Below are 57,671 nucleotides of genomic sequence, written 5' to 3'. Positions count from 1 at the left end.
TCAACAGTCGCCGCACCTGGCCGGGGTCGTTGATCAGGTTGCCGCCGACCTCGACGATCACGTCGCCAAACTTGAGCCCGTCGGGGCCATGCAACCCAGCGATCGAACCGTCGGTCGCGACGCGCTCCCGCAAGACGTCTCCCAGCGGTTTCGCTTGGCCGCCGTGAGCAGCCAACGGATCGGCGACCTTGGCCTGAGCCGCGAGCGACTCGGGCAACACCAGTTCGATCGTCACCAAATCAGGATCAAGCAAACCTTCGGACGCTAAACGAATCCCATAAACCGACTCCAAAGTCGGAACCGTTCCGTCTTCGCCTTCTTCCGGCATGCTGCTGGGCGTCGACATCGTCAGCACGACTTCCTCGTCGTGCGGAAACAGCTGCTTGGTCGGCGAGCCGCGCTGCGTCTTATCAATCCCCATATGACAGGTCATGCAGCGATCAAACCGCGCGACCATCTTATGGCTAAAGTCTTGCTTCAACTCCGGCAACCAGATCTGGTCGATCTTGATTGACGAGTTGAACGCGTCGAGGATCGGCAATTCGTTCACGCGCTTGCCGACAAACGGAAACTCATCACTAAACCAGGTCGACTGCCGCGCGCTGCGGGCTTCGACTAGCTGATTCAGTTCGATTTGATTCGCTTTGATTTCGGATTCAATTTCCGATCCAACCGCACAAATTTCACCCAAGATGCGAATCAACTCTTTGCGATGCGCGGTCGCATGCTGATTGGCGAGTCCTAGTTCGGCCACGTCCGCTTCAACATGCGCAATCTCGTCGCGAATGCTCGCAATTTTATCGGCGCTTAATTCATCGCGAATCGCCAGGTCATAGCGACTACGCACGGCGTCAAGATCCGCGTTGCGAAATTTCTTCTTGCCGAGCAGCGTCTCTTCTCGAAACTTAGCCGCTTTCTCAAACGAGTCGAGCCGGCTGAGAAAGTTGGCCCGCAACTCTTGAAAGTGGATCAGATCTTGTTCTTGATCGGCGGTCGCGTCGTCGGCGGCGACCGCTTCTTTGGCGGCGGTTAGTTGTTCGGCCTGATCCTGCAGACCTTTCAGCTCTGCGTCGATGCTGCTGAAATCGTACTTCGCCTCCCCCCGAGCGGCGGCGTCCTCATTGACGGCTGCTTGAAACTGTCGCATCAGCGTTTCGCTAGGCGCGACCGCTTTGACGGCCAACAGCTTCGTCTCCAGCATGTGATGCGAATAGAGCGTCGCTTCCGTTTTTTGCTGATTGATTTGCCAATCGGCGAGGGTCGCTTCGACGCTACGATACTTGCGCTGAATCGGCTTCCATTGCCGCATGTGATCTTGCGCAAACATGATGATCGTCGCGACCAGTAGAAAAATACTGCTCACCGCAAAGACGAAGTGCATCGTCTTGATGTTGCGCCAAATTGATTCGTTGGCCGGCATTGCCGCAAACTCCGTACGCCTGATTTGGCGCCGTCAAAAATTCGCCAGATACTCGGGCAAGGCGATGATGTATTTCAAATTAAACGACCAGCGCAGCACCATCTTGATGGGAAACAGCGCCATAAGCAGCAGCAGCGAAGCCAAGATCATGAAACGGATCAGGCCCATCTTCTGGAAAAACTTGCGAAAGACCGTCGTCGCCAAAATCGGCGGCAACAGCGTGAAGTAACCGAGCAACAGCAGGATGCCTGGCAGTTCGCGCCAAATCGCAAATCCTAGCGCAGCGCCAGCGCCCACGTCGGGAGGCGCCTTGGGTTTGGGCATTCCGAGCCACTGCACCCAGAAAAATTCGGACAAGTCGACGTTATTCAGCGGCACGACTTTGTGGACGTCCCATTGCTCAAACGGACCAAAAAAGTTCCAGTTTGGACCGCGCAAAAAGGTTCCCAAGATAATGAACGTCACCCACAGCACGAGAAAGCCGAACTGAAACGTCACGTAGGCGAATTTACGCTGGTCGATCGTATAGTAACCGTTTCCCAACTTATTGAAATCGAGGTACGGAATCGCCATCAAGCCGCCGACGATCACCAGCGGAGCGACTACCCCTGCGAACCAGGGATCGTAATAAACCAACATCTCTTGCAGACCAAGGAAGTACCACGGCGCCTTGGATGGGTTGGGCGTTTTCGCAGCGTCGGCCGGTTCTTCCAGCGGCGCCTTCAAAACGACCGCCCACAAGATCAATACGGCGGTGATCGCCACCATGCAAATTAGTTCGGTGTAGACCAGGTCAGGCCAGACCAAGATCTTTTCGTCATCCAACTTCTCTAGCGGCGGCAGTCCATCTTTGGCGCGATCGTCATTTTTGACCGCTTGTGCGGTCGCCAACCAGGTGAAAAAGGCCAGCAGATAGACCATCGCGACGATCGGCACGTTGTCCGGTTTCATCACGATCGAAGCAAAGTTCGGATTGGTCATGCAAACCGCCAACAGCACTAGCATGCAGTTCCACACGATCCACGCGACCACCGGTCGCACAAAGAATCGTCGCCCCAGAAACAGCACCGCCAGCAGCCCGACCGAAAGGGTGCTGTACAGCACCGGCCCCAACGAACCGGCGAACAGATAGTTCACCCCATCGACCATAAACTGCGGCAACGAGATCGGCGCCATCATCGTGGCGCTGCCGCTGAACGCCAACGGCGACATGATCGAGAACACCACCGCCAGGAAGAGACAGCCGAACGACTTGTTTCCCAAGTGAGAATCTTGCGGATGTTCGGCGGTTGGTGCGTGATGGTGCTGAGCTTCGGCCAGCTGCCATAAGTAATAAGCGGCGACGCCGTTCATCAGCCCCAGCGCCAAATAGAACATCCCTAGAAAGCCGCTGACGCTTTGCAGGAATTCTTCGTGGCTCAGGTGCATAACGGCGTCAACTCAAAAGATTCAACGGCAGCAAGGACAACCTCCCACGATCGCCCAACCAGGCGACCGCGACTCTCTATAGCGGCCCACTAATGCCGCCATCCTTGCGGACGCGCCAAAAGTGAATCGCCAACAACAACGAAACCGCCAACGGGATCGCGATGCAATGCAAAATGTAAAATCGGTTCAGCGTCTCTTCCCCCACAAAGCGAGCTCCCAGCAGCCCATATCGAGCGTCCGAAGCGCTGGTGATCAAGTTGATGCCGCCGACCGACAACAGCGAACTGCCGGGACCGGCGCTTCCTAAAAAGGGATGCGCTTTCGCCATATTCGATCCGACCGAGATCGCCCAGATCGCTAACTGATCCCAGGGCAACAAGTAGCCGGTAAAAGACAACAATAAGGTCAGCAGCAAAAGAATCACGCCGACTACCCAGTTGAACTCGCGGGGAGGCTTATAACTGCCGGTCAAAAAGACGCGGTACATATGCAGCCAGACGGTGATCACCATTGCGTGCGCGCCCCAGCGATGGATCTCGCGCAGGATCCCCATCGAACTAACGTCACGCAGCTCTAAGATATCTTTAAACGCCCATTCCAACGTCGGGCGATAATAGAACATCAACAAGACGCCGGTGACCGCTTCGACCAAAAACAGAAAGAAGGTGACCCCGCCCATGCACCAGGTGTAGCTGAGCGCGATCCCTTGTTTTTTGACCGAGACCGGATGTAAGTGAAGAAAGAAGTTGGTCAGAACGACGACGATGCGATTGCGACGATCGACCGGCATCGGATGCCGAAATATGCTCTTCCAAATCTGCGAGTTCTTGATGTGTTCGCTCAGTGAAGGCATGACAGCGCGATCCCTCTTGGTTGACACATACTGCTGACGCGTGCTTACTTAGTTGCGATTGGATGAATCCGCTGAAACTAGGCCGGGCCGATAAACGACCCAGGATCCGCCCATTGCCCCAACTCTTGTTGATAAACGCGACTCTTGTCGATTTCTAGTTGTCCATCATCCGCAATCCGAATCGCGTACCGTTCCAAAGGCCTGGGGGCAGGACCCTCGAAATTGACGCCATCCTTATAAAAACCGCTGCCGTGACAGGGGCATTTAAATTTCTGCTCCGCTTCCAACCAATTCGGCGTGCAGCCCAAGTGAGTGCAAACCGTGCTCAACGCGTAGATCTGCGGTTGGCCTTCGTACTCGGCCCGCACGACCCAAACGGCGAACTGCGACTTGTATTTCGTCTCGACCTGACCCGGCGAAAGATCAGCCGGCGTACCGGCCTTGAATTTCATCGGCGGCTCGGTCCGCACATTCGGAAACATGAACCGCGCCATCCCCAGTGAGCTGATCAAGCCGGTCAACGTCAGCATGCTAAAGCCGACCGCCAGGCTCGAACCAAACGCCCAGGCAAAAAAGCCGCGGCGGGTTTCCTCTTTTTTGGCGGCCGCTTTCGGCTTCGCAGTCGCAGCCACATAGGCCGGGCGCTCCGGCATCGTGACTTTCTTTTTCTCCCGCTTTTCTGGCGGTGATTCTCCCTTGGCGGCCGCTTCCGCTTTGGTGATCGGCCCTGCTTTGTCTTTCTTTCGCGCCGAAGACAAAATACTCTGCGTATCGAGCGGACCCGCCGGAACCGGCTTGGCGCCTTTTTCGGCCGTCGCTGGGTTTGCTTTCGCCGCCGGCGCCGATTTGGCCGCTGGTTTCGGAGCAGTCGACTTCTCGGCCGCTCCCCCGCCCTTGCCGGCTCGCGCCGCGGCCAGCATGTCAGCTACCGACATTTCCCCCGGCTTTTTCGCCGGAGCCGCAGGCTTCTCTGCTTTGGGCTTCGCTTCGCCAGCCGGCTTGCTCCCTTTGCCGCGAGCCGCGGCCAACATTTCGGCCACGGACATCTCGCCGGGCTTTTTGGCCGGCGGAGAATCTTCGCTCGGCGGCGTCTCTGGCTCTGGGGGAGCTTGCTCCGCAGGAGCAGCTTCCCCTGAGGACTCGGCGTCTGAGGACGGCGCAACATTTTCGCCGCCCGGCTTGTCAGTGCGACAAGCGGCGAGAATATCCTCGACCGACATTTTTTTCTTGTCAGCCATCGATGTCTTCGCGCTAGAGATAAGGCCGAAACCGCATCAACAATCAATGGATTGTCACCGCAATCCCGGATTTTAGGGAAGGCTATTTCACCGCCCGGAGCGGCAAAAAATAGCGACTGATTCTTTCAACTTCCTCTGGCAGAACAACTTGCGGCGTAATTCCACGTGCCGAACTGCGGTTTCCCGTGATTTCCTGCCCAAGTTGTATTCGATCTGCCCCCACTGTCAACCGTTTTTGCGCGAGACAATTTGTCACATCCTGCCGAGTGGTAAGGTCGTAGTTCACCGCAGCCGCCGAAAACAGCATCTGTCGAGTCTTTGGCTTCCCCGGTAGAATGTCAGATTCGACGCAGGACCTCAGCCCCATAAAGGCTTATTGCATTATGAACGTATTGGTGATTGGCAACGGCGGCCGCGAACACGCGCTCGCTTGGAAAATTGGTCAAAGCTCGCGCGTCGATCGCGTTTTTGTAGCGCCCGGCAATGCCGGTACGGCGCTCGACGCGGAGAATGTCGATATCGCTCCCTCCGACTTTCCGCAGTTGATCAAGTTCGCCAAGCAAAACAACTGCGGCCTGACCGTCGTCGGCCCCGAAGCGCCGCTAGTCGCCGGAATCGTCGACGCGTTCCAAGACGCCGGGCTCAAGGTCTTTGGACCCAACAAAGCCGCCGCGCAGATGGAAGGGAGCAAAGCGTTCTGCAAAAAAATCTTGCGTCAGGCCGATGTGCCGACCGCCGAATACCGCTTGTTCCGTGACGCCGACAGCGCCACGCGCTACATCAAAGACCGCTTCCCGCACGAAGGGGAAGATGTGCCGGTCGTCGTCAAAGCAGACGGCCTGGCCGCCGGCAAAGGCGTAACCGTCTGCCGCAAAGCGGAAGACGCGCTCGAAGCGATCAACCAGATTGCTCGCGACAAGATCTTTGGAGACGCCGGCAATCAGATCGTGATCGAAGAACGGCTCGACGGCCAAGAGGCGAGCGTATTAGCGATCACCGATGGTCATACGATCGTCAGCCTGGCGCCGGCCCAAGATCACAAGCCGGCGTTTGATAATGACGAAGGACCCAACACCGGCGGCATGGGCGCCTACAGCCCGACGCCGATCGTCACGCCCAGCATGATGTCCGAGATCGAAGAACGCGTGCTGGTCCCGACCGTTCACGCCCTGAAGCGTTCGCGCCGTCCGTTCCGCGGCGTGCTGTACGCCGGACTGATCATGACCAACCAAGGTCCCAAAGTACTGGAATACAACGTCCGCTTGGGCGATCCTGAGTGCCAGCCGATCTTGATGCGTCTCAAGACCGACCTGATCGATATTCTCGAAGCGACCGTTGATGGCCGCTTGGCCGAGATCGAACCGCTGCAGTGGGATCCCCGTCCCGCGATCTGCGTAGTGATGGCCTCCGACGGCTATCCCGGCGACTACACCCAGGGCCACGCGATTCGCGGCTTGTCCGAAGCGGCTCAACTGCCTGACGTGAAAGTTTTCCACGCCGGCACCACGCTCAAAGGCAGCGACGTCCTCACCGCCGGCGGCCGCGTCCTCGGCGTCACCGCCCTGGGCGATTCGATCGCAACGGCCAAGCTCAACGCCTATACCGCCGTCAAAAAGATCCGCTGGGAAGGCGCCTGGTGCCGGAAAGACATTTCCGACAAGGCCCAGATTTTGCCTTCGTAAAACCTGGATACGAGCCCGCCAGCAAGGGAATGCGGCTGGTCACTTCGAACCGTGCTCGCAACGCCAACCGCATTCCCTTGCTGGCGCTGGCCGGCTAGTGATGGGCCGGCTAGACTCTTTGCGGCATGCAACTAAAACAGTTTCCGCTCTTTCCCATACGCTTTCAGATGCCCCATCGCTTTGGGCGTTACCACACGGCCGCGCGGGGTTCGCACGACCAGCTCGGTACGCAGCAAGAAGGGCTCGACTTCGTCGGCCAGCGTGTCGGTTGCGGCGTTCATCGTATGCGCGATCGCTTCAATCCCGGCCGGACCGCCGGCAAAGACGCGGACCAGCGTCGAGAGATAGTTGCGGTCTTGTTTGTCGAGACCCAGATCGTCGATCGCCTGCATCTCCATCGCGGCGCGGGCCAGTTCTAGCGTGACATGCCCATCCGAGCGGCTGGTCGCAAAGTCGCGCACCCAACGCAGGCGATTGTTGGCCACCCGCGGCGTGCTGCGGCTGCGCTTCGAGATCTCTAGCGCCGCGTCATCGTCGATCGTCACGCCCAGCTTCTTCGAATTGCGGCGAACGATCTCGGCCAGTTCGTCATCGCTGTAAAAGTCGAGATGCTCCCGTAGGACAAAACGATCTCGCAGCGGCGCCGATAACATCCCGCTACGCGTCGTCGCGCCGATCAGCGTGAACGGCTTAATCTGCAGATTGATGGTTCGCGCATTCGTTCCTTCGCCTAGCACGATGTCGATCCGAAAATCTTCCATCGCCGTGTACAGATATTCTTCGACCGCTTTGGGGATCCGGTGGATCTCGTCGATGAACAAGATCGAACGTTCGTCGGCGTTGGTCAGATAGGGAACCAGATCTTTGGGGGCCTGAATCGCGGGCCCGCTGGTCAACTGAAAATTGACGCCCAGGTCTTTCGGGATGCAGGTCGCAAAAGTTGTTTTTCCTAGCCCCGGCGGACCATCAAACAAGATGTGCCCGAGCGGTTCGTCCCGCTTCATCGCGGCGTCGACGACGATCTGCAGCCGCTTGGCGACTTCGCGCTGGCCCACCATATCGGCCATCGACTGCGGACGGAGCGACCGCTCGTCCTCAGGACCATGGCCGTCTCCCTGCTGTAATAAGGCTTCGCGGGCCATCCGTAACGCCGTGCTCGAGGAGAGAAGTGAACAATTGTAGACCTATCGGCGTTCACTATAACAAACCTCGGCAATGGACGAAAAGCCGAGTGGAGAAAGGATCTGGCTGGCGCAATTAACGCCAACCGGGCAAGGTGGGTCAAGACGCGCCACGAACTTGCCCAAATCGGCGACCGATTGGACGCAGGCCACACGCGCGCCAAAGCTTGTCCGTTGACAGAACGCACGCATCTCGGATCGATTAAGGGGTGCGGCGGATTGCGCATTTGGCGGTCGTTTGCCGGCCAACAAATGGGAGCCGGAGCCTTCGTGTGAGCCGCCGGAAAGTGTGCGATAGACCGGCCTTGCCCAGGTGTTTCCTGTGTGTGCGGTCCATACATCGAGTCACCCCCTACGAAAGCGCCCAGTTTACCCCTGGGAAAAATGGGCAAGTTCCTCAAAAAACGAATCGCGGTCCGGTCCAACTAGTTTAACCGTAGAACAAGCCATGTCTGCGGCAGTCGCAATCCCCCCAAACTAACATTCAGGAGGCCCAGGCAAATTGAAGACGAAGAAATCCAGCGGTCCAGTCCAACCCTGCCGGTCCAGTCCAACCTTGTGGGCAAATGTCGAATGTCGAACGAACGGATCGCCGGACTAAAAAAAAATGCAGCGGTCCGGTCCTATGTCTAGTTGCCCTCAAATCGTCATCTCTTGGCGATATAGCGCAGTCTCGGTTTTTTCTGCCTAAAATGGACCCAACTTTCTTTGAGTTCAAAATCCTTTTGCGTCCTACCGCCGAGAAATTTCATGTCTCGTCTGACCGCCTGCCTACTGTTGCTGTCTTCTCCGGCCGGGCTACTGGCCGCGGATCGTGCTCCGAATATCGTGCTGATCATGGCCGATGATTTGGGCTACGCCGAACTGGGCTGCTATGGCCAAAAATGGATCAAGACGCCGAATATCGATCGCCTGGCGGCCGAGGGAATTCGTTTTACCGACTTCTATAGCGGCAACGCCGTTTGCGCACCGTCGCGCTGCTGCTTGATGACCGGCAAGCATCCAGGGCACGCCTACGTGCGGAATAACTTCGCCCAGAAGAAGCTGCCGGCCGAGTCGCTGGCGCTTGGCTTGACTGATTGGACCGGACAACGTCCGCTGGCCAGCGAAGAAGTGACCATCGCCGAAGTGCTCAAGCAGCGCGGGTACGCCACGGCGGCGATCGGCAAATGGGGACTGGGACAGTTCGGCACGACCGGCGATCCCAACCAGCAGGGCTTCGACCTCTTTTACGGTTTCAACTGCCAGACCCATGCTCATAACCATTATCCAAAATTCCTGATGCGGAATCGCGAAAAGGAAGTTCAACCAGGCAACAACCGCGGCGCGACCGGCGAGACCTTTTCGCAAGATCAATTCACCAAAGTCGCCTTGGAGTTCATTGATCAGAACAAGGACAAACCGTTCTTCCTTTACCTGCCGTTCGCAATTCCGCACTTGTCGATTCAAGTTCCGGACGAATCGACCGCCGAGTACACGAACGCTATTCCCGAAGAAAAATATGTCCACAAAGGCTACATCCAGCACCCCACTCCGCGCGCCGGTTACGCCGCGATGATCACGCACATGGACCGCGATATCGGTAAGATTTTGAGCAAGATTGAGACGCTGGGGCTGGATGGCGACACGCTAGTGATTTTCACGTCAGACAACGGTGCGACTTACGATCGCCTGGGCGGATCGGACTCTGACTTTTTTGAATCGGTCGCCAACCTGCGGGGGCTGAAAGGGAGCTTGTACGAAGGGGGCGTTCGCGTTCCGCTGGTCGCGCGTTGGCCCGGCAAGATCAAGTCGGGACAAGTCTCGCACGTCCCGTCCGCTTTGTGGGACATGCTGCCGACGATCGCCGACATCACCGAAACAAAAGCGCCGCAGATGATTGACGGTCTGAGCCTGGCGCCGACGCTACTGGGAAGCGGCGAACAAAAAATGCACGACTATCTCTACTGGGAATTCCCGGCGTACGGCGGTCAGCAGTCGATCCGCATGGGCAAATGGAAAGGGATCCGCCAAAACATGATGAAACGCAACAATCCCGCTCCGCTGAAAATCGAACTGTACGACCTGGAAGCCGACCCCGGCGAAACCACCGACCTGGCGGCTCAGCACCCCGACCTGGTCGACAAGCTGGCGAAGTTGATGGCCGAGGCGCATACGCCGTCCGAGTTTGACAAGATTCCGGCGTTGGACGGGAAGTAGGAAGAAAAGCGGAAACGGGAAAGCGGAGGAAGAGATGCAATCTCCTCCGCCGCCGCAAGTAATTTCTTGTTCCGCATTCCGCCGAACACGTCACAACCCCGCCGGGTTATACTTGCATGCTTCCCCTCCTTAGTTACGTTCGAGAATAACGCGTGCGTAGAGCGATTGTGTTGGTGATTGACGGTTGGAGCGCCGGGTTTCTTTCCTCTTATGGGACGGCCTGGCTAGAGACTCCTGCGCTGAATCAGTTGGCGGCCCAGTCGATTTTGGTCGAGCATGCGACGGTCGAAACGCTCAACCTGGACCAGCTTTATCGGTCTTGGTTTCGCGCGGCGCATCCGTTGGCGCCAGAGGATGGGTTTGATCTGGCGGCCCAATTGGCCCAGGTCGGCGTGCCGCTGCATTTGCTGACGGATGAAGCATTGCTGCGTGACGCGGCTGGCTCGTTTGGGCTTGCGTCGGCCGAGTTTCTGCCCTGCTCAGAGCCGCAGATCACCGAACATGAAGACGAGACCGAGTTGGCCCGCATCTTTGCCCTGGTTTGCGATTGGCTCGATTCGGACGGCGGCGACGAGTTGATTTGGGCCCATGCTCGGGGAATGGCCGGCGCGTGGGACGCGCCGCTCGATTATCGCCGTTCGTTGGCGGAAGACGAAGATCCCGAGCCTCCCACGTACGCGACGCCTCCCTCCTCTCGACCGGAGGGAAAGATTGAACCGGACGAGTTGCTCGGCTTGTCGCAAGCGTACGGCGGTCAGGTGCTGTTGATCGATACCCTGTTAGAAGAACTGCTGGCCACGATTGGCGCATTGCCGGTCGATCGCCAACCGCTGTTGATTATCACTTCAAGCGGCGGAATCCCGCTCGGTTTGCATCGTCAGATTGGACGCGACGCCGCATTGCCGCTGGCCCTCTTTTCGAACCTGACGCAAACGCCGCTGATGCTTCGCTTGCCTGGCGCCGCCCAAGGTCTGACCCGCGTGCAATCGCTGGCGTCCAGCAGCGACCTGCCGGCGACGTTGCTCGCTTGGTTCGCAGCGCCCCAGCCGACGCGAGCAGCAGATGCGGCGCGCTCACTTTTGCTGCTGGACCTGCCGCCGCGAGATCGAACGCTCTGTGCGACAGGCGACGATCTTTATCTGCGGACGATCTCGTGGGGAGCACGCGTCTCTAGCGATGGAAAGTGCCAACTGTTTGGCAAGCCGGATGATCGCTGGGATGTCAACGACGTCGCCAACCGCTGCCAACAGATCACGCCGCTGGCGATCGAGTTGGCCCAGCAAACGCGTGACGCCATCCAACAAGGCGCCCCGCTACCGGAGTTGCCGAAAGAATTAACCCAAGGCCTGGCTTAGCGAAACCGCGACGGCGCTTGCTGCGGATCCAACCGCGTACCGACGCGGGGAGGATCGGCCTGCATGCCGAGTCCGCCGACGCGCTGCGATTCTAGCGGAGCGCTCGCGATGTTGCTGGCGCCGCGCGAAGTTGCCGGCGAGTTGCTGACGGCGACGCGGGAGATTCGCTTTTCATCAACCATGCGGGTCGTGGTCACCGGGCGCGAAACCGTGCGAGTTTCCGGCACCAGGTCACGTCGCGTGATCGGAGTACGAACCGTTTCGACGCGCGATTCCCAGCGGGTCTGCGGCGCCCAGCGATAGGCGACGCGCGGCGGTGCGAAGATGTTGAGCGAGATCGGCGTATACGCTTCCCAACGATATTCGGTTACCGGAACATGATAGGTGCGCTGACTCTCATGCACGTCGGTCGTGTACCGTTCGACGTAAACTTGCTCGGTATGCTCTTGCATCCTCGTTTCGACGACGGGGCGCTGGACGGTGTCGACCACTTCGCGGTAGGTCACGCCGTTCTCTTGGACATAGTTCGGTTGTTGACCACGAACTTCATAGGCGATCAGCAAACCAAGCAAGAACGCTAGGGTCAACGCGAAGTTTTCGCGCGTCAGCATCATGCATCCCCCCAAAAAACTCAGCCAGAAATGAAGACGTTCGCGAGGGCTGGCCGCCAGCGCATGTCTCCCGCAGCGGCAATCCATCGCCGACTACGATCTCTACTCTGTTACGGTATTCGGCAAGCAGGACGCTGGGAGTTAACCCAAACTGGGCTGCTAGCGAGCTGCATTTTCCGCATTGTTCCTAAGTCGTACAGCACGCGACAACGCATCTAATTCGACTGATTGGCCACAGGGCAAAATGGTGTTATTCTGCGCCCTGGATGACAGCACAACTTCCGCCAGCAATGAAAGAACAACATGAGCGAAAAAACGATCTTCAAGCGGATCATCGACGGCGAAATCCCGGCCGACATCGTCTACGAGGACGACCTCTGCTTGGCGTTTCGCGACATCGCTCCCAAAGCGCCAACCCATGTGCTGGTGATCCCGAAGAAGGAGATCGCCACGCTCGATGACGTGACCGACGAGGACGCCGCGTTGATGGGACACTTGTGGATTGTGGTACGCGACGTCGCCCGAAAATTGCATCTTGATAAAGGCTACAGGGTTGTGGTTAATTGCAAAGAAGAAGGAGGCCAGGAAGTGCCGCACGTGCATTTGCATCTGATGGGCGGACGCAAACTAACCTGGCCGCCGGGCTAAGTGGAGATAGACGAAATCGAATCCGACGCACCATCATCGAGCAACTTTCAGATCACGCTGCCGCGGCTGTTCTGGTGGATGTTCGTGATCGGAGCGCTGCTGGGATACGTGCGATTGCTATCTGATACCGCAGGCGCTTCCTTCCCAGGCGTGCTGCTGCTCGCCGCGCCAGCGATTGGAACAGCGCTGCTGCTGATCTGGGATCCTCGAACCTGGCTAGGACCGACGGTGATGTGCGCACCGGTTCTCGTCTACTTTTTGGTCGTCCGGGTGATTCGCTACGATACCGTTCAAAATCAGAATGAAGCGCTGTTTGCGTTACTCTTGATCGGCAGCTGGATCGCTGTGCTCGGCAGCTGCGCCAAGCGTTTGCAACTGACCTCGTCCGCTAGCCGGATCGGAGATGGGTTGCTGTTGCTGGCGGTCCTCCTCGCGTTTGCCTGCGGAATGACGACGATCACGTAACTGTTTTACGATCATGTTCGCACCAACATGCGCTCGACGAACAGTCACGATCCCCAAGACATCTAACCGCTTCACCAATTCCACTATCAGAAGAGCAAGATTTATGTGTACTCGCGCGGTTTATCTCGGACCAGAAGGACAAACCACCACCGGCCGGTCGATGGACTGGAAAGAGGAGATGCACACGAACCTGTGGATCTTTCCGCGCGGCATGCAACGGGATGGCGGACTTGGCGCAGGGTCGCTGGAGTGGACCAGTAAGTATGGCGGCGTCATTGCGTCCGTGTACGAAGGCGGAACCGCCGATGGCATGAATGAGGTCGGACTAGTCGCCAATCTGCTGTATCTCGTCGAGTCGGAATACCCGGCCGCGAATGACAGTCGGCCGGCGATCTCGATCGCGGCGTGGGCGCAATACTTGCTGGATAACTTCGGAAATGTCGCAGAAGCGGTTGCTGAACTTCGCCGAGAAGCTTTTCGCGTGGTTCCGGTGAAAGCCCCCAACGGCGCGGAAGGGAGCGTGCATCTATCGATCTCGGATCCTTCAGGCGATTCTGCGATCTTTGAATATGTCGGCGGCAAACTCGTCATCCATCATGGTAAGCAGCACCAAGTGATGACGAACTCTCCCACCTTCGATCAGCAATTGTCGATCAACGAATATTGGAAACAAATCGGCGGCACGATCATGCTGCCTGGCACGAATCGCCCTGCCGATCGATTTGCCCGCGCCAGTTTTTACATCAACGCCGCGCGGCAATCCGCCGACCCCCAAGAAGCGGTCGCCGCGACGTTTAGCGTGATTCGCAACGTCAGCGTTCCACGGGGGATTACCACGCCGGATCAACCCCACATCTCATCCACGATCTGGCGCACCGTCGCCGATCAAAAAGGGCTGACCTATTTCTTTGAAGACACGGCGAGTCCCAGCATCGTCTGGGTCAAGCTGCGCGAACTCGACTTCGCGGCGACGACCAAGGTTCGCAAGCTTGAACTGCACGACAAATTGGCCGTTGTCGGCAACCAAACGGCGAACTTCCGTGAAGCGCTCCCCTTCAAATTTCTGGCTCCTGCTTGATGGGACGATTCAGAAAATAAATCGGCAGGCGAACGTGATGGCCTGATGCAACGCACCAGGCAAGAGGCCGTGGTCGCTGATGATCTCGCAACGGATGATAACCGGCCCGTTCTGTGCAGATATTAATGAAGTCATTGCTCTTTATTAACAGCAACGCCTGAACTGATCAAAATCGAAACACTTCCTAAAAAGTGCAATCTGTGCGACGATCCAATATATACATCTCAGCTTAATTTTTCGGATGTTTACATCGTCAGGTCGGTCGCCCATAATCGAAACCTCGGACACAAAATCCCGCACGCCAGGAACCTTCCATGTCATCGCTCGATCGTCGTCAACTGTTGAAAGCGGGCGCTTCGCTCGCCGTTGGATCTACATTCGTTTCTCTCGTCGGCTCGCAAGCGTTGGCCGCCGATCCGTACGCAGGCGCAGTGCTTGTCGACGAAGATCCTGCGCCGATCCAACCAGGCTCGTTCACCGTCGCCGTGCTGCCTGATACGCAGTCCTACGGCGAAGGACACCCGGAAGGATTCATGGCGCAAACGAAGTGGTTGGTCGACAATCAAAAGGCGCGCAACATCGCCGCAGCGCTGCATCTGGGAGACATCACCAATCGCAGCCTGCCCGCCCAGTGGGAACTCGCGGTCGCCGCAATGGGCCAACTCGATGGCAAGATCCCTTACTTCATGGTTCCCGGCAACCATGACTATAGCGCCGGCGGCAAATGCACGGATCGTACAACGCTTCTCAACGACTACTTTTCGATCGACAAGTTTCGGACGCAAAAAACCTTTGGCGGCGTCTACGACAAAGAGCCGCAGAAGATGGAAAATAGCTACCATCTGTTCTCGGCCGGTGGACGCGACTTTGTCGTGATCGGCTTAGAATTTGGACCGCGTGCCGATGTCGTCCGCTGGGCTAACGAAGTTGCCGCCAAGCACAAAGACCGCGAAGCGATTTTGATCACGCATGCTTACATGTACTACGACGAGTCCCGCTATGACTGGGCCGAAAAAGGAACCAAGCAACACTGGAACCCGCACTCTTATGGAGTCGCGAAAAATTCGGCCGACGACGTGATGGATGGTACCGAGCTTTGGGACAATCTGGTCGGCAAGCATGAAAACTTCATCATGACGCTGAACGGCCACGTGCTGTACGACGGACTGGGCCGCATGACCTCGGTCACGCCGGGCGGACGCGATGTCCATCAGATGCTCGTCAACTTTCAAACGAAGCCCAAAGGGGGCGACGGCTGGGTGCGGTTGATGGAATTCACCACCGACGGCGGCGTGAATGTGGTCGACTATTCTCCGACACGCAAACAATGCAACGTCTCAGAGCAAAATAAGTTTGCACTGAAATTGGCGAAGGTCTAAGCTGCGTCGCTGTTATGCGTGACGCGGCTCGTCAATTGTCCAAGTCATCAGCAATCCGCCAAACAGGATTGCTGAGATCGTCAGGAAGACCGCTTCGTAAGAAACGGCGTCCAGCGCCCAACCGACCGCCGGAGATGCGATCATCGGCGCGGCGACGCACAGACTCAGCGCGGCCAGATAACGAGGATGTTCGCTCCGCGGCGAGATCTCCAGCACATAGTTGCTGAGCCCGCGAAACATCACAGGCGTCACGCCGACCAGCAAAAAGAGCCAATTGAACAGCACCGCGCCGCTGGGCCCGGTATGGATCAATACGACGGCGATCAGCGGCATGATAAAGACGCCGCACATCATCAACTGCAAGACCAGGCGATTCCCTTTCCAATCGGCCAGTGGACCGCCTAACAAGCTGAACGCCGCCGTTCCGCCGTTCTGGATGATGACCCATAGGATCAAATTTTCGAGCGGGGCTCCCAAACGATCCCGCGCTAGCGCTTGATAGTGCGGAAAGAGCATCAGCGAACAGCCGAAGCAAGCGGCGACGACCGCCAAGCGGCGAAAGTTGCGATCTTCGGTCAGAACGCTAAATGCGTCATGAAAGAGTTCCAGCGCCGTTCCTTTGACATGCGACGATTGATCGCAGCGCTCCTTCAACAAGGCCGCGACGCCGGCGCTCGCCAAAAAGGCGCCCCCGGCGAAACCGAAGATCCAATAGACCTGGGCGCTGTCGTTGGTCAGCCACATCGGCAACAGCCACGCGGCGAAACCGATCGCGGCGATCGCGCCGACAAAGTTGGCGACCAGCATCAAGCGGCCGCGTTTGGTGACGCGCACCAACTTGCCTTGCACGGTGCCAAAGCCAATCTGATTTAATCCGGTCGCGGCGAAAAAGAGCAAGTAGCAAACCATAAATGCGACGGTGATCCAGACGTTGGGCCAGACCGCCCAATCCGGAAAGATCGCGTCGACAGCGCCGCGGACCGGCGGTACGAAGCAAAACGCCAGCATCGAGAAACTGACTCCCATGGCCAGCGTGGTGCCGCAGAGCGACCACTTTTTTTGCGGCATCGACTTGAGCGTCCGCGCGTAAAACAGCGGAGGAAGCGATTGCCCGATCCGATTCAAGATCGGCAACATGCCGCGGATCCAACCAGGCCCGGCGATCAGATCGACGACGGCCGGAATAATGATGCTCTCGGTCTTGAAGATCCAACCACAGCGCATCACGATTTGCGATAGCGCCAACAGCAAAAAGTTACGACCTTCCGCTGCGTCATCCGGTTCAGCAGGCAGTGCGGAAGAAGTGGAATCGGCGGGACCATGTTTTTTATCAGCGGCGAACGAAGACATAGCGTCATTATAGGGAATATCGCCGGTGCGCGGCGGCGACGTGCGTTGCAGTCGTCGCTGGCGGTGAGATTTCACCGAAAAGAAATAAAGGAGCCCCAGGCCATCTGCGCGGTATTGACGACCCAGGGCTCCCCAAAGTTTCTGACAGGCGCAGTCCGCCTGAGGTTTGTTCATTTTCTGCGAGCGGAGTGATGCTGCAGGTACGAATCGGGCGTAATTGCCGTTTCGACTATGGATGAACCCCGCTCGATCGTCGGGGTGTCGCCTGGCGGGGAAGAATTTTTGGGCGACGGGTCAATCGCCGCAAGCATGCCGCCCCTAGGGGGTTCGACACAAAGACTTAGGATTCGAGAATAAGCTCGAGATAGCTGCGGCGTTCGCTGCCTGACAGCCCCAGTTTTTCGGCCAGTTGGTTGATCGCCTCGCGAGCGGCGTCGACTCCGTCCTCGTTGGTCGAGATCTCCAGTTCGACAAATTCGCCCAAGCCTTTGACCTCGTCCAGGGCGACTTCGACGGCTTGATCGGCGAAGCTAAGATTCGCTTTGCGGCGATTTTTGGTTACTTCGGCGACTTGCAGAAACCCGAGCGCCTCAATCATATCGATGATGTTGGCGGCGCCTTCGGCTCCGGAGACCAGCGGCACTTCGATCTCGCGCCGCGTCTTGGTGGTCGCGTCGATCTTCGGGCCTTTGTAGGTGATGATATTTTTACTGCCCACACGCCGAATCCGGAGCGCCTCGTCGGTTTGGGCGAAATCTCGCGCCGGGTGACCGTAGTAGAAATCGGACTGTTTGACCGGGATCTCGATCGCGGCGCCCAGATCGGCCAATGCCGTTTCTACGCGGCGGAGATCATTGACCGGAAACTTCAATTCGACTTCGAACTTCATATTCGTACGTAACTAGTCGGTTTTCGAAATGGCCATTAGCAATTGTTGGGTCGTCGCCAAGGGGAGATTCTTCCAAACTTAGCAAATTTTCCGCGAGTTGTCCGCCAATGCAATAGCGATTTCCCAGCTCGATTCTAATTCGCCTTCGGCGGCCGATCGTCAATCTGCGGCCGATTTTCATTTCCTTTTAACGAGAGTCTGGCGATCCGCGACAAGTTTTGCCGCCAAAATCACCCCCCGAATCTCTCGCCAACGTGAAAGAACTTGCCGACGGGGCCGCTTGCTTGAGATAACATAACAAGGCGTAACCTTCCTTTGCCAGACAATCCGTGTTTCACCTTTGCGACGGCCCAAGATGACTCAGACCGATCAACACGACCTGGGACCTGAACGTTCAGGCGAGAAATGGATCAGCACAGCGGTCACCGCCATCTTGTTTGCGGTGCTAATCGGGCTGTGCGTGATCCTGGTGATTCGAGCGATTCAGCCGCCTGCTCGGCAATCGCATCCTTGGGTCGGTCAGAAGTTGGCCAATGTCGACCTCGCGCCGCTGTTGAATGTCGAGCAACCGATCACAACGGCCAGTTTGCAAGACAAGGTGACGCTGATCAACTATTGGGGGCCGTGGTGCCCGCCCTGCTTGATGGAATTACCGGGCCTGGTGCGTCTGAGTCGCGACCTTAAAGAGGAAACCGACTTTCAATTTGTCGCCGTCTCTTGCTCGCGTGATGCGAAGCAGGGAATCGAAAACCAACAGCAGTTGGCCGGCGATTCGGCCGATATCCTCGAGAAAATCAACATTATCGGGCTGCCGGTCTATTGCGATGCGCGAGGAGTTTCACGAACCGAACTCAATTCGATTTCGCAGTTTGGCAACTATCCGACGACGCTGCTCCTCGACCGCAGCGGCACGGTGCAGCGCGTCTGGATCGGTGCGTTTGATATGGACGTCTTTCGTGACGCCGTCGAATACGAACTGGGCAAAGGCTAGATCGCGTCGGGGCCGCGTTCGCCGGTTCGGATTCGAACGCATTCGTCCATCGGCAAAACAAAGATCTTGCCGTCGCCGATCTCTCCTTTTTCGCCGCTGCGCGCTCCTTTGACGATCGCGTCGACCGTCGGCTCGACAAACTCTTCGTTCACCGCGATCTGCAACTGCACTTTGCGCAGCAGATTGATGGTGAACTCGTGCCCACGATAAACCTCGGTCTGTCCCTTTTGTCGCCCAAAGCCCTGGCAATCCATAACGGTGAGACGAAAGACTTCGACCTCGGTAAGCGCTTCTTTCACCGCTTCCAAGCGGCTGGGCTGGATGATCGCAATGACCAGTTTCATATCGTTAATCTCTGCGGGACAGGGCTGCGTAAGCTTTGAATTTATCCCTTGCCTGCGGGGGGAACAAGGTCGCAGCGCCGCAAGAAAGCCGCCGCGGCGCTTGAATTTGGCTCCCGAATGATCGATATTGCAGCTTAGCGGAACCCATTTCGCCGCCCCTTCTCTGTTTAGGATCCCCTCTCATGCCGCGTTTCGCCCTGGTCGCTTGTTTTCTTGCTTTCGCCGTTGGTTGCGATATGGAGCCGATGGAAAAGCGAAACTCGGGCCCCGTGGCCCCCGGCGGCGTCGACATTCCATCGATCGAAGGTCCCTCGGCTGCGACCGGCGCCGGCGCCCAGCCAACCGCGCCGGCGACCGAGATGACGGACCAGCCGCCCGCCGAGAAAAAACCGAACAAAGGAATTATTGGGAAAACATCCAACGTGGTGGTCGACGCCAACAAAGCGTTGCAAGATCCCGAAATCGTCCTCGCCGAAGGCGCCAGCGCCGACGGGGTCGATCCGTTCAGCCAGGCCGGTTCGGTTTACTTCTCGGCGATGGCCAAGGTCAGCACCTTGGGAATGCAGCAAGCGGTCAACATGAAGAAAGCGGTCGAAGGCCGCTATCCGACCTACGACGAATACATGCAGATGATGAAAGAAAACAACATCGAGTTCGTCAAACTGCGTAGCTACGAAATGTACGGCTACGATGACAAAACCGGCAAGATCCTCGTATTGATGGACAAGCGCCTGCAGCGCGAACATTTCAAACGCGCAGGAATCGATCCGCCGGCCGAGTAATTTGGCTTTTTCGGCGCGCTATGCAGCGAAATTCTCGATTGGCCGGGTTTGCGAAAAGAACGTACAATTCTCGCAGACCGAACAAGGCACATCGCAGAGGAAGGCGAGCATGGCGGATTCTAATCGCAGCACCGCAGGCTTATCAATCGGCGAATATCTGATTCGCCGTTTGCAGGATTACGGCCTGCAAGACATTTTCGGCATCCCGGGAGACTACATTCTCTCGTTTTATTCGATGCTCGAACAAAGCCCGATCAACATGGTCGGCTGCACGCGTGAAGATAATGCAGGCTTCGCCGCCGACGCCTATGCCCGCGTTCACGGCCTGGGCGCTGTCTGCGTCACCTACTGCGTCGGCGGACTCAGCATTTGCAATTCGATCGCCGGCGCCTACGCCGAGAAATCGCCGGTCGTCGTGCTGACCGGTTCGCCGGGTCTACGCGAGCGGATTAATAATCCGCTGCTGCATCACATGGTGCGCGAGTACAGCACGCAAAAAGATGTCTTTGAAAAACTGTGCGTCGCCACCGCCGAGCTGGCCGACCCGGTCACGGCGTTTCGCGAGATCGATCGCGTGCTGGACGCCGCCGCGCGGTTCAAACGACCTGTCTATTTAGAACTGCCCCGCGACATGGTCAATGTCGTGCCGCACATCAGCCATACTTTCCAGGAACCGACCACGACCAGCGATCCCCACGCGCTCGTCGAAGCGGCGGCGGAAGCGGCGCGCTTGATGGCTTCGGCCGAGCGTCCGATGATCATCGCCGGCGTCGAACTGCATCGTTTCGAGCTGCAGGACGAACTGGTCCAACTGGCCGAAGCGACGGGGATTCCCGTCGCCGCGACGATCTTGGGCAAGAGCGTCATTCGCGAAACCCATCCGCTCTATGTCGGGCTCTATGAAGGCGCGATGGGCCGCGAAGAGGTGACCGAATTTGTCGAAGAGAGCGACCTGATCTTGCTCCTCGGCACGTTCATGACCGACATCAACCTGGGGATCTTCACCGCCAATCTAGATCCCTCGAAGTGCATTTACGCGACTAGCGAACAACTACGCGTTCGGCATCATCACTATCACGGCGTCACGTTGCCGGACTTCATGCAAGCGCTTGCCGCCCAAAAACCGCATCCGCCGAAACGTTTGATCCCGCCCGGCCTGGCGATGCAACAGGCGCCCGTCGGCGTAACGACCGACGAACCGCTGACGATTCGCCGTATGGTGCCGATGATTAACGAACTGCTGGACGACGATGTGATTGTGATCGCGGACATCGGCGACTCGTTGTTCTCGGCGACCGAACTCGTAACCCGCGGTCGGTCCGAATTTCTCAGCCCCGCCTATTACACATCGATGGGATTCGCCGTGCCAGCGACCTTGGGCGTGCAAACCGCTAAGCCGAAGGCCCGCGTGATATCGATCATCGGCGACGGGGCGTTTCAGATGACCGGCATGGAACTTTCGACGATCGTCCGTCACGGCTACGATCCGGTGATCATCGTCCTCGACAATCACGGCTACGGCACCGAGCGTTGGCTGCATGCCGGCAAGTGGGAATACAACGAGATCCATCCCTGGAAGTACAGCAAGCTGCCCGACATTCTCGGCGGCGGCACAGGTTATGAAGTCCGTACCGAGAAAGAGTTCTACAATGCGCTGCAAAGCGCCTGGAACGATCGCGACGGCATGAGCGTGATTCACGCCCACCTATCCGATCAAGACGCCAGCGAAACGCTGAATCGACTGGCGTCTCGGATGGGACGAAATATCTAGCGATGGAATGATGAGATTCTAATCAACCAGATCCTTGATCGTTTCCCATTTGCCGCTCTTGCCGCTGCGCAGGATCGCTTCGATGACGCGCATGTTGGCGATCGCATCGGTCAGCGGCGTCGGCGTCGGCGACTCGTCCAGGATCGCCTTTGACATCAGGTCCCCTTGGATCGTGTATTGATCGGCGATCGGCAGCTTGACTTCCTGGATCTCGTCGTCCGTTTCGTGGTACAAGATACAGGGTTCGTCCGGCGGCGCATTGAACGGAATTTTGATTTCAATGCGGCCGGTCGTGCCGTAAATCTGCACACGTTGATACGGCGTTGATTTCGTGCTGCAGGTGAACGTACTGGTAATGCCGCCGAAGTCGATAATCGCAGAAGTTACCGTGTCGGTCTTGAACTGCTCGTCAATGGTGACGCAGCCCATGACGCGACGCGGCTCGCCTTCAAAGATGAATCGCGACAACGAGATCGGATAGCAACCGATATCCATCAATGCGCCGCCGCCATACTCCGGCTGATTTCGGATATCGTCGGCGTTGTCGTTGAAGTACGAAAACCAAGTCTGAATCGAAACAGGACGTCCGATGCCGCCGTCGCGCACGAGTTGTCGCGCCTTTTGCCACTGCGGATGATGGCGATACATGAACGCTTCCATCACGCGCAGTTCGGGATGCTTCCGCGCGGCGTCGAGCAGCTTCTGGCCCTCTTCCGCGGTCATGCCGATCGGCTTTTCGCACAAGACGTGCTTGCCTGCTTCGATCGCTTTGATCGACCAGGGCACATGCATGTGATTGGGAAGTGGGTTGTAGATCGCGTCTATTTCGGGATCTTCCAACAGCGCTTCGTACGAACCGTACGCTTTGGTGATTCCCAATTCACTAGCGGCGGCGCGGGCCTTCGCCAGATTACGCGATGCGATGGCGCTTACTTCGCAGTAAGCCCCATTTTGCATCCCAGGAATCACTTTTTTCGTTCCGATTTTCGCCGTACTCAGAACGCCCCAGCGAACTTTGCTCATCTCTGCCTCGAATCGACGCACAAAAATTACAGAATGGTTGCTTTTAGTTTAACGCGCGAACCATCCCCTTCTAGCCCAGGCAAAAGGGGGACTTTCGACAAATCAAAAACAGACCCGAAAATTTCTACTGGTCTAACTGAGTTTTATTCCAATAGATACGCACATTTTGCGTTTGTCGACCGACGGCGACGACGTCGTTGCGCCCGTCGCCATCTAGATCGCCCACGGTCAGATCTTCAATCGCCACGCCGCCGGGATCGACCACATAGCGGCGCCATTCGCCATGTTCGGCGCTGATGGGGTCGTAGATGCGCAGCCCGCGACGCGTGTTGTCGCCGGCGTCGTCTCGTACTCCGATCACCAACTCTTCGTCGGCGTCGTCGTCCATGTTAGCGCACCAAACGGCGTGTCCCCATTTCAGCTCCGCATCCAAAACATGTCGCTTCCACAGACTACGCAGCGGAACATCTTTCGGTTTCGTATAAACGACCACGCGGTCGCCGTGCCAGGGTTCAATTGTCGCGATATAGTCACCCCCATCGGCCAACTTGCCCCGCTTTACCTCACTAGCGCCACGTTCCGGGTAGGGACGCTCCTGCTCACCGGCGCCGATCTTGGTCGATTTCCACGCGTCCCCTTCGCGCTCGAGCAGAGTGACTCCTTCAAAGCTTGCGACCAGCAAATCGTCGCGACCATCGCCGTTGATGTCGGTCGCGCAAAAATTGTGCGCGACATGCAATTGATCGGTGATCAACGTTTCTGGCCAAGGTTCGTTGGTCGGATCTTGGGGAATCGAAAGCGCGACCAGCCGAATGCCGTTGGCCGCGTACTTGGGCCCGTCAGTGTTGCGTCCCTTGAGCGGCGCGAGAATCAGCTCGGGACGCTCATCCCCCATCACATCGGCAAAGTTGATGCGGTGCAGAGTCGGATCAGCCGGCAGGGGAAAAACCTTCCAGGCGCCCTGCTCTGCTCCGCTGCGCGTCGCCCATTGCAACGTGCCGCCGCTACGCGTGTTGCCAAACTGCCAATCGGCGCCGATCGCGAAATCGACCAGCCCATCTCCGTCAATGTCATGCGGAGCAAAACAGACGTTATCGCTCTTCGTCTGCTGATCGCCAGTGATGAGGTGTTCTTTCCAGGTGGGATTCTCCAGCCACAGCACACGCTTCGAATCGACAATGGCGATGTCGAGCTTTTCGTCACCGTTCATGTCGAGCACGCGGACGGCGTAACCGACCCCCAGCTTGGTCGGCAATTCTTGTTCGACAAAACGAAGTTCGTCAGCGGCAGCCAGCGCGGCGCAATTGACGGCCAGCAGCAAAATAGCGATGCGAATCATGGGGGGCTCCAGCAGGAAGGGAAACGTGCGGCTCTATTTTGTCCGATCGCCGCGCTGCGTGATAGGCATTTCTCGGGAAAGAGGCGATTCGGTTGTGTAAAATATCTCCGATCGTTGTGAGATCTTTGCTGGCCGCCGCCGTCGGATCTGCCAAAATGAAAGGAATCTGCCCCCAACTATTTCTCCTCTCCTCCCACCCCCAATTGTCGCATCATGCACCGACGATTCACTCTTGCGCTGTTGTTTGCCTGTTCGTGCTGCTGGTCGGCCGCCGCGGCCGAGTCTTCAGGCGTCCTGCCGAAGAACGCAGCTGGTCGAACGCTGAATCTTGATTTTGAAACCGGCACGCTCGCCGATTGGACGGCCGCCGGAGAAGCCTTCGCGCAGCAGCCGATCGAAGGTGACGCCGTCCAAGCGCGCCGCGGAGACATGCGCAGCGCCCATCAAGGGAAATTTTGGATCGGTAGTTACGAACGCAATCTGGATCCGCCCACCGGAACGCTCACGTCAGCCTCTTTTCAAGTGACGCATCCCTGGGGCGCCTTTTTGCACAACGGGGGGAGACATGAGGAAACCCGGGTCGAATTGATCCGCAAAGACAACGGCAAAGTCATATTCAAAACTTCCGGCGACGATCACGAGAACATGCGCCGCGTCGTTGTGGATTTGCGCCAGTCGCAGGGGCAAGAAATCTACATTCGCCTGGTCGATCAACATCGCGGCGGCTGGGGGCATTTGAATTTTGACGACTTCCGCTTTTACGACGAAGCGCCGGCTCAGCCGACCCCCCAGCCCAAACGACTGGTCGCCGATATGTATCCTCACGCAGGTCTAACGGCGGAAGAAGCGGCCGCGGCGATGCAATTGCCGGACGGGTTTTCCGTTATCGTCAGCGCGGCGGAGCCAGCGATTCAACAACCGATCGCGATGGCGCTCGACGAACGGGGCCGACTGTGGGTCGCTGAAGCATACGTCTATCCGCAGCGAGCTCCGGAAGGAGAAGGGAACGATCGGATCTTGATCTTCGCTGACAACGACGGAGACGGAAAGTTCGACGAGCGAAAGGTCTTCTGCCAAGGTTTGAATCTGGTCAGCGGGCTCGAAGTTGGTCACGGCGGAGTTTGGGTCGGCGCCGCTCCTTACTTACTGTTCATCGCTGACGCCGATGGCGACGACATTCCCGACGCCGAGCCGCATGTGCTGCTCGACGGCTGGGGCTATCAAGACACGCACGAGACTCTCAACGCGTTTATCTGGGGACCCGACGGCTGGCTGTACGGCTGCCATGGAGTTTTCACCCATTCCAATGTCGGCAAACCAGGCTCGCCGCCGGAAGAACGAACGCCGATCAACGCGGGAATCTGGCGATACCATCCCACGCGACATGCGTTTGAAGTTTTTTGTCACGGCACCAGCAATCCCTGGGGCGTCGACTTCAACGACTATGGTCAAGCCTTCGCGACGGCCTGCGTGATTCCTCACTTGTATCAGATGATCCAAGGAGCTCGTTACCAACGCCAGGCCGGCACGCACTTCAATCCCTATACCTATGACGATATCAAAACGATCGCCGATCACCGGCACTATCTTGGCGCCAATCCGCACGGCGGCAACGGCAAGTCTGACGAAGCCGGCGGCGGACATGCACATGCCGGCGCGATGATCTATTTGGGCGATCGCTGGCCGCCAGCCTATCGAAATCAGCTTTTCATGAACAACATTCATGGCCAACGCTTGAATGTCGACATTTTGAAACAGACCGGATCTGGCTACGTTGGCAGCCATGGCCCCGACTTTTTGTTAACCGGCGACAAAGCGTCGCAAATCTTAAACCTGCGTTCTCTGCCCGACGGCAACGCCTACATGATCGATTGGTACGACATGCAAGCATGTCATGATCGAAACGCGACCAAACATGATCGCAGCAACGGCCGCATCTACAAAATCTGCTACGGTAAGTCGGAGAACTTGCAAGTTGATTTGCACAAGCAAAGCGACCTGGAACTTGCCGAGTTGACGCTTCATCCAAATGACTGGTACGTGCGTCACGCACGTAAAGTGCTGCAGCAGCGGGCCAGCGAACGCACGATCAACAGCGATGCGCTCGCTCGGTTGCAACAGATCGCCAAGTCTCACGACGATGCGACGCGGCGTCTGCGAGCCTATTGGGCGCTGCACGTCACCGATAATTTGGCGGCGGCGACAACGCGGCAAATGCTGAGCGACGCCGAGCCGTTTGTCCGCGGCTGGGCGATTCAGCTGGCGCTGGAAGTCGATCAGAATCCTGCCCCAGCTCTCTACGCCCAGATGGTGAAGATGGCGTCTAATGATCCTTCACCGATCGTCCGGCTTTACCTGGCGTCGGCCGCCCAGCGAATGCCGCTGCCGTCGCGATGGGACCTGCTGGCTCGCTTGATGTCGCATGCCGAAGATGCCCGCGATCATAATTTGCCGTTGATGTATTGGTACGCGGCGGAACCGCTGGCCGATCAATCGCCAGAACGAGCATTGGCGCTCGGGCTGGCCGCCAGCAAGTCGATTCCGCAAATTAGCCAGCTGATGTTGCGACGTATCGGCAGCGGAGACGCGAAAAACGCCTTGGCGACGCTGGTGCGCGGTCTCGGAGACGTTGACGATCCGCCGACCCAGTTGACCTTCCTGCGCGCGATGCGAGCCGCACTCGCAGGGCAGCGCCGCGTCGATGCTCCCGCCGAGTGGGCGAAAGTCGGCGGCAAGCTGATGACGAGCGAAAACCAGGAAGTCGCCCTCGAGGCGCAATCGCTAGGCGTCACGTTTGGGGATGAAACTGCGCTAAATCGCTTCCGTCTGATCGCCACGCTGGCGCAATCCCCGCCGAAAGTGCGCATCGCGGCGATTAAGACGCTGCTCGCGGCCGCCGATCCTAGTCTGCCGCCGCTGCTGCAAAACCTGCTAGAGAACCCGCAGCTGCGCGACGTCGCGCTCCAAGGGCTGGCCCAATATGACGATGCGGCGACGCCGATGGTGATCTTGGACCACTACGGCGAAATGCAGCCCAGCAGCAAGCGACTGGCGCTGGCGACCCTTTGCTCTCGCCCGGCGTACGCCCAACCGCTGTTGGCGGCGATCGAAGCGGGTCAAATCTCCAGCACCGAGCTGACCGCCGATATGGTGCGGCAACTCTCGAACCTGCAAGACGAAGCGATCGATGGGCAATTAGCCAAAGTCTGGGGATCGATTCGCGCGACGCCGGAAGAAAAAGCGACGTTGATTACGAAGTACAAAGCGTTGGTCGAAAACCAAAGTCTTCCTCCGGCCGATCCGCAGTGGGGCCGTGCGATCTTCGCCAAGACGTGCCAGCGTTGTCACACGTTGTATGGAGTCGGCGGCGCCGTCGGTCCCGATCTGACTGGTTCGAACCGCGCGAATCTTGACTATCTGCTCACCAACATCGTTGATCCAAGCGCCGTGATGGCGAAGGAATACCAGCCGTCGATCGTGCTGCTTGATACAGGCCGCGTCATCACCGGAATCATTCGAGCCGAGGACAACAAGACGCTCACGCTGCAAACCGCCGAAGAGACGTTAATCTTGCCCAAGGATGAAATCGAAGCGCGCAAGACGAGCGAGAAGTCGATGATGCCGGACGATCAGCTTCGCTCGTTCGGTCAGCATGACGTCCGCTCGCTGGTCGCCTATTTGCAAGGCAAGACGCAAACGCCGATGTTGGCGACCGCAGAAAATGCAGGCGAGCTTTTCAACGGCCAAGACCTGAACGGCTGGAACGGCGATCGCAATCTATGGTCGGTCGAAAACGGCGAAATTGTCGGGAAGACGCTAACCGGAATCCCAGCCAACAGCTTCTTAATCAGCGATTTGGCGGCGGCCAATTTTCGGCTGAAGCTCGAAATTCGTCTGGTGAAAAATGAAGGGAACAGTGGTATTCAATTTCGCAGCAATGCGCTCCCCGGCGGTTCCGTCCAAGGCTATCAGGCCGACGCTGGCGCAGGCTGGTGGGGCAAGCTGTACGAAGAACATGGCCGCGGCCTGTTGTGGGTCAAGTCTGGAGAAGAGCATCTCAAGCCGGGCGATTGGAATCAGTACGAGATCGTCGCCCAGGGCAATCAGGTGAAAACCTTTTTAAATGGTCAGCCGTGCGTCGATTTGCATGACGACAAAGGGGTCAAACAAGGGGTCTTTGCGTTGCAACTCCACTCCGGCGGGCCCACCGAAGTCCGATTTCGCCATCTTCAGCTGGAAATATTGGAACCATCCGAATAGTCGGCGCGCGAGCGGTAAGCTATCCTTGCAAGTCACCCACGCGACCAAGGATTTTTTGCGAAACCGAGCAGCATGAACTTCGAGCTACTATTTGGCGAATTTCTCCTGTTGATTGCGACCATCGATCCGATCGGCACGCTCTCGATTTTCGTCGGCGTGACCGGCAAGTCGCCCAAGGAAGACCGCCCGCGCATTGCGCTCAAAGCGACGTTGATCGGCGGCGCCGTCCTGTTGGCGTTTTTGGTGCTGGGACAATTTATCCTCGGCGCACTCGACATTCGGCTCGAGTCGTTTCAGTTAGCAGGCGGCCTGATCTTATTTTTGTTGGGACTGCAAATGGTCTTTGGCGTCGGTCCAGCCGTCGAAGCGCCCAAGGCGGAAGCAGGACATGACGTCGCGGTTTTTCCGCTGGCGCTCCCTTCGATCGCAAGTCCCGGGTCTATCCTGGCCGTCGTGATTTTGACCGACAATCATCGCTTCACCATGCTCGAGCAAGCAGTGACCGCCGTAGTTCTGGTCGTCGTACTCGGATTAACTTACGTCTTGATGCTCGCGGCCAATCCGATCCATCGCTTAATCGGCGATACCGGCGGCATGATCATCGTGAAGGTGATGGGCTTGCTGCTCTGCGCCCTGGCGACCGAGAACTGCGTGGAAGCGGTCCAGCAGTTGTGGAGTTAGCGCGATTGCGGCGTGAGTCTCGCTCTTCGTCGCCCGCTGTGTGAGCCTTGAACTCGCGTTATTTGCTGATTCAAGAAGAATGGAATACGGTAAAGAACGGCAAAACAGGTTCAGAATCAACCAAGCAGTCGTAACACGAGCCCATTGCGCAAGCGAGGAAATAGGGTTGGCGATCTAAACACGGATTGAAGTGGCGAGCCGCGTTCCCTTGTATGCTTAAAGCAGCGTGCTATGAAGAAAAAAGGCCGCCTTGCGATAAAGGCGGCCTTTGCGTTTGAAACAATAACGGAAGAGCGAACTACCACTTCAGGCCGAATTTCGAGCCTTGGCTTTGTTCGTTGACGATGCCTCCTTTGAGCTCGCTGGCGGTCGGCTTGACCTTGAGTGCGCGATCCAAATCCTCGGGCTCTTCGTCCTTCTTCTTGCCGCCTGACTTGGAAGCCGGCGCCGGCGAAAGGGCCTTGATGGAGAGACCGATGCGGCGTTTTTCTTTGTCGATGTTGACGACTTTGACTTCGACCTTCTCGCCCGCTTTAAGGACCGATTCAATTCGGCTGACGCGGGTATGGCTCACTTCCGAAACGTGAACCAAGCCTTCGATCCCTGGGGCGATTTCGACAAACGCGCCAAAATCCATGATCTTGGTGACCTTGCCGTTGATGATCGCACCGACCGAGAATTCCTCGGCGACTTTTTGCCAGGGGTTCTCCAGCGTATCCCGAATCGAGAGGCCGATCTTGCCGGTCTCGGGATCGATCTTGGTCACTTTGACGCGAACCGCCTGACCTTCGCTAAGCGCGTCGCTGGGATGCTTGACCCGATCCCAACTGATCTGGCTGACGTGGACCAGTCCATCGACGCCGCCGATGTCGACAAACGCGCCAAAGTCTTGCAGTCGCGTGACGGTGCCGTCGCGCATCTGGCCCACTTGCAGCGTGACCATCGTTTCTTTGCGGCTATCTTCTTTCGCTTTTTCGGCGACCGCTCTGGCGCTGAGCACCAAGTTGCGGCGTTCTGGATTCGCCTCGGTCACCAGGCACTGCAACTTCTGGCCGAGATAGTCTTCCATATTGGTGACGTGATGCGGCGCGATCTGGCTGGCCGGGATGAACCCGCGTGCCTGACCGACGGCGCATTCGAGGCCCCCTTTATTGACACCGTCGACGACGGCGTCGACCAGGATCCCTTCCGTCAGATCGCCCCAATCGACAACCGAGACCGAGGAGCCGGGAACGAGCGCTTCGTAAAGGCCTTGCTCGCGATCGTATTTGATGATCACGACTTCCAGTTTGGCGCCGATCTCGGGGGGGGCGACAAAGGAGCGGAGCGAGACGAAACCTTGATTTTGGCCGGGGAGGTCGATGAACACCTCTTCGCGATGCACGCGAGCGACGGTCGCATTCAACCGACTATCGACTTCCAGCGTTTTGCCCGAGATCCCTTGCATCGCAGATTCGCTGGTGATCATCTCATCTAGCGACAAGCCGCCCAGGGCCGCTTCGACTTCGCGTTCGATGTCGTCCAACTTCTGGCGACGATTCGGTACGGCGACGCGACCATCGGAAGAAACGGGAAGCCGTTCCATTTCCGACTCGGTTTCCAGCGAAGAAAGATCGTCCGGAATCGCCGTCGGATCTTCATCCTGCTCCGATTTCGGCGGTTTGGGCTTCTCTGGGCGTTGGGGACGTCCCATCGTGGAAGGCGCAGGCGGCGCGGCAGGCGTCGGCTTTTCTTCGTCCCGTTGCGAACCGATCAGCAATTTTCGCTTGGGCGAATCGACGTCGTCAGACGCTGCTGCTTGAGCGGAGCCTTCTGGTGAAGAGGCGGTGTTTTCGGGAGTGGTCGGGTTTGCAGCGTCGGCAGGGGTTTCCGGCTGGGCTTGCGGATCCTGATTGGGATCAACAGACATATCAACTATTTCCGTATCGAGAAGAGGAAACGGCGTTCCCGTCAGGTCTCTGCGTAAAGACCGATAAGGAATTTAGTCTATCAACCGGGCCCACGGCTGGGTAGGGTTTCCGATGCTGCTAAAAAAACAGTAGTATAGACGAGGGCCGATTTGTACTTATCCAATGCTTGCTTTCGACCATGCAAAATTCGTATCCGGAAACGATCGCCAAGTTAATTGACACGGCGCCGGCCCCTCCTCTTGGCCCCGGCTCCCCGAATCTTTCGGTTCGCGATCAGCTTTCTCGATTGCAGCACAACGATTTGGCCGGCGGGCGACCAATCCGCAATCGCGAGATGGCAGATGCTTGCCTGGCCGGAATCTGGCTCCTCTACAACTATTTGGAAGAATCTCACGAAATAAGTCAAAACCTTCCGTCCAGTTCAGGCAGTTACTGGCATGCGATTATGCACCGCCGCGAGCCTGACTACGGAAACGCAAAATATTGGTTCCGACGAGTCGGACGGCACCCAATCATGCAAGACTTGGCTGCGAATGCAGCAAAGATCACTTCTGGCGAACCACTGGATGCGGCGACCCAATTTCTCGCTTCGGGTGTCGATTGGAACCCGATCGCGATGGTTGACGGCTGCGAAGCTGTCGCTTTGGGACGCACTTTGAACCAAGAAATGCTTATTCGCATCGCTGCCGAGGAATGGCGGCTGCTATTTGATTACTGCCTGCACGAAGCTTTTGGGCCGTAATTCTGTTTATTCGCATCTTTCGATCTGTTCGCTAGAATACAAAGCTGGGGAAACGGCTAGGAGTCTGTAAGCATGATACGATTTGATTTTGAAAAGAGCGTCGGGTACTGGATTTTCTCGACCGGACATATGCTCTCTCGCGCGATGAACGAAGAGTTATCCGCGCATGGAATTACCTATCGCCAGTGGGAAGTCCTGGCTTGGCTCTCCTATCATGGAGAGATCACGCAAAGCGAACTAGCCGAGCAAATGCGGATTGAAGCGCCGACTTTGGTCGGCGTAATCGACCGCATGGAGCGCGATGGCTGGATCACGCGTGAAACCGATCCTTGCGATCGGCGGAAGAAAATCATCCGCGCAACCGATAAGGTTCAACCCGTTTGGGAACAAATGGTCAACTGTGCGTTGTCGGTCCGTGCTCGGGCGATTGTCGGCATTCCAGAGGAAGATTTGGAAGTGATGCGCCGCACTTTGTCGCTGATGCGTGATAATATGGGAGAGAACGTGTTGGGGCCTGTCCCGACCGATGCTTTGATCGCGCCGACTGGGCCCACCAAAGCAAGCACTCCCATCGACTAACGCTAATTGGCATGACGACGCATCGACTGCATACGCTGCATCAGCGCAGTTTTGACGACAACAAATTCGTCTATCCCGTGCTCTCGCGGCGCAGCCGCGGGTTATCGGTCGGCGTGAATCTGAACCCGGACAAAATCTGCAACTTCGATTGCATTTATTGCCAGGTCAATCGTCGCGAAGAAAGCGAAACGCGGTTTGTCGAAACCGAGCGTTATTTTCATGAAGTCAATGAGATGCTGCAGTTGGCCGCTTCCGGCGAGATTTGGACGACCCCCAAGTTCGCCGACACGCCAAAAAATTTACGCCGCGTCAACGACATCGCTTTCAGCGGAGATGGCGAGCCGACCACCTATCGCAATTTTGACGAGCTGGTCGGCCGCACCGCCGAAATCAAACGCCAACACGGCATGCATGACGTCAAAATGGTGCTCATCACCAATGCGTCGATGTTCCATCGCGATGTCGTCCAGCGGGGCCTGGAAGTGCTGGACGCGAATCACGGTGAGATTTGGGCGAAACTGGACGCCGGCACCGAAGACTACTACCAACTGATCGAGCGAACGAAGATCCCTTTCCAACGCGTCCTCGACAACCTCGCCGCAGCTTCGCAAGTTCGCCCGTTGGTGATTCAAACCTTGTTTATGAAGGTCAACGGAGTTGGTCCTAGCGATGCCGAGTTGACCGCCTATTGTCAGCGGCTGCAAGAGATTACGGCCGCCGGCGGAATGCTGAAACTGATCCAAATTTATACCGTCGCGCGTCGACCTGCCGAAGACTTTGTGGCGCCCATCAGCGACGCCGAAGTCGATCGGATTGTGAAAATGGTCCAAGTCGAAACGGGCCTTACCGCCGAAGCGTACTATGGAACCTCTGACTACTAACTCCGACACGAACGTAACGCCGTCACCGGCTGACAAACCGGCTCGTTTGCAGACGACGCCTGGCTCGTGGAAGTTGATGGGGCTGATCATCGCTGCGCTGGTCGCATGGGGGATCTTCCTCGCCGTGGGCGTCTTCCTCAATCTTGGTGGTGAAGCGGCAGATCGCTTTGACGTTCGCCGCCCGTTGCTCGTGCTCGGCTGCACGATGACGTTTTTGACGTTCTGGCTGGTGCTGCTCTGGTCGAAGCGTCGCCGAGCCGCCTAATCGCCTAGCGCTCGCCAACCCCAAGTGGGGCTAGATTGGTCGATTCTCTCGGCGTCGATACAATCGAGTAGACGCCGCAGTATTCTTCCTACCTCTCTGGGTACCTGTATGTTTGAATCGGAACACGACCGCGCCAAATACCAATCCGGCGACCCCCTAAAGCCAGACGAGGTCACGGAGGAAGGGGTCATCATCAGCCCCGATACGCAGCGGAGCGAGCGAATCCCGCCGGGCCAATCGCGGACGCGGAAATGGCCAATCTTGCACGCGTCGATCGTGCCGGAGGTGCCGATTGAAAAGTGGCGGCTGAAAATCTTTGGCCTGGTCGAGCGCGAAGTCACGCTGACCTGGGACGATTTTCAAGCGCTGCCGCGTAGCAAGGTTTTCGCCGATTTTCATTGCGTCACGCGCTGGTCACGCTTGAGCAACGTCTGGGAGGGGGTCGCGACGCAGACGCTCTTGCAACTCGCGGGAGTCCAGCCGGACGCAAAATACGTCCTCTGCCATGCCTACGACAACGGCTGGACCACCAATTTGCCGCTGGAGGACTTTCTCGCAGATGACGCATTGCTCGCCGACAAGCATGACGGTCTTGCGATCAACGCCGACCACGGCGGACCGGTACGCGGCATGGTGCCGCGTCTGTACGCGTGGAAGAGCGCCAAGTGGATCCGCGGCATTGAATTGACAGCGAGCGACAAGCCGGGCTACTGGGAGCGCGGCGGATACCACAACCACGGCGATCCCTGGACCGAAGAGCGATTCGGATATTAGGGATCGTAGCGATTGTTAGTTGACGCAGAACTGCGCGACAAAACTGCCAGCGGCGAAGCAGATCGCCAATAAGATAAGGACGTACGTTGGATGCATTGGATTTCTCGCAGATCAGTCGCCCAAGGCGAGGTGATGAGGAGGGTGACCCATCGGTCACCGCCAATCCAACTGTAGGTCATAAAAAAACCGCCGGCTGCAAGCAGCACGGCGGCTCAGAAATATAAGAAAACCTTCGGTCAAGATGCGACGAGTGGAGTCGCTGCGAGACGGGCGAAACTCTGGCGTGCACTTGCACTAGCCGTTAGTGAGTCCGGCCCTCGCAAAAAATTGGTCCCTCTGCCGGATAATGCACCGAAGGCTTCTTTTCCTATTTTAGTCTACCCGGCAAAACCCGCTAGGCTTTACTGAGCGACAAGTTCCCTGATCGGCAATATTCTTCGGTCTGCTGTAGACCAAATTTGCGAATATTGTGATCGGGCTACGCATTGTTGCGAGTCGGCCGTCAAAGTCAACCCGACTCGGATTATCACGGCAATTCTTCCGCCGCATTCTCCCCCCAAATCGAGACGATTTCCCCACCCGATCTACGCCGTTATTTAACATCCGCTCTTTATAAAGAGGGATCGGCGGAAGGACTTGCGACATCGGCAAGTCTGCTATCGGCCGCCCCATCTAGGACAAAAAAATTGGCGAAGCTTGCGCCAGTTTCTTGGGAGACTATGACTATGCCGACCGTTTTGATCGTCGACGACACCCCGGTCGACCTGGTTCTACTAGAAGGAATCCTGAAAAAGGACCCGCAAAATAAAATTGCAAAAGCGACCAACGGTCTGGCGGCCCTGGAATTGCTACAAAGTATTTCGGACGAAGTCGACGTCGTCGTGACCGATCTGAACATGCCCGAAATGAACGGTCTGGAACTGGTCAACCGCATGCAGTCGGTCTATCCCCAGATTCCGGTCGTTCTGACCACTGCGCACGGCAGCGAAGAACTGGCCGTCGAAGCGCTGCAGCAAGGCGCGGCTTGCTACGTGCCGAAAACGCATCTGGCCGAACGACTCGTCTCCACGGTGCAACAAGTTCGTGCGATGTGCGCCGCTGAGCGCAACTACGAGCGCCTGACCCAGGCGATGACCAAGGCCGACTTTGAATTTCGCCTGACCAATGATCCGGTCTTGTGTGAGCGTCTGGTCGAAATGATGCAGCAGATCGCCGGCAGCATGGGTTTGTGCGAAGCGAGCAATCAAGTTCGTCTAGGCATGGCGCTCGAGGGCGCGCTGTTTAGCGCCTACTACCGCGGCAACTTAGAGCTTGATCTGGATCAGCTCGAATCCCTGCAATTGGACAAACCCGAGGCGATTGCGCTGGTCGAACAGCGTCGCGCCAGCGAACCATACGCGTCACGCGTGCTGCATGTCCAAGCCAGTCTCAGTCGAGACGAAGGATCGTTCGTCATCCGTCACGAAGGCCCCGGGATCGATGTCACATCGATCCCCGAACCGAACGATCCGCAGGCGCTCGACAAATTGGGGAATCGCGGACTGGTGCTGATGCAAGCCTTTATGGACGAAGCGACTTTTGACAACGATGGCGCAACCATCACCATGATCAAACGCCGCGCCGCGGCCATGGCGCGCGTCTAACGTTCCTTTAGGAAAACTACCGTGACGCATCGCGACGACAAATCGATCTACGCCGAACTCGGCAAGCTGCGGAGCGATTCGACGTTGGCCGAATTGCCAGCGCACCATGCTTCGGTCGATGCGTCGACCTGGGGCAAAGAAGTCGAAGAAATCTTTGACAAGCGCCACGACTTGCCCGGCGTGTTGATCATGGTGGGGGATCAGTTATTGGGTCTGATCTCGCGCGAAAAGTTTCTCGAGTACATGAGCCGGCTCTTCTCGCGTGATCTCTATTCGCAGCGTCCAGTCCGCGTGCTGTACGAGTCGATGAACATCCCGCACCTGGAAGTCTCGGCCGACGCCAGCATTCATGACGCGTCGCGAATGGCGCTGAGCCGGCCGCGCGACGCGGCGTACGAACCGCTGGCGATTCGCCGCCAAGACGGGACGTTCCGCGTCGTCTCGGTGCATATGTTGATTCAGGCGCAGTCGCACTTGCTGGCGATCGCCAAGGATGTGATTCAGTCGCAAAAAGAATCGGCCGACGCCGCCAACCGGGCCAAAGGGCAATTTCTGGCGAACATGAGCCACGAAATCCGTACGCCGATGAACGGTATCATCGGCATGACCGAATTACTGCTGGAAACCGAACTGGCCCCGCAGCAGCACGAGTACCTGCAGATGATCAAGACGTCAGCCGACTGTCTGGTCTCGGTCATCAATGACATCCTCGATTTCTCAAAAATCGAAGCCGGCAAGCTCGAGATCGAGTCGATCCCGTTCCAACTGCGTGAGAATTTGGGCGACCTGATGAAGACGCTCGCATTCCGCGCTCACGGCAAAGGGCTCGAGTTGGTCGCGCACGTTCGTCCGGACGTCCCCTGGCGAATGACCGGCGATCCGGGACGATTGCGGCAAATTTTGGTGAACCTGGTCGGCAACGCAATTAAGTTTACCGAGCACGGAGAAATCGTCGTCCGCGTCGACATCGACGAGATTAGCGAGACCGACGCGCTGCTCCACTTCACCGTCTGCGACACCGGCATCGGCATCCCAGAAGCGGCGCTGCAAAAAATCTTCGCCGCTTTTGAACAAGCGGACGGAACCACCACGCGCAAATTTGGCGGCACGGGACTGGGGCTCTCGATCTGTTCGCGTCTGGTCGAGTTGATGCACGGAAAAATCTGGGTCGAAAGTCAGGTTCATGTCGGATCGCAGTTCCATTTCACGGCCCAGCTAGGGATCGACGCCAACAGCTATGACGAACGGCATATTCCCCCGGATGATTGCCGACAGCTGAATGTCTTGATCGTCGACGACAACGATACCTGCGGTGAGATCATCGCCGAAATGTTGGCCAACTGGGGAATGCAGCCAACCGTGATCGGCGGCGCTGTCGAAGCGATTTCGCTTTACGCGGAAGAAGTGACTTCTCCAAAATTCCAACTGCTGATCATTGATCAACAGATGCCGGTCCTCGAAGGAACGGAACTGTTGGAGCGAATTCAAAAATCTCCGCGCGGGGCCGCCGCAAAATCGATCCTGCTGACGACCGGCACGTTCGACAAAGAGCCGACCAACCCTCTCCAAGCGCGCGTCGACGCGATTCTCTCGAAACCGATCAAGCAGTCCGATCTGTTCGACACGCTGATGAATGTCATGGGACACGGCGTCGCCGGTGATCTCGCGACGCAAAACGCCGGCGCCGAACCAAAACTGGGATCCTGGGGGCGTCGTATTTTGCTGGCCGAAGATAACCTGGTGAATCAAAAACTCGCGGTGCTTTTGCTCGAAAAACGAGGACACCTGGTGACCGTCGCCAGCGACGGCAAGCAGGCGGTCGAAGCATGGAAAGAAGGGGGCTTTGACCTGGTGTTGATGGACGTACAGATGCCGATCTTAGACGGCATGGCCGCGACGACCGAGATCCGACGTCACGAAACAAGGACCGCGCTGCGCATTCCCATCATCGCGATGACGGCGCATGCGATGAAAGGAGATCGAGAGCGGTGCCTAGAAGCAGGCATGGATGGATACGTCACCAAACCGATCAACGCCCAAGCATTGTACGATGCGATTGATGAGGCCCTGCTCTCCTTCCCGCCGCCCACTCACAATGAAACGCCTGACCATGCCAGCCCACCTCCGGTTGAGATGATAAACAGCCCCCTCTTAAAATCACTGGCTGCGCCAAAAGTCGACTGGGAAGCGGCGCTTACGAATGTCGGCGGAGACGAATCGCTGCTGCAAGCGATGGTGGATGTCTTTCTGACCGATGTGCGCAGGATCTTAAGCGAGATTGACGAAGCGATCGAAGCGAAAGATGGGCCTCGGCTCCAGCGCAACGCACATTCGCTCAAAGGATCGTTTGGCTATTTCGCCGCCGCCAGCGGGCAAGACGCCGCGATGCTGCTGGAGTCGCTTGGCAAAAACCAAAAGTTCGCCGAAGCTCCCGCCGCACTTCGAACCTTGAACGAGGTCTTCGCCGAGATCGAACCAGAACTGAACTTTCTGCTGCAGCATGGCAAGACGCCGATCGCAGGCGAGAACGTCTGAATCGCCGCTTACGGCGTCTCCCACTTATCGCGACGATAAACCGAGTTGCGCGGATCAAACTCGGTGATCGTATCTAAGGTCAGCGTCGCCAGCGGCTTGTGGTTTTCAGCCGCGGTCAATTCGGACCACTCCGGCACGCTTTCCATGTCACCGGCGCCATGAACTTCAGGCAACAATGAGAGCTCGGCCAACACCAGTTTGCGAACCAGCGGCATCGGAATTTTTCCCCCTTCGCAGCCGGGGCAGGTCTTATTCAGAATCGCAAGGCAATCTTCGTAACTGATATCTGACACGATGCTGTCAAACGCCTTCTGTATTTCAGTCCGCTTTAGTATGGATCGAGCCGAGCGGTGATCGCCGCCGCGTAGTTTCCGTAGACCGGTGATGATCAACGATTTCCACTCTTCGACTCTCTCGGGATTGGCCAGTTGCAGCGCAGGGCGTCGGTGAATGAGTTGGACGTCATGCTCTGGGTCCAGTAAATAGGCCATCGCCTGAAAGCGGCTCGCCTCTTCCGGCGAACGAGCAATCGCCGTCATTCCGAGCAAGCAACTGCGTCCCAAACGCGCCGGGTCCAATCGAGCGGCGATCAAAAACAGCCTCAGCGCCGTCTCGCGAGCCTCCGGGTCAATCTTCTTCTGCGCCAACTCTTCCGCATAGTTCCGATAGCCCTCCGGCTTGGCGGGACTCAGTTCGGCAAGTCGATTAGGCGAAACCGTCTCGATGACTTCCTCGACATCCCCTAGCGGTATGTCGCGCGTGCGGTTCTTGCCGCCTGCTTGCGGAATCCGCATCCGCAGTACGCCGCCAGAGCGACTTTCGACATAGCCAGTAACGGGATCCGACTCTCCGCGGACCAGCACGACCGCAGCGCCGGCGGAGGCCGGCCAGAGTGACAAACTGATCGAAATGGCCAGGAGGATCCGCAACATGGCTATGTCTCCATCCGAATCAATTGCATGCGGACCAGCGCCGCTTCGCCGTTGCGGATTTGCTGAAAGACATTTTGCGAACTTTGATCGACTTGCCGCAACTTGGCGATCAGCTGATCGGTCGCCAGACGCGAATTTGGCTGTGCACGAACAGCGGCGATCGCCGATAGTTCTAACCAGATTCGCTGTAACGCGGCGGTCTTGGTTAAGTCATTGCGAGCCACCAGCGAGACGACGCGCGATTGCAACAATACGTCATCCAACTTCGCCTGCAAATCGGGCGAAAGCTTCGCCGCGGCCAATTGATCGATCTGCAGTTGGATCATCGCTTGCAGCGCGTCGCTAGGGAGCCGCATGACCATCCGCTGCTCATAGGGCACGCCGGCGATTTCCGCTTGAATTCGATAGTAGTCCAGCAAGCTGGCGGCCGATTGCTCCAAGACGTCGCCCGAGACATCTTCCCCGGCGACTTTGGCGTCGTCATGCAAGCGCGGCAGTGCGTCCGACAACAAAATACGCCGCAGCTCTTCTTTCCAGATGGTCTTGTCGAGCAACACGATCGGACGACCCACGATTTCGCTCGCCATCCGCTCCACCTCGGAGAGCGGCATGATCGATTCCTCTAAGTGATCCGAAAACGCCAATCGCAGCATGCCCGAACCCCGAAAGTCGCTTAGCTTGCGCAGGACGGCGTCATGTTCGTCCCCCAGTTTTTTCAGCAGCAGATAGTCGACCAGTCGTTCGGCGTGGTAGTAGTCGAGATCGTCGCTACCAGAGATAATTGCGGCCAAGTTCTCGTACGCCATGACGCGCCGACGCGCGTCATTGGCGCGGCCCAACTGACGAAACGCTTCACGAATTCGATCCACGCGATCTTGCGACGTTACGCGTCGTCCCCCCGTTTTCGAGGCGCGAATCGGTTCCGGCACGTCGCTCGAAAGAGATTGAAACAGCCGGCGGCCTGATTCTTTTTGGGCGGCGGCGGCGCCCAGTGCGGAGATTCTCGACAACTCCACCGCATCGTTGAGCCATTCGTCGGGCGAACCAAACGCGCTTTCGCTCAACTCAATCTGATGGGCCTGCCCGGCGAAAAAGCGAGTCATCTCGCCCACATCCCCCTGCCCTGCCAAACCGGCCAGCGCGCTGCGCATGACGATTGCGGCGTCAGTCGGGTCCATCCCATCGACGGTGACATCGGCCACTTTGGCCAGCAACGATTGCAGTTCTCTGGCGACCTGACCGTTGGTCTTGCCCGATTCGAGCAATTCGATCAAACGGAGCAAGACCGCCAAATTGCGTTGGCTGATCTGCTGGTCCAGGACGCTGCGATAGCGATTCAGATCTTGAGGAACCCGCGGCAAGATCGCCAACAGCGCGTCTCCGTCCAGGTCGCCAGCCAACTGTCGATTGACGTTCGCTCGGACGATGCGCTGCAGCATTTGATGCGTCGCCATCGCTTCGGCTGGATCTTTCTCGATCAGGCGCCCCAGGGAAGCGTATTGGTTGCGTGCTAGTTCGTCCGCAAAAACGGCCGCCAAATCGGCCGCCGGTCCGGTCACCACGCCGAGCCTCTGCTCTAAGCGAGCGATGATTTGATCACGTCGCCCGACCGCCAACTCGCGCTGTTGCGCGATGTCGACAAACAACCCCAGTGCGACATATTGCCGAACAGCATTGCTCTTGGAATGTATCGCGTCTTCTTTGGCGGGGACTTGTTTCAAAAGCGACTGGGCCAACGTTTGAAATGCAGCGTCATCCGGTTCGTCGATCGCCAAACGGCGCAAGATGACGCGCAATTGCTCGGCATGCGTCGCGTTATCTTCGTCGGCCGCAGCTTCGACCAGCTTCGGAATAAATTCAGCGTACCCTTCAGCCCGCTGCCGTGCATCTTCTTTGGCGATCGCAGCCGTCGTCGGCTGGAGATCGGTACGTCGATGGCGCAGCGCCAGCAGATCGATTGTCAGCGCTTCGTTCCACCACGAAACTCGCTGAAATCCCTCTTCTTCGCTCGTGGGATCCGGCTGCGAGTTGGTCCCGGCGCCACCGGTTCGATCGGAATTCCAGACGCTGGGACCTTGGCCCAAATTGGCCCACTCCGGTTTGCCCCAATAAACGAGCGCCAAACCGCCAAACAGCATCATCGTCGAGACTAACACCGCCGCGAAGATCCGCCGCCGGCGACGCTTCGCTCGAGACTCAATGTTCGCGATGTGCTCTTCGATGAGCAGGCTCGCTTCGGCTCGCGCGACGCCCCATTGTCGCGCCTCGGTCAACAACCGCTTTCGATTTTCGATCGAAATAAAACCTTCGTCCGCCAATAGATCGTCGACGATCGACAGGACATGGGTGATCGCCTGATCGAGCGTGACGACGCGCAGCGCTGTCGTCGTGATCGCTTCGCGCACCGTCGCCGCCGCGGTTTCTTCCGGCAGGCCGTGCAGGTCAACGCCGATCTGCGTTAATTGCCGGGTCAACAAGTCCCCGACGATCTGGCTTTCGGTCTTCTTCACCTTATCGCAAGCGAAACGGCGAAACGCGGCGATTCGCTCTTCTAACGGATCGGCCAGCCGCGAATCGTCTTGTCGCTGCAGTGCGGCGAGCGCTTGCTCTTTTTCTTCCTTGGACAGCCCGAACTCCGTCGCCGCTTCGGCGATCATCACGCGACAAACCGAGCTGACCCCTCCCTGCCCTGCGATGATCGAAGCGGCCCGTTGTTGAAATTCGGTGATTGTCTGCTCACGTTTTTCGTCGACAACCAAAGCTTCGCTCGGTTCCGACGACTGCGACAACAGAACATAGTTACGCCGCTCGGCCGCGGCGTACAGCATGTCCCGCGCCAACACCGGCGAGAGCCCGAGCTTCTCCACCCCTTCGGCGATCAGTTTCGTTTCTCGCCGCTGGTTGATCCTGCCGGAAGTAATCGCCGCCAGCGCCAGATGGAGGTAATCCTCATACATCTCCTGAGGCGGTTTGCGCTCGATCTTCGGCGGCGTCGGTTCCTTGGTTTCAACCGGCTCCTCTTCTTCTGGTTCAGGAACCGTTTCGGCCACGATAAACGGGCCGTGCAACTCGCTCAACCAACGCTCGAACTGATCGTCATCCACACCCAGCTTGGCCGCCAATTTCCGCAGCTTCTCTGGCGTCTCGGCATTCGTGGCGGAAAGCAACAATTTTGCTTGCTGCAAAAACGAATCACGGAGCGGATCGGACGCCGTCAGCACGCAGCGCGACGCAGGCGGTTCGGTCGGCGGCCGCTCCGATTCGACCGGAGCGGTTGGCAACGTTCGCGGCAGCGCCTTCGGTTTGGCGACGACTTCGCGATTCTCGCGAAGTTGCTGCAGCGCCGCTTGATACTCTTGATTGGTCAGTCCCAATTGATCAGCGATGATCGCCAACTGCCCCAAACGCGTTGGATCAGACGCTCCATAGATCGCCATAAACGACGTAGCCCGACCGAGGAACGCTTCGATGCGTGCCGCAGGGCGATCATTCGCAGAGGGTTGGTCGTCAGACATGCAGCATTCCAGCGGCGAGACTTCACCGCGACGAGGCCAGTTCCTGTTCCACAATCTTTATTTTATCACGCCAAGGGGGTGGGCCGCCTGCGGGATACAGCAACTTGAATTGCGCCAGCACTTTACGAGCCCCCTCAGGGTCCGTCTCGGCAAGGCACGCAAGCTGGTACGACTTGGCTTCGAACCATTCGGAAGAGCCGCGATCGAGCCCTAAAAGTAGTTTACGCCAATGTTCTAGGGCGATTTCGACCATTCCGGCTTCAAACGCAGCTCGGCCCGCTTGTTGCAAATAAGTACGGTCATCGGGAAAGGCTGCGGCCAGACTCGAAATTACCGTCGCGGCCTCGGCTCGCCGGCCAATTAGTTCGGCATACTCGGCGAACTTGCTGGCGGCGACACGCGCATTTTTCTTTTCACGCAGCGTCTGCGGCGAAGAGCCGAGCTTTTGGACCAGTTGTCGATAGATCTCAAACGCCTCGGTACGAATCTCCGGCGTCGCCGTTTCTTGCAAGCGGCGATCGATATCGAGCGCTCGCACCACCAAAGCGGAAGTCGCGAACGCGGAGTCAGGCGCGTTGGCCAAAATCCAATCGGCGTGCTCCAAGATCTGCTCTGGCTGCTTGCGCTGCTGCGCCAACAGCAGCGCCCGATGATGGTAATCCGCAACAGAGCCGTCGGAAGTTGGCAATTGCGTCGCGAGCGCCGCCGCGCGACGAATGCCGCTGTCTCCCACATCGGCCGGCAGCAAACTGCGCGCGGACAACTCAACCGCCATCAACAGGGTGCGTAAGGCGCGAGCGCGATCGCTTTGCGATGACTTCTCATCCAAACTGCGGTTGAGCACATCGGACGCCGCCAGCAGGCGTTTGGCGTAGCCGATCTTCTGACCCTCATCGGTGGTTTGATCAATCTGCTGGCGAAGCATGACGCACAAGTCGTATTGCGCGGTCAAATAGTTCGGATCGCTCGCCGGGATTTTTGCGAGTTGGTCAATCGAATCACGCAACGAGCCGCGCGATTGCTGCAAGCGAGCGATCAAAAGATCCGCCTTTTTGGCGTAAGAGTGATCGGGGAAATCCCGTTTCAGATCTTCCAGCACGTCGATCGCCGCGGCGGCGTAGCGGGGATCGGTCTTGGCCAGCGATTGCAGCGAAACGAACGCCAGCCAAGCGCTTTCGACCCCTTTTTGCGGATTCGACAGCTTCAAGCCGGCGATCGCCTGACGAAAAGCGCCGCTCGCTTCGGCGAACTGTTTCAAGCGATAGCAGCACCATCCCAGCACATACTGACACTCGGCCAGCGCTCCGGCGTCTCCCGTAGGAGGATTGGCGACCGCTTTGATCAGCAGCACTTTCGCTTCTTTGTAGTCGCGTTCTTCCTTCGATTTTTCGGCCGCGGCAAACTGCCGTTGCCCTTCCAGCCACAGCAGATAAAAGCCGGGATCGCCGCTAACGTCGATCTGGTGTTCGTCCAGCAATTGGATCGCGGCGCCGATGCGGCCCAATTTCGCCAGGCCGACGATGCCGACCAAGCCTAGCTGCCGCATCTGTTGCGGCGACGTCCCCGCGAGAGGATGAAATCCGACCTGCGCGATCAAGGCGCACAAGCTGATCTTGCCTTCGCTGCCATCCCCCTGAAAGTGACTCACCAGACGTTGCGATTCGGTCAGCGCTTCGTCATATCTTTTGGCGTTTAGCAGACCGCGGACAAACCAATAGTCGGCTTGGTCCATGATCTGCGGCGACGCGTCGCTTTGCCGCAAAATCTCAAACACGCGGCGACTCGCATCCATCCGGCCGAGAAACGCTTCACACAGTCCTAACCCAATTAAGGCCCGCGCTCGCCATTCGACGATCAGGCCCAACTGGAGAGGATCAACGGCGTTGTAATTTTCTCCTTCAATCCCCAGCAGTCCCTGAAACAGCTTCATCGCTTCCGGAATCGCGGCGGACTGCGGGTTCCCTTCGATCACCGCACGATAGTAATTGGCCCACGCGGCGAAGTAAGCGGCTCGACCGGCGACCCCTTCCAGGGCGCGTAGTTCGCGTTCCCGCGCTTCGGCCGTCGGTCCGCTGGGCATTCGATCGACTTCTTCAAACCCCTGGGTGATATCGCTGCGAAGTTGCTTGGCGGCGACGGTCAACCGGGGCGTGATCACTTTCAAGATCGACGCGGCGGTCTGCTTGGCGTCCGACTTCGACGGATCGGCGATCCACTCGGATGCGGCGGCTTCGGCTCGTTGATAGTCGGCCTGGAGCAGCATAACCTGCAGCGAGGGAGCATTGGCCGCCGGATATTTTTGGATCAGCTTTTGAACGCGGCTGCGATAGGCGTCGAACTGCGCGTCATCGCCGCTGACTTCCATCAACCGAGCGGCGAAGAGATCGGCCAGCCCACGCAGCGCCTGGCGGCGACTCGCTTCATCAATCGGCTTTTCGACGTAGGCTTCGCTTAGCAAGATTCGCTGTTCCGTTAAACCCAAATGTGCGAGATAATCGTCGACCTGCTTGAACTCATCGTTCAAGATCTCCTTCGCCCGATTGTCATAAGACTGCGCAGCAGCGAGCGTCGCGGACAACGCCCAGAGCGCCGCCATGCCGGCCCATGTCGCTCGTCTACTTGCTGGTAAGCGGCTGATAGCGTACTCCGTGAAAACCGGCATTCTTGCATGCTTGGATCGCCGCCGAAACCATGCCATAGGGGGCTTCGTCCTGACCGCGCACAATCGCGGGAGACGATTTGTCAGGAAACGCGATCAAGACTTCTTCCAAATCTTCCTGGTTCGAAAAAGTGCGACTGCCCAGCTGATAGCCGAAGCCGCCGTCGGTCGCCGTCACTTCGACGATCGCCGGATCAAAGTCGCTCGCTTGCGCCGCCGCTGGATTGGCCGACTGGACCGCAATGTCCAATCGCCGTTCGGTGGGCGTAAAGCTGGCCGTCACGATGAAAAAAATCAACAGCAAAAACACGACGTCAATCATGCTCGTCATGTTTAAGTCGATCTTTTTGTCGCGCGTCGTGCGATGGGCGCTAAGTCTCACCTGGCGTTCCTTTTACTGCGGCGTTTCGACGGCGAGTTCCACAAGCTTTACGTCAAACTGTTCGAATTGTTCCACCAATTGATTGATCGCACGGCTTTGCGCCCCTTGATCCATGCGAACCAAAATCTTCAGCTGGCGCGGGTCTCCCCCTACCTTTTCCAGCTCGGCGGCGACGATCGTCGCGAGATCGGCTCGATCGACGGCGACTCCGCCGACGGTCATTCGACCAGGGCGATCAATGTTGATCGTTAATGTCGAGCGATCTTGATCCTTTTCGCCTGCTTGTTTCGGCAATTGCAATTGTTCGCGATTCGCCTGCGAGACTTGGGTCACGGTGACAAAAAAGATCAATAGCAGAAACACCACGTCAATCATCGGCGTGATGTTCATCTCGGGCAAATGACGATTTCGACTTTTACAGAGCCTCACGGCGATCGCTCCTGTTAGCGGCGACGACCGAGCGGGGTCAAAATCTGCTCGACCCGTTTGCCGGCTTCGGAAACGAGCGAGTCGATCCGGTTGCCGAAAAAGCTATAGGCGACCATCGCCGGAATCGCGACGACCAGGCCCAACAGCGTTGTCACCAGCGCCTGGCCGATCGCCTCGGCTAATTCGGCCGGCTTCGGTGCGCCGTCGGTTGCGGCGATCGTATTGAACGCGTTGATCATGCCGAGCACGGTGCCGGTCAGCCCCAACATCGGCGCGATTTGACCAATCAGGCCGAGCACTTCGATTTTGCGGTACAGCTGGCCGGTTTGCTCTTCGCCGGCTTCTTCGACCGCCGCTTTGTATTCGGCGAAACCAAATTCTGAACTGCGATAGCGGGTCAGGCCCGATTCGACGACGTAAGCCAACAAGCTGCGACTGCCGGGATGCTGACAAACTTCGATCGCTTCATCGATTTTCCCCTCTTCGACCAAGTCGCTGAGACTGATCGCGATATCTTCCGGCATCAAGACATCTTTGCGAATCGAGAGAAAATGCTCGACGATAAAACCGACCGCGACGATCGACAAGACGCCGATCAATGCACCGACCACTCCGCCATCCATCAGCGTATCCAACAAGGTCCGTTGCGGGGTGTTCTCTTCGGTCGGCGTTTCGACCGATTCTTCCACGGTCAGCGTTTCGCCCGCCGGCGGGCCGTCTTGCGCCAACAGCGTCATGCTGTAGGTCCCGACCAGCAAGACGAACGAATACGCCAATATGGCGCGGATTCCGATGGTGCGTCTCATGTTATTTCCTCAATGATCCTCGCCGCGATTGATTTGCTCTCGCAGCCGTTGTCCGAAATACGCGCCGCTGTAGTTTTCTAAAATTTCTTTGCGCAGACTCGCCGCTTGACTCGTTTCGCCTGCTTTTTGCAGTGCGGTCAGCGATTGATACAACGCGGCCGCCGAGAGTTCAGACCGCTGGGTTCCTTCGATCGCCGGAACATACATCAGGTCCAGCACTCCCCGCTGGACGGCCGATTGCATCCCATCCGCGATGCGCGCGTTCCCTAGCAAATAGTGAGCGATGCTTTGATTAAAAGGATGCATGCCGGGCAAGCGTGCTTCGATCTGCACAATGACCTGATCCTCTTCGCCGCGAGCCAAATCTCGCAACGCGGGCGCGATCACGCGCCAATCAGAAATCAGCGCGTTGTCAGCTCGGAGGTTTTCAAACGACTTGTCCGCCAACTGCATGTCGCCGGCCGCGATCGCCAACGAGCCAACATAGATGAACGTCGCTTGCGGCAGCGGCGTTTGCAAATCTTGAGCCGCCGCTTTGACGCGGGGAAGCGCCGCTTTCGCCTCTTCGACATCAAAGAAGATCGGCTCTAGTTCGGGAGATAATCCAGTCGCCGCGTCAAAACTTAGCTTGCGCTCTCCCGGCAGCGTGCCGATCAGGCCCGCTTTGCCTCGCAACATTTTCAAGCTGCGAAAATAAGCCTCCAACGCCGCCGCCGGACGTCCGGACGCTTGTCGACTCCACATGGTCGCTTGGCAGACGAGATAGGCGGTCTCGCTATTCCGCTCGGCGTAGATCGGAAACAACGCTTCCGCTTGTTCCGCCAAACCGACATAGTCTCCCACGCTCAGACGTTGCCGCAAACGAAAGAGCGGTCCCCCCAAATCTTGGAGCCGCTTGTCAAATTGATCCTGCTTCAGGCCGACGGCCCCGCGTTCGATCTGATCCCAACCGATGATCCCCTGGCCATCGACGTTGACCCCATCTTCGTCAAGAGACAACACTTTGACGTTGTTAAGGATTTCCAGGTTGCGCAATATCAACCGATCGGCGCAAACCGGCGCGGCCAGCCACAACGTGAAGAGGGGCGCAGCGATGATTGCAAGCAATCGGCCGCCGCTAGAACGCCTGAACATGGCGATACTCCCCTCCTGATTCGCCGGCGATTTGTCGCATCAGCGGTTCGGCGCTGCGATCCATGAACGAAATCGCGTGGACTTTGACTTTCGGCTCGCTCAGGTCGTTCTGTCGTTTCACTTCGCCCACGACATTGTCGTCAAATAAACCGTCGGTCATAAAGAAGACCGCGTCGGGGCGCGGTGAGAACTTCAACGCGATCTCAAACGCCGGCAACGGATTTGTTCCGCCGGCAGGCCCCACCGTTTTCAGCCATTCGGACAACGCATTGAAATCACGTTTCGGATGTCGCCAACCTTTTTGTGGAAAAGGAACCGCTTGGGACTGGAAGAAGATGACTTGAAACTGCGCTTCGCGCGGCAAGCTGGAGACCGTTTCTAGAATCTCTTCTTTGACATAGTCAAGCTTGACGCCAGACATCGACCCCGAACAGTCGGCAATGATGCAAAACCGGCGGCCAGCGGCTCGCAAGCCCATGAACGAAGCTCCGGCGCCGACGCCGCTCCCCCCTCCTCCGATCGTCGAGAGCGAACCGATCCCGCCCCCCATCGCGCCGCTGGGGGTCAGTGCCGCCGTGTCAATCAGCTCGCCGATATCGGTCGGCTCGGCGCTGGGAGGTGCGACTTCGTTCAGAAGTTCGTCGACCTCGACCGTTTCCGAGACTTCGCTGGCGGCGGCGACCGTATCCAGCGTTTCGCCCCCCGAATCATCGAGACTGACCTCGGGCATATCGCCGATCAGCACATCGACCCCATCGCCGGAAGTCGCCGATTGAAAGTTGCAGGTCACCGACGCGAACAGGATCAACAGCCCGGCATGCACGATGAACGAAATAAAGCCGGAGATTCCGTCATTCACCCAGGAGTGAAATAGAGAGCCCTCTGGATGAGGTTCGTCCGGCGCCAAGGTCTCGGCTTCGGGGAGCCGCACCACCTTATGACAGTGAGGGCAAACGATCTCGCCTCCCAACTGGTCGGCGGTGGCACGCAGAACGTTGCCGCAATAAAAGCAGGATAGCTGCATGAGGGTGCGGAGGGGGAAAAATGCCGCGCAAGAACGGATGAGCAGTTCGACGCAAGTCGTTGACTGTTTACGACCTTATGTTAGGGGGCTGCTCGATATCGGTCAACGATCTGGCGCGCCGACAAAGCCCGCACTACGGTTTTTTCCGTAGACAATTTCAGGCGTCGCGCCTTCCCCCACCGTCGATCTACTTTACCGGATGCCAACTCGAATCTTCACGAAATGAGGCCGATTTCTTCGTACAGAATCTGCATTTCGCCCACTCAGGCGATTCCCGGTAAAGTTTGCCCAACTATAATTTCCGGTTCCATTCCTAACCTTCGTCCCCTCCATGTCCAGCCTTGGGTGTTGCTTTGAGTCGCAAACTATTCGCTGTATTGATCTCGTTTCTGCTAGGCATGATCGCTTCGACCGCTCTGGGCGGCGATTACCTGCATCAACTCCAAGACCAAGGGATTTCGACCGGACATAGTGATGTCGCTCACTGGGGCCCCAAAGCGGACAAATACAGTTCGTGGACATCCCATTCGAATCGTCTGATTCCGGTCTATTCTTTTGGAACCAAAGGACAGCCTGGCGGGATCGATTTGAACAGCTACATCGGCGAGAACAGCGTCTACCGTAGCGAAAACAAGTTACGCGGCGTCTACGGCAAGCCGACCGAAGCGACGCTCAATCCGGCCGCTGACTACATGGATCAAACCAACATCTTTGATCTGCAGAAAGCGGCGCTCGACGCTGGCAAAAAGAATATCTTTTTGGTCGTGTTCGACGGCATGGACTGGCAAACGACCCAAGCCGCCGCGATCTGGAATACGCAAGAGATTCCTTACACCGCAGGCCGCGGCCGGGGAACGCACTTTCAGGAATACCAAGCGGACGGAACGACCCAATTCGGGTTAATGGTGACCAGCCCCTTCTGTGACGACGCTGACGTTGATGTCAACAAGCAAATCGTGAAAAATTCCGGCGGCGGACTCTTTGGCGGATACGACTTTACGCAAGCGGGATCGGCGCCCTGGGATCAGCCGACCGACATCCTGTACTTGATTGGCAAATCGAGCACCAAGAATGGCGTCAAACATTCGTACACCGACTCGGCAAGCAGCGCCACCAGCATGATGGGCGGTATTAAGACGTACAACGCCGCGATCGGCGTAGGCCCACGCGGCGAGCGTCCGAAGACGATCGCCCATCTCGCCCAGGAACAAGGATATGTCGCCGGCGCAGTCACCAGCGTGCCGATCAGTCACGCAACTCCCGCTTCGGCCTACGCCTACAATGTCTCGCGCAATGACTATCAAGACATCTCGCGTGACATGCTAGGGCTCCCCTCGGCCAGCAATCCCGAAACGCCGCTGCGCGGTCTGGATGTCGTGATCGGCGCCGGGCACGGTGTCAACGATCCAAGCGACAAAGGACAAGGCGAAAACTACGTCAGCGGCAACAAGTACCTGGCCGACGATGACTTGAAGAAGGTAAACGTCGAAAACGGCGGCAAGTATGTGGTCGCGACTCGCACTACCGGCGCCGATGGCAAGCAAGTGCTGGCCGCCGCGGCGGCGGAAGCCGCCAAGTCAGGGCAACGACTGCTCGGCTACTTTGGAGTTGGCGGGGGCGGCGATGCTGCTGGACACTTGCCGTTTTGCTCGGCGGAAGGGGATTTTCATCCCGGCTTGGGCGTCTCCAAAAAGTTGATCGCCTATGAACCAGCCGATTTGACTGAAAATCCGTCGCTGGTCGACATGACGCGGGCGGCGATCGAAGTCCTCTCGAAAAACGACAAAGGCTTCTGGCTGTTGGTCGAGTCTGGCGACGTCGACTGGGCGAACCACGCCAATAATTTGGACGCTTCGGTCGGAGCGGTGAACAGCGGCGACGCGGCGGTGAAAGCGATCACCGATTGGGTTGAGCAAAACAGCAACTGGAATGAGTCGGTCTTGATCGTCACCGCCGACCACGGGCACTACATGTTTTTGGACAAGCCCGAACTGCTGATCCGCCCCGAGAATCGCTAGATTCTCGCCAAACGTTCGTCTCGGCCCCCCCAACGACGAAGTCCGCCGTTGCGCGTACAATCGAGCGTACGCGCACGCAATAGTCTGCGCCAGAGCGTCTTGAACGCGGGGAATGGGATTGATGGCAACGGTAAAAAGCAACTTTGAGCAACTTCGCGTCGCCTCGTTCGAGAGTCGCCGCGGAGCGGAGATGGCCTCGCTGATCGAAAAGTTCGGCGGTCAGGCTTTCGTCAGTCCTTCGATGCGCGAAGTGCCGCTCGACGAAAATCGGGACGCGATCGACTTCGCCAACCATGTCATCACCGGCCAGATTGACGCGGTGATCTTTATGACCGGGGTCGGCTTTCAACATCTGATGAAAGCCGTCGAACGTCATGTCGATCGCCAACAATTTCTCAACGCCCTTTCGGACATTCCCACCATCGTGCGCGGCCCCAAGCCGTTAGCCGCGATGAAAGCGGAAGGGCTGACGCCGAGCATCCGCGTGCCGGAACCGAACACCTGGCGCGAGCTGCTGCAAACGCTCGACGCCGAGTTTCCGATCGCTAATCTCAAAATCGGACTGCAAGAATACGGAGTCCCCAATCCCAGCCTGATCGCCGGACTGGAAGCGCGCGGCGCCGAAGTGATCCAGTTGCATGTTTACGACTGGGACTTACCGCTCGATACGCAGCCGCTGGCGATGAATCTAGAGCGGATCATTCGCGGCGACATTGATGTCGCGATGTTCACTTCGGCCAATCAATTGACGCATTTGCTCAAGCTGGCCGAGCAACAGCGCCGCAAAGAAGAGCTAATGGCGGCGCTGCGCACGGTCGTGATCGCTTCGGTGGGGCCGACGATGAGCGAGCGATTGCGCGAATATGGCCTGCCGGTCGATGTCGAGCCGGTTCATCCGAAGATGGGTCCATTGGTCGCCGCGGCGGCCGAAAAATCACACGACATTCTCGTTCGCAAAAAACAAGTGAGAGCCGTTTTGTCCGCCAGCACGCCCAACATCGATCCCCGCACCGCCAAGTGGTACGACAGTCCGTTCATGAAAGCGTGTCGTCGCGAACCGACCGACGTGACGCCGATCTGGATGATGCGTCAAGCAGGTCGCTACATGGCCGAGTATCGCGAAGTGCGAGCCAAAACGACCTTCCTAGAACTCTGCAAAAATCCGCAATTGTGCAGCGAAGTGATGTGCACCGCAGTTACCAAACTGGGAGTCGACGCGGCGATTATCTTCTCGGATCTGCTGCCGATTCTAGAGCCGATGGGGCTCGATCTCGAATACGCACAAGGTGAAGGCCCCGTTATCCATAACCCGGTTCGGGAGAGCGCCGACGTCGATCGCGTGCTCGAACTCGAAAGCGCCGAGTCGCTTCACTACGTCATGGAGACCGTTCGCCAAACCCGCGCTGACATGCCTGAGCATATTCCGGTGATCGGGTTCGCCGGCGCTCCCTTCACGCTGGCCAGTTACGCGATCGAAGGTGGCGCCAGCCGCACCTATCTGCATACCAAGACGCTGATGTATCGCGATCCTGACGCCTGGCGAGCGCTGATGGAACGCTTGGTTCGCGCGATCACCGTTTACCTCAACGCTCAGATCGCCGCCGGCGCGCAGTGCGTGCAGATCTTCGACTCTTGGGCAGGCTGCTTATCGCCGGCCGACTATCGCCGCTATTTGTTGCCCCACATGAAAGAGATCATCGGCGGCATCACGCCGGGAACGCCGATCATCAACTTCGCCACCGGCAATCCAGCCCTATTGCCGCTGTTGGCCGAAGCAGGCCCGGCTGTGGTCGGCGTCGATTGGCGCATCGGTCTCGCCGACGCGTGGAACACGATCGGCGAGAACTTCGCCGTGCAAGGGAACCTCGATCCGGTCACGCTGTTAGCCGATCCGATCGAAATTCGCCGCCGCGCCAAAGAGGTGCTCGATCAAGCAGCCGGTCGACCAGGCCACATCTTCAATCTCGGCCACGGCATCCTACAGCAAACCCCAGTCGACAACGCGATCGCGCTGGTTGACATGGTGCATGAGATGAGCTCGAAGAAGTAAGAAACGTCGTCTCTTCGTAGCCCGAAGCGCGAGCGAGGGAAATGCGCTCGGCTATTCCGGTACGTATCGAAGTAGCGAAACGCATTTCCCTCGCTTGCGCTCTTTGACGTTGCGCCTTTTCGAGCCACTCGAACACTAGCCAGAGGCGCGAGCCGATGGAATGCGGCTGGCCACTTCAATCCGAGTTAGGATCGCCGACCCCATTCCATCGGCTCGCGCCTCTGGCTATTGTGACGATTTCCGGCTGGTTCTGGCCCTGTTTTACGGTTCTTTACTCAGGTTTCATCGTTTGTGAATCGCAAATAGCGCAACTTCAAAACTTCAAAACTTGCGCTTCGGGCTACGAAGAAATTATGTCGCGCCGACGTGCAGCCATTCGCGCCAAACGAGCGTCGGAAAGACAACCGCGTCGCGGACGTAACGTTTCACTAGTCGGCGTGGATCGACTAACATGCGATGCAGCCATTCGAGCCCGACCTGTTGCATCCAGCGGGGCGCGCGTTGCTTCTCTCCGGCAAGAAAGTCAATCGTCGCTCCGGCGCAGATCGCCGCTTTGGTTTTTAGTCTTTTTCGATGTCGCGCAATCCATAGCTCTTGCTTAGGCGCGCCGAGCCCGATGATTAGCAGTTGCGGCGCCGCGGCGTTGATCATCTCGATGATTCGATCATTTTCCGCTTCGTCATATTCAAAGCCTAGCGGCGGGCTATAGACGCCGCTGACCGTAACATGCGGCCAACGCTGCTCAATATTCGCCGCGGCTCGCTGCGCCACTCCGGCGGCTGCGCCCAGCAGGAAGACCGACAGCGGCTTTGCTTCGGTCGCGGCTGCAAACATCGCCGGCACCAGGTCCGATCCGGTCACGCGTTCCGGCAGCGGTTGCCCTAACAATCGTGACGCCCAGACCACGGGCCAACCATCCGCCAACACCCACCGCGCCTGTTCATACGCCGCTTGCAGCTGCGAATTCCCTTGCAGCAGAACCGCGTGATCGACATTCGGCGTGACCACATACTCGGTCGTCGCTTCGGGCGAATCCATCTGTCGCCAGATCTGGCGGACGGCTTCGGTCATGCGTAACGCGTCGATTTCGACGCCGAACAACTTCACACGCTGGGTCATGTCGTTCTTCTTTCTAAAGTCGTCGTCGGTTGTTGTCGGCTGGGCGCCCTCGCCAGGCGGGGATCAACAGCAACGACCGGATCGAATTGTTGCTTGATTCCCATCGCCATTCCGGCGACGCAGAAGATCAGTAGATGGTCGATCGGCGTGTAGGTAATTTCGTGCCCAAACATCTGCATCCACGAAATCACGATCACGCCAAGAAACAGAACGCCGAGCGACTTCGCCCAAGGAGGTTCTTCCCGGTGCGCCAATCGCCATGCGTCGCGCGTCCAGTAGTAGTACATCGCCAGGAACGGGATGAACCCGACGATCCCCAAGTCGACCAGGATGCTAAGAAACGTGTTGTGATGGTCGTAGTCACGAATCGATTCGAGAATCAGATCGACTTTGCGATCTCCCAAGTAGTCGAGCTTCGCTTCTTTGAACTGCGTAAACCCATGCCCTACAATCGGACTGTCAAGAAACATTTGCCAAGAAACGTAGGCGAAACTGGCCCGCATGCTGACTGAGTTTCGCGTGTCTTGCACGGTCCCTTCGCGCTTCAGTCCAATGATGCCGTCCATTTTGGTCAGTCCGCCCAACAGCGCCGCGGCGAAAAGTCCGCCGATCACAATTGCGCGAGCGCGACCTTGCAACGTAAGCCACAGGACGATCAGCAAGCTGCCGCCGGCGCCCAGCCAAACGGTTCGCGTTTTGGTGAAGAAGACCGCCGCCAAAAAGAGAGGAAGCAACATATAAAGCGCCGTGCGCCACTTAGCGCTGACGTGGTCGCGCAAAATCCAAACGGCTAACAAGCAGGTCGAAAGATAGACGCCGTAGCTGACCGACTGCACCATCGGACCACGAGCACGACCAAAGTGGAGCCCGATCTTAGGATCGGCGATGTAGCGTGGAAACAGAAAGCTGTACTGTCCCAGCCCTTCCAGCACGCCGGTCGTCGCCAGATAAATGCCGAAGACAACCAAGAAGATCAAAATATGACGCACCGAGCGCTCGGTGTAATCCAAGTTTCGCGCGATCACATACAACGTGAGCGGAATCAGATAGCCATTCAGAAAATGCTGAATGACCAGCGACTCTCCTCCCCACGGCAAGAAGCAGCTATTGATAAAGATCACCGCCATCAGCGCGGCGATCACATAGTCAATCGTCATCCAAGAGCGAAGCTGAACTCTCCCCAGCTTCCACTGCACGACAAACGCGCCGACCAGACCGATCAACGCCAGACGATCGAGCGACAGATGGATGCCGGCTTTGAACTCGAAAAAGAGAACCCCAAACGTCGACGTCGCGACCAGCAGCGCCATACAACCATGCAGCAGCGACCCGCGGATCATCCAAATGGTTCCCCATAGGAGGCCGGCGATCGCCAAGATGGCGTAGATAATGGTCATGAAACGTTCAATGCGAGTGGGGCCAACAACACAGGCCGCGCAGCTCTAGCGCGAGCTTGTCTGCGATCCTCGTTTGGCGAGTTGGATCAAAGCGTCGGTGAAAGATAGTTTGCGGACAGGCGGCGGGGTCAATTCATTCTTCACTCCGTTGATCGTGCCATTGGCCGTAAGTTCTACTTGGGCCGGTTCTTCCAGATCTGCAGGATTGACGGTCAGAAAGAGCAGCCCCAGTCCGCAGGTCAATCCGCCCAACAGTCCGGCGGCGACGATCACCTTACGGCTGGGGCCGATCGGGTAATCGCTGACTTCGGGCAATCCGACCCGCGTGAGCAAACTGGTTGCATGAGCGGCCGCCAGCGAAGAACGCGCGTCGGCCAGATTGCGTTGCACTTCGGCCAATGTTTCACTGCGCTGGCGGACTTCGCTCTCGAGGTTTCCGTACGACGCGCGAACTTCGGCCAGGTGAACCATCCGGCTGCGGACTTCGTCTCGCTGTTTGGTATATCCCTCAATGCGTTGCTGCAACACGCTTCGTTCCGCTTTCATGCCGCGAACGGCGATCGCGATTTCATGAAAGAGATGATCGCGTACTTCTTCCTCGGACTGGAGCGCCGATTGCACGGCCGGATGATCCGCCGTTCGCGTCCCTTGCAGTTCGGCCGTGCGTAGCTGCGCATCGACCAGGCCGTCTTTCAGACGCCGCAGTGCAGGCTGCGAGTCGAGCAAACTATTGGGGGTTGCGAGCAGCTCTTGCGGGTTTTCCGCCGCCGTTTCCAGCAGCGAAAGCAGTTGATCGTTCGACTGTTGCTGATCGCGCGTGCCGCGCAGCTCGGCTTCGACTTGAACGAATTGTTGTCGTAAATTGCCGTCTCCCGAGCCTGATTCGTTCAAGATGCGAAGTTCGGCCAGATCGCTGCCGACATCCCCTTCCAACTTCGAGAGTTTCTTGGTCGCGATGTTCAGCACGCTGGCCGCCAAGCGTTCGCTTTCTTCCAGTTCGGCGACAACGCTGCTCGCTTTGTGATCGCGAACTTGCTCAAGTCTTGAGTCTAACTCGTTGCACAACGTCGTCGCGAACATCGCGGCGCGTTCTTGCGATTCGGCCTCGACATGAATCGAGAAGATTTCTGTCGTGCCAAACTCGGTGCCGGAAGGAGAACTAACTGAGATGTAATTGTGATAGGCGGCGATGTCATCCGCGGTCGGCCACTCTGTCTTCGACGCTCCGAACCAACCGGGAGGCGGAGGACCGATTTTGGCGAGCGTATGGGTGACGACTTCTCGCGACCGAGCGATTGTTTGGATCGTCTCTTGCGCGGTTTTCATATCTTCAGGACGCGCGAAAGCGCCAGGGCGGTCGAGACCGCCGATCGAGATTTCACGCAGCACTAAGGTCTGCGTCGCCGACCACATCTTCGGCTTCAATAGAGCAAAACCGACCGCCGCGATGGTGATGACGGCGGCCGGTACGATCCAGCGGTAACGGTGGGATACGAGAACGGCGAGGATTCTGAGAGGGTCAATCATGGCGAATAGCCGGTGGGAAAAAAATCACGATACAGGAGCGACCCCGACGCAGCCTTACTTGGCGGCGTCTTGGTCAACTCCAACCCAGTTCGTGCCAGATTGATATTGCAGCCAGCGTGCCGAAATTCGCGAGCTGACGGAGAAAGACATGCTTAAGTCGTGATCTGTCAGCGACTTACTAGCGCAAAAGCGGCGAAAAATGCAGCGAGGAACGCCCAATCGGCGTTGCCTTTTCGCCACGTGATGATTCGGCGAAACGCCGCTGTTGCGTTTCGGCAACATGCCGCGAGCGCCATTTTGCGATTTCGATTTGCATTTAGGTCGCCATGGCGAATTGTTGTATATCTGCACGGCGTTTCCGAAATCGAACGACGCCCTGACGA

The 57,671-nt window shown here is 57.7% G+C and carries 44 protein-coding genes (1 of these 44 only partly in view); 21 read left to right on the top strand and 23 right to left on the bottom strand.

Annotated features, from left to right (window positions below; translation table 11 throughout):
• The 4 genes from DSM3645_RS08950 to DSM3645_RS30885 all read right to left on the bottom strand — a co-directional run.
• On the bottom strand, window positions 1–1,420 hold the 5' end (the start) of the coding sequence (locus tag DSM3645_RS08950) for a c-type cytochrome (RefSeq protein ID WP_002651800.1). Its footprint begins 3,251 nt before the window's first position; only the first 1,420 of its 4,671 coding nucleotides appear in the window; it begins with the start codon at window positions 1,418–1,420; its stop codon lies off the left edge, out of view.
• A gap of 33 nt (window positions 1,421–1,453) precedes the next feature.
• The gene (locus tag DSM3645_RS08945) at window positions 1,454–2,848 is read right to left on the bottom strand and encodes a hypothetical protein (RefSeq protein ID WP_002651799.1); all 1,395 of its coding nucleotides are present in this window, start codon (window positions 2,846–2,848) and stop codon (window positions 1,454–1,456) included.
• Window positions 2,849–2,924: 76 nt separating this feature from the next.
• Window positions 2,925–3,701: a cytochrome b N-terminal domain-containing protein gene (locus tag DSM3645_RS08940; protein WP_002651798.1), complete on the bottom strand. Its 777-nt coding sequence runs from the start codon at window positions 3,699–3,701 to the stop codon at window positions 2,925–2,927.
• 77 nt (window positions 3,702–3,778) lie between these two features.
• Complete coding sequence (locus DSM3645_RS30885) at window positions 3,779–4,939, bottom strand: QcrA and Rieske domain-containing protein (RefSeq protein WP_002651797.1); 1,161 nt, start codon at window positions 4,937–4,939, stop codon at window positions 3,779–3,781.
• Window positions 4,940–5,322: 383 nt separating this feature from the next.
• On the opposite strand from DSM3645_RS30885, the gene purD reads away from it, so the two are divergent.
• Complete coding sequence (purD, locus tag DSM3645_RS08925) at window positions 5,323–6,621, top strand: phosphoribosylamine--glycine ligase (RefSeq protein WP_002651796.1); 1,299 nt, start codon at window positions 5,323–5,325, stop codon at window positions 6,619–6,621.
• Window positions 6,622–6,752: 131 nt separating this feature from the next.
• On the opposite strand, the gene ruvB is transcribed toward purD, so the two are convergent.
• Complete coding sequence (gene ruvB / locus DSM3645_RS08920) at window positions 6,753–7,763, bottom strand: Holliday junction branch migration DNA helicase RuvB (protein WP_002651794.1); 1,011 nt, start codon at window positions 7,761–7,763, stop codon at window positions 6,753–6,755.
• A gap of 789 nt (window positions 7,764–8,552) precedes the next feature.
• Between ruvB and DSM3645_RS08915 the strand changes: the two genes are divergently transcribed.
• On the top strand, window positions 8,553–10,001 hold the full coding sequence (locus tag DSM3645_RS08915; RefSeq protein WP_002651793.1) for an arylsulfatase: 1,449 nt from the start codon (window positions 8,553–8,555) through the stop codon (window positions 9,999–10,001).
• A 152-nt stretch (window positions 10,002–10,153) separates the two neighbouring features.
• Window positions 10,154–11,356 (top strand): hypothetical protein, encoded by a 1,203-nt coding sequence (locus DSM3645_RS08910; protein ID WP_131282354.1) that lies wholly within the window; start codon window positions 10,154–10,156, stop codon window positions 11,354–11,356.
• Here DSM3645_RS08910 and DSM3645_RS08905 read toward each other — a convergent pair.
• Entirely contained in the window at window positions 11,353–11,967 is a 615-nt protein-coding gene (locus DSM3645_RS08905) for a hypothetical protein (protein ID WP_237564784.1), read from the bottom strand. The two genes, DSM3645_RS08910 and DSM3645_RS08905, sit on opposite strands and share 4 nt — an antisense overlap.
• A gap of 303 nt (window positions 11,968–12,270) precedes the next feature.
• Between DSM3645_RS08905 and DSM3645_RS08900 the strand changes: the two genes are divergently transcribed.
• The 4 genes from DSM3645_RS08900 (at window position 12,271) to DSM3645_RS08885 (ending at window position 15,537) form a co-directional block, all read left to right on the top strand.
• Window positions 12,271–12,615 carry a histidine triad nucleotide-binding protein gene (locus DSM3645_RS08900; protein ID WP_002651790.1) on the top strand — a complete coding sequence of 115 codons (345 nt, stop codon included), beginning with the start codon at window positions 12,271–12,273 and terminating at the stop codon, window positions 12,613–12,615.
• Window positions 12,616–13,080, top strand: a complete 465-nt coding sequence (locus DSM3645_RS08895; protein WP_002651789.1) for a hypothetical protein — start codon at window positions 12,616–12,618, stop codon at window positions 13,078–13,080.
• Window positions 13,081–13,183: 103 nt separating this feature from the next.
• Complete coding sequence (locus DSM3645_RS08890; RefSeq protein WP_002651788.1) at window positions 13,184–14,158, top strand: linear amide C-N hydrolase; 975 nt, start codon at window positions 13,184–13,186, stop codon at window positions 14,156–14,158.
• A gap of 314 nt (window positions 14,159–14,472) precedes the next feature.
• Window positions 14,473–15,537 (top strand): metallophosphoesterase, encoded by a 1,065-nt coding sequence (locus DSM3645_RS08885; protein WP_002651787.1) that lies wholly within the window; start codon window positions 14,473–14,475, stop codon window positions 15,535–15,537.
• A 12-nt stretch (window positions 15,538–15,549) separates the two neighbouring features.
• On the opposite strand, the gene DSM3645_RS08880 is transcribed toward DSM3645_RS08885, so the two are convergent.
• Window positions 15,550–16,962 (bottom strand): hypothetical protein, encoded by a 1,413-nt coding sequence (locus tag DSM3645_RS08880; RefSeq protein ID WP_237564783.1) that lies wholly within the window; start codon window positions 16,960–16,962, stop codon window positions 15,550–15,552.
• A 265-nt stretch (window positions 16,963–17,227) separates the two neighbouring features.
• The gene (gene cyaB, locus DSM3645_RS08875; protein ID WP_002651785.1) at window positions 17,228–17,776 is read right to left on the bottom strand and encodes a class IV adenylate cyclase; all 549 of its coding nucleotides are present in this window, start codon (window positions 17,774–17,776) and stop codon (window positions 17,228–17,230) included.
• A 355-nt stretch (window positions 17,777–18,131) separates the two neighbouring features.
• Here cyaB and DSM3645_RS27950 point away from each other — a divergent pair, with 355 nt between their 5' ends.
• Window positions 18,132–18,767, top strand: coding sequence for a TlpA family protein disulfide reductase (locus DSM3645_RS27950; RefSeq protein WP_002651784.1), 636 nt, complete (start codon window positions 18,132–18,134; stop codon window positions 18,765–18,767).
• Here DSM3645_RS27950 and DSM3645_RS08865 read toward each other — a convergent pair.
• Window positions 18,764–19,111, bottom strand: coding sequence for a P-II family nitrogen regulator (locus DSM3645_RS08865; RefSeq protein ID WP_002651783.1), 348 nt, complete (start codon window positions 19,109–19,111; stop codon window positions 18,764–18,766). The genes DSM3645_RS27950 and DSM3645_RS08865 overlap by 4 nt on opposite strands.
• A 182-nt stretch (window positions 19,112–19,293) precedes the next feature.
• Here DSM3645_RS08865 and DSM3645_RS08860 point away from each other — a divergent pair, with 182 nt between their 5' ends.
• Together DSM3645_RS08860 and DSM3645_RS08855 are read left to right on the top strand one after the other, a co-directional pair.
• Entirely contained in the window at window positions 19,294–19,893 is a 600-nt protein-coding gene (locus DSM3645_RS08860; RefSeq protein ID WP_002651782.1) for a hypothetical protein, read from the top strand.
• Between the two features lie 109 nt (window positions 19,894–20,002).
• The gene (locus tag DSM3645_RS08855) at window positions 20,003–21,664 is read left to right on the top strand and encodes an alpha-keto acid decarboxylase family protein (RefSeq protein WP_040352325.1); all 1,662 of its coding nucleotides are present in this window, start codon (window positions 20,003–20,005) and stop codon (window positions 21,662–21,664) included.
• Window positions 21,665–21,682: 18 nt separating this feature from the next.
• On the opposite strand, the gene DSM3645_RS08850 is transcribed toward DSM3645_RS08855, so the two are convergent.
• The gene (locus DSM3645_RS08850; protein ID WP_002651780.1) at window positions 21,683–22,687 is read right to left on the bottom strand and encodes a Gfo/Idh/MocA family protein; all 1,005 of its coding nucleotides are present in this window, start codon (window positions 22,685–22,687) and stop codon (window positions 21,683–21,685) included.
• A gap of 124 nt (window positions 22,688–22,811) precedes the next feature.
• Complete coding sequence (locus tag DSM3645_RS08845) at window positions 22,812–24,026, bottom strand: VCBS repeat-containing protein (protein WP_002651779.1); 1,215 nt, start codon at window positions 24,024–24,026, stop codon at window positions 22,812–22,814.
• Between the two features lie 213 nt (window positions 24,027–24,239).
• Between DSM3645_RS08845 and DSM3645_RS08840 the strand changes: the two genes are divergently transcribed.
• On the top strand, window positions 24,240–28,286 hold the full coding sequence (locus tag DSM3645_RS08840) for a PVC-type heme-binding CxxCH protein (protein ID WP_002651778.1): 4,047 nt from the start codon (window positions 24,240–24,242) through the stop codon (window positions 28,284–28,286).
• 72 nt (window positions 28,287–28,358) lie between these two features.
• Complete coding sequence (locus tag DSM3645_RS08835) at window positions 28,359–28,967, top strand: MarC family protein (RefSeq protein WP_002651777.1); 609 nt, start codon at window positions 28,359–28,361, stop codon at window positions 28,965–28,967.
• 298 nt (window positions 28,968–29,265) lie between these two features.
• Here DSM3645_RS08835 and DSM3645_RS27945 read toward each other — a convergent pair whose 3' ends face one another.
• The gene (locus DSM3645_RS27945; RefSeq protein ID WP_002651776.1) at window positions 29,266–30,876 is read right to left on the bottom strand and encodes a 30S ribosomal protein S1; all 1,611 of its coding nucleotides are present in this window, start codon (window positions 30,874–30,876) and stop codon (window positions 29,266–29,268) included.
• A gap of 179 nt (window positions 30,877–31,055) precedes the next feature.
• Here DSM3645_RS27945 and DSM3645_RS08825 point away from each other — a divergent pair, with 179 nt between their 5' ends.
• The 7 genes from DSM3645_RS08825 to DSM3645_RS08795 all read left to right on the top strand — a co-directional run bounded on the left by DSM3645_RS08825 (window position 31,056) and on the right by DSM3645_RS08795 (window position 38,296).
• Window positions 31,056–31,619, top strand: a complete 564-nt coding sequence (locus tag DSM3645_RS08825) for a hypothetical protein (RefSeq protein ID WP_002651775.1) — start codon at window positions 31,056–31,058, stop codon at window positions 31,617–31,619.
• 72 nt (window positions 31,620–31,691) lie between these two features.
• Entirely contained in the window at window positions 31,692–32,198 is a 507-nt protein-coding gene (locus DSM3645_RS08820) for a MarR family winged helix-turn-helix transcriptional regulator (protein WP_002651774.1), read from the top strand.
• 11 nt (window positions 32,199–32,209) lie between these two features.
• Entirely contained in the window at window positions 32,210–33,079 is an 870-nt protein-coding gene (locus DSM3645_RS08815; RefSeq protein WP_002651773.1) for a radical SAM protein, read from the top strand.
• Window positions 33,060–33,344: a hypothetical protein gene (locus DSM3645_RS08810; protein WP_040351716.1), complete on the top strand. Its 285-nt coding sequence runs from the start codon at window positions 33,060–33,062 to the stop codon at window positions 33,342–33,344. The genes DSM3645_RS08815 and DSM3645_RS08810 overlap by 20 nt, the downstream gene beginning before the upstream one ends.
• Window positions 33,345–33,452: 108 nt before the next feature.
• The gene (locus DSM3645_RS08805) at window positions 33,453–34,118 is read left to right on the top strand and encodes a sulfite oxidase-like oxidoreductase (RefSeq protein ID WP_002651771.1); all 666 of its coding nucleotides are present in this window, start codon (window positions 33,453–33,455) and stop codon (window positions 34,116–34,118) included.
• Window positions 34,119–34,843: 725 nt separating this feature from the next.
• Window positions 34,844–35,761: an ATP-binding response regulator gene (locus DSM3645_RS08800; RefSeq protein WP_002651770.1), complete on the top strand. Its 918-nt coding sequence runs from the start codon at window positions 34,844–34,846 to the stop codon at window positions 35,759–35,761.
• A gap of 21 nt (window positions 35,762–35,782) precedes the next feature.
• Entirely contained in the window at window positions 35,783–38,296 is a 2,514-nt protein-coding gene (locus DSM3645_RS08795; protein WP_002651769.1) for a response regulator, read from the top strand.
• An 8-nt stretch (window positions 38,297–38,304) separates the two neighbouring features.
• Here the strand turns inward: DSM3645_RS08795 and DSM3645_RS08790 are convergent, their stop codons facing one another.
• The 8 genes from DSM3645_RS08790 to DSM3645_RS08755 are packed head-to-tail and all read right to left on the bottom strand — an operon-like array spanning window position 38,305 to window position 49,177.
• The gene (locus DSM3645_RS08790) at window positions 38,305–39,228 is read right to left on the bottom strand and encodes a hypothetical protein (protein ID WP_002651768.1); all 924 of its coding nucleotides are present in this window, start codon (window positions 39,226–39,228) and stop codon (window positions 38,305–38,307) included.
• A gap of 2 nt (window positions 39,229–39,230) precedes the next feature.
• Complete coding sequence (locus DSM3645_RS08785) at window positions 39,231–42,743, bottom strand: hypothetical protein (RefSeq protein ID WP_040351715.1); 3,513 nt, start codon at window positions 42,741–42,743, stop codon at window positions 39,231–39,233.
• A gap of 22 nt (window positions 42,744–42,765) precedes the next feature.
• Complete coding sequence (locus DSM3645_RS08780) at window positions 42,766–45,339, bottom strand: hypothetical protein (protein ID WP_002651766.1); 2,574 nt, start codon at window positions 45,337–45,339, stop codon at window positions 42,766–42,768.
• Between the two features lie 19 nt (window positions 45,340–45,358).
• On the bottom strand, window positions 45,359–45,784 hold the full coding sequence (locus DSM3645_RS08775; RefSeq protein ID WP_002651765.1) for an ExbD/TolR family protein: 426 nt from the start codon (window positions 45,782–45,784) through the stop codon (window positions 45,359–45,361).
• Between the two features lie 12 nt (window positions 45,785–45,796).
• Entirely contained in the window at window positions 45,797–46,213 is a 417-nt protein-coding gene (locus DSM3645_RS08770) for an ExbD/TolR family protein (RefSeq protein ID WP_131282351.1), read from the bottom strand.
• Window positions 46,214–46,227: 14 nt separating this feature from the next.
• A complete protein-coding gene (locus DSM3645_RS08765; RefSeq protein ID WP_002651763.1) occupies window positions 46,228–47,019 on the bottom strand; it encodes a MotA/TolQ/ExbB proton channel family protein in 792 nt (263 codons plus the stop codon).
• 9 nt (window positions 47,020–47,028) lie between these two features.
• Entirely contained in the window at window positions 47,029–48,153 is a 1,125-nt protein-coding gene (locus tag DSM3645_RS08760) for a hypothetical protein (RefSeq protein WP_040351713.1), read from the bottom strand.
• Complete coding sequence (locus DSM3645_RS08755) at window positions 48,137–49,177, bottom strand: vWA domain-containing protein (protein WP_002651761.1); 1,041 nt, start codon at window positions 49,175–49,177, stop codon at window positions 48,137–48,139. Before DSM3645_RS08755 ends, DSM3645_RS08760 begins: the two co-directional genes overlap by 17 nt.
• Before the next feature lie 353 nt (window positions 49,178–49,530).
• On the opposite strand from DSM3645_RS08755, the gene DSM3645_RS08750 reads away from it, so the two are divergent.
• Together DSM3645_RS08750 and hemE are read left to right on the top strand one after the other, a co-directional pair.
• On the top strand, window positions 49,531–51,195 hold the full coding sequence (locus DSM3645_RS08750) for an alkaline phosphatase (RefSeq protein WP_237564782.1): 1,665 nt from the start codon (window positions 49,531–49,533) through the stop codon (window positions 51,193–51,195).
• Between the two features lie 121 nt (window positions 51,196–51,316).
• Window positions 51,317–53,245, top strand: a complete 1,929-nt coding sequence (hemE, locus tag DSM3645_RS08745; protein ID WP_040352319.1) for a uroporphyrinogen decarboxylase — start codon at window positions 51,317–51,319, stop codon at window positions 53,243–53,245.
• A gap of 351 nt (window positions 53,246–53,596) precedes the next feature.
• Here the strand turns inward: hemE and DSM3645_RS08740 are convergent, their stop codons facing one another.
• The 3 genes from DSM3645_RS08740 to DSM3645_RS08730 are packed head-to-tail and all read right to left on the bottom strand — an operon-like array spanning window position 53,597 to window position 57,288.
• Window positions 53,597–54,364, bottom strand: a complete 768-nt coding sequence (locus DSM3645_RS08740) for a WecB/TagA/CpsF family glycosyltransferase (RefSeq protein WP_002651758.1) — start codon at window positions 54,362–54,364, stop codon at window positions 53,597–53,599.
• Window positions 54,361–55,761: an O-antigen ligase family protein gene (locus DSM3645_RS08735; RefSeq protein WP_002651757.1), complete on the bottom strand. Its 1,401-nt coding sequence runs from the start codon at window positions 55,759–55,761 to the stop codon at window positions 54,361–54,363. The genes DSM3645_RS08740 and DSM3645_RS08735 overlap by 4 nt, the downstream gene beginning before the upstream one ends.
• Window positions 55,762–55,806: 45 nt before the next feature.
• On the bottom strand, window positions 55,807–57,288 hold the full coding sequence (locus DSM3645_RS08730; RefSeq protein ID WP_002651756.1) for a hypothetical protein: 1,482 nt from the start codon (window positions 57,286–57,288) through the stop codon (window positions 55,807–55,809).
• Between the last annotated feature and the right edge of the window lie 383 nt (window positions 57,289–57,671).

The sequence above is a fragment of the Blastopirellula marina DSM 3645 genome (assembly GCF_000153105.1).
Lineage (GTDB): Bacteria > Planctomycetota > Planctomycetia > Pirellulales > Pirellulaceae > Blastopirellula > Blastopirellula marina.
The sequence above is the reverse complement of the archived record's forward strand: the minus strand, read 5'-3'. Positions and strand labels throughout refer to the sequence as shown.

What these genes read in the sequence shown, in the direction of transcription:
- DSM3645_RS08945 (WP_002651799.1), bottom strand. Translation starts at nt 2,848, where the DNA reads ATGCACCTGAGCCACGAAGAATTCCTGCAAAGCGTCAGCGGCTTTCTA.
- DSM3645_RS08940 (WP_002651798.1), bottom strand. Translation starts at nt 3,701, where the DNA reads ATGCCTTCACTGAGCGAACACATCAAGAACTCGCAGATTTGGAAGAGC.
- DSM3645_RS30885 (WP_002651797.1), bottom strand. Translation starts at nt 4,939, where the DNA reads ATGGCTGACAAGAAAAAAATGTCGGTCGAGGATATTCTCGCCGCTTGT.
- purD (WP_002651796.1), top strand. Translation starts at nt 5,323, where the DNA reads ATGAACGTATTGGTGATTGGCAACGGCGGCCGCGAACACGCGCTCGCT.
- ruvB (WP_002651794.1), bottom strand. Translation starts at nt 7,763, where the DNA reads ATGGCCCGCGAAGCCTTATTACAGCAGGGAGACGGCCATGGTCCTGAG.
- DSM3645_RS08915 (WP_002651793.1), top strand. Translation starts at nt 8,553, where the DNA reads ATGTCTCGTCTGACCGCCTGCCTACTGTTGCTGTCTTCTCCGGCCGGG.
- DSM3645_RS08905 (WP_237564784.1), bottom strand. Translation starts at nt 11,967, where the DNA reads ATGCTGACGCGCGAAAACTTCGCGTTGACCCTAGCGTTCTTGCTTGGT.
- DSM3645_RS08900 (WP_002651790.1), top strand. Translation starts at nt 12,271, where the DNA reads ATGAGCGAAAAAACGATCTTCAAGCGGATCATCGACGGCGAAATCCCG.
- DSM3645_RS08890 (WP_002651788.1), top strand. Translation starts at nt 13,184, where the DNA reads ATGTGTACTCGCGCGGTTTATCTCGGACCAGAAGGACAAACCACCACC.
- DSM3645_RS08885 (WP_002651787.1), top strand. Translation starts at nt 14,473, where the DNA reads ATGTCATCGCTCGATCGTCGTCAACTGTTGAAAGCGGGCGCTTCGCTC.
- cyaB (WP_002651785.1), bottom strand. Translation starts at nt 17,776, where the DNA reads ATGAAGTTCGAAGTCGAATTGAAGTTTCCGGTCAATGATCTCCGCCGC.
- DSM3645_RS27950 (WP_002651784.1), top strand. Translation starts at nt 18,132, where the DNA reads ATGACTCAGACCGATCAACACGACCTGGGACCTGAACGTTCAGGCGAG.
- DSM3645_RS08865 (WP_002651783.1), bottom strand. Translation starts at nt 19,111, where the DNA reads ATGAAACTGGTCATTGCGATCATCCAGCCCAGCCGCTTGGAAGCGGTG.
- DSM3645_RS08860 (WP_002651782.1), top strand. Translation starts at nt 19,294, where the DNA reads ATGCCGCGTTTCGCCCTGGTCGCTTGTTTTCTTGCTTTCGCCGTTGGT.
- DSM3645_RS08855 (WP_040352325.1), top strand. Translation starts at nt 20,003, where the DNA reads ATGGCGGATTCTAATCGCAGCACCGCAGGCTTATCAATCGGCGAATAT.
- DSM3645_RS08850 (WP_002651780.1), bottom strand. Translation starts at nt 22,687, where the DNA reads ATGAGCAAAGTTCGCTGGGGCGTTCTGAGTACGGCGAAAATCGGAACG.
- DSM3645_RS08845 (WP_002651779.1), bottom strand. Translation starts at nt 24,026, where the DNA reads ATGATTCGCATCGCTATTTTGCTGCTGGCCGTCAATTGCGCCGCGCTG.
- DSM3645_RS08840 (WP_002651778.1), top strand. Translation starts at nt 24,240, where the DNA reads ATGCACCGACGATTCACTCTTGCGCTGTTGTTTGCCTGTTCGTGCTGC.
- DSM3645_RS08835 (WP_002651777.1), top strand. Translation starts at nt 28,359, where the DNA reads ATGAACTTCGAGCTACTATTTGGCGAATTTCTCCTGTTGATTGCGACC.
- DSM3645_RS27945 (WP_002651776.1), bottom strand. Translation starts at nt 30,876, where the DNA reads ATGTCTGTTGATCCCAATCAGGATCCGCAAGCCCAGCCGGAAACCCCT.
- DSM3645_RS08825 (WP_002651775.1), top strand. Translation starts at nt 31,056, where the DNA reads ATGCAAAATTCGTATCCGGAAACGATCGCCAAGTTAATTGACACGGCG.
- DSM3645_RS08820 (WP_002651774.1), top strand. Translation starts at nt 31,692, where the DNA reads ATGATACGATTTGATTTTGAAAAGAGCGTCGGGTACTGGATTTTCTCG.
- DSM3645_RS08815 (WP_002651773.1), top strand. Translation starts at nt 32,210, where the DNA reads ATGACGACGCATCGACTGCATACGCTGCATCAGCGCAGTTTTGACGAC.
- DSM3645_RS08810 (WP_040351716.1), top strand. Translation starts at nt 33,060, where the DNA reads ATGGAACCTCTGACTACTAACTCCGACACGAACGTAACGCCGTCACCG.
- DSM3645_RS08805 (WP_002651771.1), top strand. Translation starts at nt 33,453, where the DNA reads ATGTTTGAATCGGAACACGACCGCGCCAAATACCAATCCGGCGACCCC.
- DSM3645_RS08800 (WP_002651770.1), top strand. Translation starts at nt 34,844, where the DNA reads ATGCCGACCGTTTTGATCGTCGACGACACCCCGGTCGACCTGGTTCTA.
- DSM3645_RS08790 (WP_002651768.1), bottom strand. Translation starts at nt 39,228, where the DNA reads ATGTTGCGGATCCTCCTGGCCATTTCGATCAGTTTGTCACTCTGGCCG.
- DSM3645_RS08785 (WP_040351715.1), bottom strand. Translation starts at nt 42,743, where the DNA reads ATGTCTGACGACCAACCCTCTGCGAATGATCGCCCTGCGGCACGCATC.
- DSM3645_RS08780 (WP_002651766.1), bottom strand. Translation starts at nt 45,339, where the DNA reads ATGGCGGCGCTCTGGGCGTTGTCCGCGACGCTCGCTGCTGCGCAGTCT.
- DSM3645_RS08765 (WP_002651763.1), bottom strand. Translation starts at nt 47,019, where the DNA reads ATGAGACGCACCATCGGAATCCGCGCCATATTGGCGTATTCGTTCGTC.
- DSM3645_RS08760 (WP_040351713.1), bottom strand. Translation starts at nt 48,153, where the DNA reads ATGTTCAGGCGTTCTAGCGGCGGCCGATTGCTTGCAATCATCGCTGCG.
- DSM3645_RS08755 (WP_002651761.1), bottom strand. Translation starts at nt 49,177, where the DNA reads ATGCAGCTATCCTGCTTTTATTGCGGCAACGTTCTGCGTGCCACCGCC.
- hemE (WP_040352319.1), top strand. Translation starts at nt 51,317, where the DNA reads ATGGCAACGGTAAAAAGCAACTTTGAGCAACTTCGCGTCGCCTCGTTC.
- DSM3645_RS08740 (WP_002651758.1), bottom strand. Translation starts at nt 54,364, where the DNA reads ATGACCCAGCGTGTGAAGTTGTTCGGCGTCGAAATCGACGCGTTACGC.
- DSM3645_RS08735 (WP_002651757.1), bottom strand. Translation starts at nt 55,761, where the DNA reads ATGACCATTATCTACGCCATCTTGGCGATCGCCGGCCTCCTATGGGGA.
- DSM3645_RS08730 (WP_002651756.1), bottom strand. Translation starts at nt 57,288, where the DNA reads ATGATTGACCCTCTCAGAATCCTCGCCGTTCTCGTATCCCACCGTTAC.